Genomic DNA, 57,671 nt, shown 5'->3' with positions numbered 1-57,671 from the left:
CCGCCGGCTCTATGCCGATCTCTTCGACCATGCCGCGCGTGCCGGCCATGATCTGATCGCCTGCGAGGTCAATGAAGATCCGCCGAACCCGGCCTCTGACGCCTTCCACGCCGCCCTCGGCTTTTCGGTCGCCGGGCAGGCGCAAATCCACGGCGGCAAGAAGACGGTGCGCTATTTCACGCGGCCGCTGGCTTTTGGGTAGAGCCTGATCAGGAAGGTTGGAGCTCGGACTGCCTGACGCCCAGCGCGTTGAGTGCCGCCGGAATGTCGATGGTCGCCTTGAGCGGCAGATGATCCGACGCCACCTCCGACAGCGGCGTGTGGTGCGCTTCGAGCGCGGTGACCAGTCCGGGCGAGCCTATGACACGGTCGAGCGCCACCATCGGGTAATAAGACGGAAAACTCATCGGCGCGGCGGGCAGCGGACCGAACAGCGGCCTGAGATCGTGCAGCGATGAGCGCGGCCCGGCCGCCATTCGTTCAGGTCGCCGAGCAGCAGCGTCGGGATGCGGGTTCCGTCGTCGACGGCGTCGACGATAGCGCGCACCTGCCAGCGGCGCACGCGCCGCAAAAGTCCGAGATGGGCGGCCACCACTCGCAACGGCCCCGAAGGCAGTTCCAGATCCACCACCAGAGCGCCGCGAGGCTCGGCGCCGGGCAGCGCCAGCCGCCTGACGCGCCGCACCACTCCGGTCCGGATGAGCAGCGCATTGCCGCGCCATCCATGGCCGTTGGGGGCTAGTGAAGTCCGCACCAGCGTCAGCCCTGACGCCGCCTCCAGCGCGCGAAGGTCGAGCAGGCCCCGGCGCTCGCCAAAGCGCTGGTCGGCTTCCTGCAGCGCCACCACGTCCGCACCGATCTCCGCGATGACCGCCGCCACCCGCTCGGGATCGAAGCGGCGGTCGACGCCTAGGCATTTGTGGATGTTGTAGGAAGCGACGGTGACGTGATGATCGGCAACGTCACCCAGCCGGTACGGATCGGCGGCGCGCGCGGCAAGCTGCTGATGACGGATGCGGTTCTTGATCTGGGCCTTTATCGATCCCAAGCGGCGCGGCGCGCGCTTGAGGAGATCGAGCTGGACCGGATCGAAGAAGCGAAAGCGTCGAAGAGGCATTCAGTGTCTTTCAAGCCGAAGGGGATTTTTGATTCTAGAGCCTGATCCATTCCGATGGAATCGCAATAGGCCCCGATTTGCTGTTTTGCCGCATGATCTTATCCGAAAGTCTGAAACCTCTTGCTGCGCGATCTCTCGGCCTGGATCAGCGCCCTAAAGTTGCTCCTCGATGGGCAGCAGGCCCACCAGCATCGCAATCATCCGGCGGCGCAGGCTGGCCTCGGGTTCGGCCCCCAAAAGCTTCGCCGCGCCGACCGGCCCATCTTCCCATCCTATGGCGCCGTTTCCAAGCACGACGCGGTAACTTCGGCGTGGCGACATCTCCTGCGCAAACACCGCCTGCACCCCTCTCGCCAGTTCGGCATGGTCGAACATGATGCCCATTTCGGTGTTGAGGGAGGCCGAGCGCGGGTCGAAATTGAACGAGCCGACGAAGCCTGTCCGGCCGTCGACCAGAAAAGCCTTGGTATGGAGGCTGGCGCCGCTCGATCCGAACAAGGAGATGTCCTGCCGCGCCTCGCGCGGACGAAGCTCGAACAGCCGGATGTCGCCTTCTATCAGCCGTTTGCGATATCGCGCATACGCCCCGTGGACCGCCGACACGTCGGTCGCGGCCAGCGAATTGGTGAGAATTGAGACGCTCACGCCCTTGGCGGCGAGATGCAGCAGGATTTTTGCGCCGTCCTCGCCGGGGATGAAATAGGGCGACACGATCTCAAGCCGGCTCCGGGCGGAAGCGACCGCCGGCATGACGGCGTTGATCAGCCAGTTCTCCCGTTTTCCGTCATAGGCTTTCTCCGGCGGGTCGGAGACGACGCGGGCGCTGGTGGTCCAGTGCAGCTTCTGGATGCCCGCCAGCATGTCCTGGACGTCTTCTTCCTCCAGCACGCGGCCCAGATAGGGAATTGCGGCGGCGTGTGAAGGCGACGACTGCAGCGCCTTGCGCAGTTTCGGCAGATTGCCCCTGCGCGAGCCCGCAAGAATCCTGATGGGAATGACGACGCTGCTGTTCCAGTAGGCGTCGAATATCGCTTCGGTCTGCTGAACCGCAGGGCCAACCATCAGGACATCCATGTCGCGGAAATTCGAGGCTTCGGCGGCATCGAAATAGGCATCGCCAATGTTACGCCCGCCGACGATGGCGAGCCGTCCGTCGACGATCCACGCCTTGTTGTGCATGCGCCTGACCACGCTGTAGTAGCGCAGCAGCATTTCCAGGCCGCGGCGAAACGGGCCGTCCCGACTGCGGCAGGGGTTGAACAGCCGCACCTCGACATTCGGGTGCGCGTCGAACGCGCAGTAATTGGCGTCGCGGCCATTGACGTTGACGTCGTCGAGCAGCAGGCGCACGCGCACGCCGCGATCGGCGGCCATCAGGACCTCGTTGGCCAGCAGCCTGCCGGTCAGATCGTCCTTCCAGTAATAATATTGCAGGTCGAGGCTTCGGCCGGCATTGCGCGCCGCCGCGGCGCGAACGGCGAAGGCGTGCAGATTTCCACTGAGCAGTTGCAGGCCGGTTTCGCCCGGATGCTTTTGGAGCAGCGGCGCAATTGCCGCGTCGAGCACCGTCCCGCCTTCGGAAACGTCGAGGCTGACCGATGGCGCGCCCTGTTCGTGGCGGGCGAACCGGCCATAGGAATAGACCGCAAGATAAAGAAACAGCGCCAGTCCCGCCAGGACGGCCAGCGCTATCGACAGGGTGCCCATTCTATCGTCTTGACCATTTCAGGGACCGATGCGGCCACCAATACAAGGCGGAAGCATGGCGAATGTTCCATTGGCCGCCGAGCGGCGGACAATGATGGCAACGCCCGCCGTAATCGAGGTCGCCGAGGGCGCGGTTCGGGCTATTCGTATTTCATCACCTTCTCGGGCAGCAGGCCCCTGGGCGCGAAGCGCAGCACGAGAATGATGGTCAGTCCGATGACAAAAACGCGCATTTGCAACGCGCGGGTCGGCAGGTCCGAGGGCGGCGCAATGTCGAATATCTGCTGGAACCAGCTTGCGCCGTACCGGAACAGGATCAATGCGGCGGGTTCCGACATGGTCCAGATGACATAGACCAGCAGCGCGCCGAAAATCGTCCCGAGATTGTTTCCCGACCCGCCGAGCACCACCATGATAAGCACTAGGAAGGTGTGGTTGATAGGGTTGAAGCCGCTCGGATCGAAGATGCCGCCGAAGGTGACAAGCGCTGCGCCACCGACGCCGACGATGATGTTGCCGAGCACAAACATCTCCAGGCGGCGGCGGTTCACATCCTTGCCGACCGCCTCGGCGGCGGTTTCATTGTCGCGGATGGCGCGCATCATGCGGCCCCATGGCGAAGCCCAGCCGCGCTGCAGCAATATGTAGATCGCGACGATCAGCACGGCGGTCAGCGCGAGATAGGCGGAGCGGGCCGCCACGAAGCCAATCTCGTTGGGCGTCGGCACCGGCCAGGGCAGCGGCGACACGGTCAGCGTGCCCCTGGTCAGCCAGTCGGCGTTCTTCAGGAAGGATTTGACGATCTCTGCGATACCAAGCGTGGCGATGGCGAGATAATCTGACCGCAGGCCGAGAGTGATGCGGCCGATGAACCAGGCTAGAAGCCCGGCGACAAGACCGCCGAGCACCCAGCCGAGCCCGACCGGCAGGCCGAAGCCGCCGACGAAGCTGGAGCCTTTCTCGATGATCTCGGCCGCCGGGGCGAGTGCGTTCTGCACCGTTAGATAGGTTACTGCGGCGACGACGACCGTGAGGGCGGTGCGAAGCTTCTTCGGCACGCCGATACGGTCCGCCCGGCTGACGAGATAGGTGACCGCGACGCCGATGATGAGATAGGTACCGGTGCGCAGAAGCATCACCGGCGCTTCGGACTCCCAGAAAACGGGATTGACCGGAAACGAGACCAGCATGCCGGTGAAGGCTGCGATGGCGATAAAACCCATGACGCCCGCGTTGAAGAGGCCGGCATAGCCCCACTGGACGTTGAGCCCAAGAGCGACAATGGCGAGGCAGCTTGCCTCGACCAGCATACGCACGCCATAGGCGTTGCCCAGCCAGGCGAATATCAGCGCCACGATGACGGCAAGCCCGCCGAGAAGCGTGACCGTGCGCAGATCGATGGCCCGCATCATAGCACCCTCCCCTTGAAGATGCCGTGAGGACGCCAGATCAGCACGGCGACGAGGATGAAGAACGGCACCACCAGCTTGTATTCCGTCGGCACGAAAGCGAGGTTCGCCGGGATTTCCAGCCATTCTGGCAGATGCGGCTTCAGCGGGCGCAGCAGGATCGCCCAGTTGAAGACGGAAAGCGTTTCGGTGAAGCCGACCAGCAGGCCGCCACTGATCGCGCCATAGGGTTGCCCCACGCCGCCGACGATCATGGCGGCGACGATCGGCAGCAACAGGTTGAAACTCAGATCGGGCTTGAGGCTCACATCCATGGCAAGCAGCGTCCCGGCCGCTGCCGCGAGGCTGCCTGCGATGATCCATGTCGTGCGCACGACATGGCCGGTGCTGATGCCGGAAATGCGCGCCAGGTCGGCATTGTCGGACATTGCCCGCATCGCCTTGCCGGTGCGCGAGCGCGTCAGGAAAAGGTGCAGCGCGACGACGCTGACGATCGTGAAGACGATCAAAAGCAGCTGCGGTTCGGTCACGATGATGTGGCGGCCGCCGAACGGAATGCGGTAGATGTCCTTGGCAGTGACATACATCTGGCGCGGCGCCGTACCGAAGAAAAGCCGGATCACGCCCTGCAGCATCAGCATGACGCCGAAAGAGGCGATGACCAGCGTGATCGGCTTGTAGCCGACGGTCCTCAGCGGCGCGTAGAACCTTTTGTCGAGGAAGATGGTCACAGCGGCGGTGACGACCATTGCCAGCGGCATGACAACGAAGGCTGTGGGCAGGCCGACCAGCGCGCCGAGGCCGGGCATGAGCATGGTCAGCACGAAGGCCACGAAAGCGCCGAGCGTCATGATGTCGCCATGGGCGAAATTGGCGAAGCGCAATATGCCCGAAACCAGCGTCATGCCGACCGCGGCAAGCGCGTAGACCGAGCCGATGATCAGTCCGGCGATGACCACCTTGTTGATGAAGAACACGATCTCGTTGATTGGCATCGCCGCCAGCAGGCCGACATCTTCCATCAATGTGCTCCCCCGCCGAGGAAGCTTTCAGCCACTTCCGGATTGTCGAGCAGGGCCTGCCCAGTGCCGGTAAAGGAATTTCTTCCGCCGGCCAGGACAAAACCCTTGTGTGCGATGGCCAGCGCCTGGCGCGCATTCTGCTCAACCATCAATATGCCGACGCCGCCTTCATTGATGGCGATGACGCGCTCCAAAATCTCGCCCATGTAGCGCGGCGACAGGCCAGCCGTCGGTTCGTCTAGCAGCAGCAGCTTAGGCTCCATCATCAGCGCGCGGCCGATCGCCACCATTTGGCGCTGGCCGCCAGACAGTTCGCCCGCAGGCTGGCGGTGCTTGTCGCGCAGCGGCGGGAAATATTCGAAGATCTTCTCGATCAGCGGCCGGAAATCGTCGCGGCGGACATAGGCGCCCATTTCCAGGTTTTCGCGCACCGAAAGTGTCGGGAAGACGTTGAACTCCTGCGGCACGAATGAAAGGCCGCGCCGCACCAGCGTTTCGGGGTTGTTGTTGGTGATGTCCTCGCCGTCGAAGGTGACGCTGCCTTCCGACACCGTCAGCAGGCCGAACAGCGCCTTCAGCGTCGTCGATTTACCCGCACCGTTCGGCCCGATGATGACGCCGATCTCGTGCGCCTCGATGTCGATGCTGACGCCGTTGAGGATGTTTGCGCCACCATAGCCGGCATGGATATCGCGCATGCTCAATATGCTCATGATGCGCGCTCCGCCGGCGCACCGCCGAAATAGGCCTCGATGACTTCAGGGTTCCTGCGGATGTCGGCCATCGGCCCCTGCACCATCACCTTGCCGGCGGCCATGACGATGACCGGATCGCAGAGCCGCGCGATGAGGTCCATGTCGTGCTCGATAACGAAGAAGGTCAGGCCCTTCTCGCGGTTGAGGGACTCCACGACGGACGCCAGATCGTTCAGGAGCGTGCGGTTGACGCCGGCGGCGACTTCGTCGAGCAGCACCACGCGGGGCTCCGCCATCATCACGCGGCCGAGTTCAAGAAGCTTCTTCTGGCCGCCGGAAAGATTGCCGGCCTGCTCGTTCTTCACATGAGTGAGCCGGAGGATTTGCAGGATTTCCTCGGCCTTGCGCCGGGCGGCCAGTTCGTCGGCGTGGATCTTGCCGCGCCGGAAACAGGCGTCGAAGAAGGATTCCTCGCCCTTACCCGCGGTCACCACCATCAGGTTCTCGAGCGCGGTCAGGTGTGTGAATTCCTGTGCGATCTGGAAGGTTCGCGACAGGCCGTGCTCATACAGCTCGTGCGCGGCAAGCCCGGTAACGTCCTCGCCGTCGAGCAGGATGGTGCCTGAGGTCGGCGCGAAGGTTCCGGCGACCATGTTGAACATCGTCGTCTTGCCGGCCCCGTTCGGGCCGATCAGGCCGGTGATCGTGCCGCGCTCGACCTTGAGCGAACAATTGTCGACCGCCACGACGCTTCCGAACCGTTTTGTGACGTTTCTGACCTCGATGAGTGTATCCACCCCACCCGCCAATCTTCTTTGTCTTGGATGCGACAGCGGCTTGTCGCCGGCCCCCAAAGCCGGCGCCGTCCTGCGCATCGTGCGGCGGGAGGCCGAAGCCCGGCCTCCCGCCAATTCGTGAAAGGTTTAGTTGGCCGCCGCCACTTCCTTGAAGCCCTTGCCCTCGACGACCATTTCGATGACGTTGCCCGGCACGTCGCCGTTCTCGTCGAATTCATGGCTGCCGGCGGCGCCCTCGTAATTGATGTCCTTGCCTTCGGCAATCAGCTTCTTGGCCTTTTCCCATTCGCCCGGCAGGACAACTTCGCCCGGCTCGGAGGAGACCTCGCGCAGGGCGGCGTTAAGCCCCTCGCGAGAGTCCTTGCCGAGCTTCTCGATGGCGAGGGCAATCAGGAAGCCCGCATCATAGGCCTGCGCGCCGAAACTGGCGTTCGGGTCGAGACCGGCGGCCTTGGCCAGGGGCGAGTAGACTTCGGTGCCCAGGCCGGTGACATTGCCTATGCGGGTGGCGATCATGCCGTCGAGCTTGCCTTCGCCGATGTTGGCGATGAGCGAGTCGCCGACCATGCCGTCGCCGCCGGCGAACTTCGAGAAGTCGCCGCCTTCCAGCGCCTGCCGGACGATGGTCAGACCGGAGCCGTCGACATAGGCCAGCACCACCAGCATCTCGGCGCCGGACGAGGCCAGCGAGCCGATTTCGGCGCGGTAGTCGGCCTTGCCGTCCTCATGCGCCTCCTTGGCGGCGACAGCGCCGCCGAGTTCCTTGAACGACTCTTCCAGCGCATCGGCAAAGCCCTTGCCGTAGTCGTTGTTGACGTAGGTGATGGCGATGTTGTCGGTGCCCTTTTCCTTCAGGATCTTGGCCAACGTCTCGCCGCTATAGGCGTCGGACGATGTCGTGCGGAACACCAGATCCTTGTCGTCCAGCGCCGTAATGGCCGGCGAGGTCGCGGCCGGCGAGACGATGACGACGCCGCCCGGAATGGCCGCATTGTTGGCCGCCGCGATGGTCTCGCCCGAGCAGAGTGGACCGACGAGCGCCGTCACCTTCTCGGAATTGACCATGCGGTCGGCGGCGTTCGAGGCGGCGGTCGCGTCGGCGCAGGTGGAGTCGCCCGAGACGATATTGAGCTTCTGGCCGTCGAGTATGCCGCCCTGCTCGTTGACGTGCGAGACGGCGAGCTTGGCGCCCTCGAAGATCGGCGGGACGAGGCTTTCGATCGGGCCCGTGAAGCCGCCGAGGAAGCCGATCTTGACGTCGGCATTGGCGGCCGAAGCGGCCAGCACGGCCGTTCCGACCATGGCGGTTGCGAATATTGTCCTGGTAATGCGTTTCATCGTGTTTTCCTCCCGTGTTGCCGTTGAGACATATGGAAATAGGGTATTTTATAGCCAGCCCCAGCCCCTCGGATAAATCAACCCCTTTCGGCCAGCAAGCGATCGAGTGAAGTCCAGGCTCTAGCTCACGTCACCTTGCTGCGCATGCGGTACTCCGGCCGGTCCCACAGCTTGTCGCGCATCACGCGCTCGAGCGTCTGCGCCGCATTCACCACATCCGTCTCGCTTATATAGAGCGGCGTGAAGCCGAAGCGCATAATGTCGGGCGCGCGGAAGTCGCCGATGACGCCGTTGGCGATCAGCGCCTGCATGGCGGCGTAGCCTTCGCGGAAGCGGAACGAGACCTGGCTCCCCCGAACCGACGGATCGCGTGGCGACGCCAGTTCGAGTTCCGGGCAGCGCGCCTCGACCTCCCTGATGAAGCGCTCCGAAAGCACGATCGAGCGCCTGCGCAATGCGTTCATGTCGACGCCGTCCCAAACCTCCAGCGCGGTGTGCAACGCCGCCAGCGACAGGATCGCCGGCGTTCCGACCCGCATGCGGTCGATGCCGCGCGCCGGGCGATAGTCGAGATCGAAGGCGAACGGCGCCTCGTGGCCCATCCAGCCGCAAAGCGATGGCGAAACCCGGTCGGCATGGTCCGGCCGGACATAGAGAAAGGCCGGCGCGCCGGGGCCGCCGTTCAGATATTTGTAGCCGCAGCCAATGGCGAAATCGACATTGCAGCTAGCCAAATCGACCGGCAGCGCGCCGGCGGAATGGCAGAGATCCCAGATGGTTATCACGCCCCGTTCATGCGCCTTCGCGGTCAGCGCCGCCATGTCGTGCAGGCGGCCGGTCCGGTAGTCGACCTGCGTGATCATCAGCACGGCGACATCCGCGGTTATCGCCGCCTCGACCTCCTCCGGAGCGACGATCTTCAATTCGTGCCCGCGCCCGAGCGCCTTCACCGCGCCTTGGGCAACATAGAGATCGGTCGGGAAATTGCCCGAATCCGACAGGACGATTTTCCGGTCGCCAGCCATGCCGAGCGCCGCCGTCAGCACCTTGAACAGATTTACCGAGGTCGAATCCGCCGCGACCACGCTGCCTTCCGGCGCGCCGATCAGACGCCCGATGCGGTTGCCGGCGTCAAGTTGCAAATCAATCCAGCCGCGCTCGTTCCAGCCGCGAATCAGCCGCTCGCCCCAGCCCTGGTCGATCTCCGCCAGAACCCGTTCGCGCACGGCTCTCGGCAGCGGTCCGAGCGAATTGCCGTCGAGATAGACGACCCCTTCCGGCAGTTCGAACAGCGCGCGCGTCCGGTCGAAAATATCGTTGGTCATTTCGAAGCCTTGGCCTTGAGCACGAAGCGCTGGATCTTGCCGGTCGGGGTCTTCGGCAGGGCTTCGATGAATTTTATCGAGCGCGGATATTTGTAGGGCGCGATCGCTTGCTTCACGTGATCCTGCAGCGCCTTCACCGTCGCGGCGTCCGGCGCGATATCGGCGGCCAGCACGATATGCGCCTGGACGATCTGTCCGCGCTCCTCGTCCTCCACCCCGATGACAGCGCATTCGCTGACGAAGGCATGGGTGAGCAGCGCCGCCTCCACTTCGGGACCGGCGATGTTGTAGCCCGACGAGATGATCATGTCGTCGGAGCGGGCGGCGAAGTGGAAATAGCCGTCCTCGTCCTGCCAGAAGGAATCGCCCGTGAGGTTCCAGCCGTCGCGGACATATTTCGTCTGGCGTTTGTCGGCGAGGTAACGGCAGCCGGTCGGCCCGCGCACGGCCAGCCGGCCAATCTCGCCGCGCGGTTTTTCCTGCATCTCGTCATCGACGATTTTGGCCTCGTAGCCGGTGACCGGCTTGCCGGTGGATGCAGGCGCGGAGTCGCCCAGCCGGTTGGAGATGAAGATATGAAGCATTTCGGTAGAGCCGATACCGTCAAGCATCGGCTTGCCGGTCTTCTTCATCCACTCTTCATAGATCGGCGCCGGAAGCGTCTCGCCGGCAGACACGGCGACGCGCAGAGAACTCAGATCGGCGCCCTCGTCCATGGCGGCCAGCATAACGCGGTAGGCGGTCGGCGCGGTGAACGAGATCGTCGCTCTGTAGGTCTCAATGATTTCGATCATCTTCGGCGGCGTCGCCTGCTCGAGCAGCGTCGCTGCAGCGCCGAAGCGCAGCGGGAAGATCGCCAGGCCGCCGAGCCCGAAGGTGAAGGCGAGCGGCGGCGAACCGACGAACACATCGTCTGGCCTGACGGCGAGCACTTCCTTGGCGTAAGCGTCAGCGATGATCAGAAGGTCGCGATGGAAATGCATCGTCGCCTTGGGTTCGCCGGTGGTGCCGGAGGTGAAGCCGAGCAGCGCGACATCGTCGCGGCCAGTCTCAACTGCATCGAATTTCACCGGCTTGTTCAGCGCGATGCGGTCGAGTTCGGCGTCATGGTTGGCCGTGCCGTCGAAGCCGATAATGGTCTTCAGGAAGCGGCTCTCCTTGCCGCAGGCGATCAGTTCGTCCTTGATGCGCGTGTCGCAGAGCGCAAATTGGACCTCGGCCTTGTCGACGATCTTGCCGAGTTCCCCGGCCCGAAGCATCGGCATGGTGTTGACCACGACTGCGCCCGCCTTGGTGGCCCCGAGCCAGCAGGCGACCATCGCCGGATTGTTGGCGGAACGGATCAGCACGCGGTTTCCGGGCTTTACACCGTAATTCTCCACCAGCGCATGGGCGATGCGGTTCGACCAGTCGGTCAGTTCCTTGTAGGTCCGGCGGCGGCCATTGCCGATGAGCGCGGTGTTGTCGCCAAAGCCCTTGGCGACCATGGCGTCGGTCAGTTCGACGGCGGCGTTCAGCCGCTCGGGATAGTCGAAGCCGTCGAGCAGGAAGTCGGGCCACTGGCTCTGCGGCGGCAGATTGTCCCGCGTGAACGTGTCGATATGCGCCGATGGTCCCAGCATTTCAGTTCCCCGCAATGACCTGTCTGGCGATGATGACCTTTTGAACGTCCGACGCGCCCTCGTAGATCCGAAGTGCGCGGATTTCGCGATAGAGGCTCTCGACGATGCTGCCCTTGCGCACGCCGTCGCCGCCATGGATCTGCACCGCCTTGTCGATGACGCTCTGGGCACGGTCGGTGGAAAACAGCTTCGCCATCGCCGCCTCGCGGCTGATGCGGGCAGCGCCCGAATCCTTCAGCCATGCGGCGCGGTAGACCAGGAGTGCGGCGGCGTCGATGTCCAGCGCCATGTCGGCGATGTGGCCCTGGACCATCTGCAATTCAGACATCGGAGCGCCGAACAGTTCGCGCGATGTCGCGCGGGAGACGGATTCGTCGAGAGCGCGACGCGCAAAGCCGAGGGCGGCCGCCGCCACGGTGGGCCGGAACACGTCGAGCACCGACATGGCTATGCGAAAGCCCTGCCCCGGCGATCCGATCATGGCGGAGCGCGGAATCCGGCAGTTTTCGAAGGACAGCCGCGCCAGCGGATGCGGAGCGATCACTTCAAGCCGCTCGGCGATCGACAGGCCCCGCGCATCGGCAGGCACGATGAAGGCGGAGATACCTTTGGCGCCCGGCCCTTCGCCGGTACGAGCAAACACGGTGTAAAAATCAGCGATGCCGCCATTCGATATCCAGGTCTTTTCGCCGTTGAGGACGTAGGAGTCGCCATCGACGGTGGCGGCCAGGTCGAGATTGGCAACGTCGGAGCCGGATTTCGGCTCGCTCAGCGCGAAGGCCGACAGAGCCTTGCCGCGCCGCGTCCTCGCCAGCCATTCGCGCTTCTGCCCGGCCGTGCCGAACAGCGATAGCGCGCCGGTGCCCAGCCCCTGCATGGCGAAGGCGAAATCGGCCAGCCCGTCATGCCGCGCCAGCGTCTCGCGGATGATGCAGAGACTGCGCACGTCCAGCTTTGCGTCGGCCTCCTCGGGATCGACCGCGGAATGGCCGAGCCACCCGCCCTCCCCCAGTTTTGCCACCAACTCGCGGCAGGCTCGGTCGACATCGCCGTGATCGACATGCGCCAGATTGGCCGACGCCCAGCCTTCCAGCGCTTCCGCCAGCGCACGATGGCGATCCTCGAAGAACGGCCAGGCGAGAAAGCTGCGGTCAGGCACGAGGGCACTCCTTGATCGCGTGGCGCCATAACCTTGGGCGACCCCCCTCTGGCCTGCCGGCCATCTCCCCCTCAAGGGGGGAGATCATGCTGTTTCGCCGAAGCTGCCAATCTTCGACCCTTCCGATAGAGGTAGCGCACCGGCGGCACCGCATCCAATCTCCCCCCTTGAGGGGGAGATGGCCGGCAGGCCAGAGGGGGGTCGTCTCCAAATTGAGCACCTTAGTCACCCCTGAACACGGGCTTTTCTTTCGCTGCGAAAGCATCATAGGCGCGCTTGAAATCCAGCGTCTGCATACAGATCGCCTGCGCCTGCGCTTCGGCCTCGATGGCCTGCTCGATGGACATCGACCATTCCTGATTGAGCATGGTCTTGGTCATCATATGCCCGAAATTCGGGCCTTCGGCGAGGCGCTTGGCCAGCGCCAGCGCCTCATTATCAAGCGTCGCCTGCTCGACGATGCGGTTGAAGAACCCCCAGCGTTCGCCCTCGTCGGCAGACATGGTCCTGCCGGTATAGAGCAGTTCGGCGGCGCGGCCCTGGCCGATGATGCGCGGAAGGATGGCGCAGGCGCCCATGTCGCAACCGGCAAGGCCGACGCGGGTGAACAGGAAGGCCGTCTTGGCCTCCGGCGTGGCGATGCGCAAATCGGAAGCCATGGCGATTATCGCGCCGGCGCCAACGCAGACGCCGTCGACGGCCGCGATGATCGGCTTGCCGCAATTGATCATCGCCTTGATCAGGTCGCCGGTCATGCGGGTGAAGGCCAGCAGGCCTTTCATGTCCTTTTTCAACAGCGGACCGATTATGTCATGGACATCGCCGCCCGAGCAGAAATTGCCGCCGTTCGAACCGAACACCACCGCCTTGATATCGTCCGCATAGGCCAGCGCGCGAAAACAGTCACGAAGCTCGGCATAGCTGTCGAAGGTCAGCGGGTTCTTGCGCTCCGGCCGGTCGAGCGTGATGACGGCGATGCCGTCTTGCGCCCGCCAGCGAAAATGCTTCGCCTTGTACCCTGCCATGTCAGTCATTGGCGTCAACCTTTGCAGTCAGCTTCGGCGATCTGCCGACGGTTTCCAATATTCCGATCGCCTGTTCGCAATCCTCATCGGACAAGTCCTGCAGAATGCCGTTGACCCAGCCGGCATGCGCCTCGGCCATGCGGGCAAAGGTTTCCCTGCCCTTTATGGAGAGCCGCACAAGCGTCGCACGCTTGTCGCCGGCGACCGGGATCCGCAGCACCAGCCCGTCGGCGACGAGCCGCTCGACGATGCCGGTGACATTGCCGTTGGAAACCCGCAGCGCCGCCGAAAGCTCGCTCATCTTGAGCCCATCCTCAAACCGATAGAGCGCGGCGAGAACATCGAAGCGCGGCAGCGTCGTGTCGAATTCGACGCGCAGATTCTCGCGCACAGTCGCCTCGACCAGCTTGGTTGCTTTCAGCATGCGCAGCCAGACCCTGAGCCGCTGCTTCGCCATGCATGGAGCAGAAGTCGGTTTCTGCTGGATCGTCATACCTCGCCCCCCGAAATCGAAATGGCCTGGCCGGTGATTGCGGCTGCGTTCGGCCCGCAGAGAAACAGCACGGTCTCGGCGACTTCCTCCGGCCGCACAAAGCGCTTCTGCGGGTTTGCGCCGGCTAATGCGGCGATCGCCTCGTCCCGGCCCTTGCCGGTCTTCTGCATGATGGTTTCGATCGAGCGCTCGAGCATCGGAGTATGGGTGAAGCCGGGACAGACCGCGTTCACGGTTATGCCGGTTTCGGCGAGTTCCAGCGCCAGCGATTTCGTCAGCCCGACGACGCCATGCTTGGCGGCGCTGTAGGCGGAGACATAGGGGTAGCCCTTCAGGCCCGCCGTCGACGCGACGGCGATCAGGCGGCCCTGCTTGCGCTTCATCAGTCCGGGCAGCGCGTTCTGGAAGGTCACGAACACGCCGGTCAGATTGACGTCTAGCATCTTCTTCCACAAATCCATGCCCGTGCGGTGGAACGGCGCGCTTTCGGCGGTTCCGGCATTGGCGACGACGATGTCTAGATCGCCATGCTCCGCGCCGATGCGCTCGAACAAATGGCGCACCGACGCCTCGTCGGTCATGTCGGCGACGATGCCGCTGATGCGGTCCGACTTGGCCGCCACTTCCTCGAGCGGCTCCATCCGCCGGCCCGACACGACGACCGAGGCGCCGGCCTCGGCAAGCGCAAGCGCGATAGCGGCGCCCAACCCGGATCCGCCGCCGGTCACCAGTGCGCGCTGTCCGGAAAGGTCGCTCATACCACGCGGTCCTGTGCGGCCATTTCGGCGGCGCGCTCGGCAAGACGCAACAACTGGTCGCGCCCGGGCAGATAGGGATCGGGCCAAGGCTCACCCGTATCGCCGAATTTGGCGGCGGCGCGCAGCGTCCAGTACGGATCGGTCAGATGCGGCCGCGCCAGGCAGACGAGGTCGGCCCGACCGGCAAGCAGGATTGAGTTGACGTGATCCGGCTCGTAGATGTTGCCGACCGCCATGGTCGCCATGCCGGTTTCGTTGCGGATGCGGTCGGAGAACGGCGTCTGGAACATGCGGCCGTAGACGGGACGGGCAAGCTCCGAAGTCTGGCCAGCCGACACGTCGCAGATGTCGACGCCGGCGTCCTGCAGCATCTTGGCGATCTCGACCGCCTCGTGCGGCGTGACACCCTCGTCGCCGACCCAGTCATTGGCGGAAATGCGCACCGAGATCGGCTTGCCCGCCGGCCAGACCTCGCGCACGGCGTGGTAAACCTCCAAGGGATAACGCATGCGGTTCCGCAGCGAGCCGCCATATTCGTCGGTGCGGTTGTTGGTCAACGGCGTGATGAAGGAGGACAGCAGATAGCCGTGCGCGGCATGTATCTCCAGCATGTCGAAGCCGGCGCGGTCAGCCATTTCGGCCGAGGCGACGAACTGGTCGCGCACCATGTCCATGTCGGCTCGGGTCATTGCCTTGGGAGTCTGGTTCTTGGTCGACCATGGCAGCTCCGACACCGACATGACCGGCCAGTTGCCTCGGTCGAGCGGCTTGTCCATGCCTTCCCAGCCGAGTTTGGTGGACCCCTTGCGGCCGGAATGGCCGATCTGGGCGCAGATCTTGGCTTGGGTTTCGGTGTGGACGAAGTCGACGATGCGCTTCCACGCCAGCTCATGCTCGGGCTTGTAAAAGCCCGTGCAGCCCGGCGTTATCCGCCCTTCCGGGCTGACGCAGGTCATCTCGATATAGAGGAGGCCGGCACCGCCCTTGGCGCGTTCGCCGTAATGCACCAGGTGCCAGTCAGTCGGCGTTCCGTCGACGGCCTTGTACTGCGCCATCGGCGAAACCACGATGCGGTTCCTGAGTTGCATGTCGCGCAGCCTGAGCGGCGCGAACATCGGAGCCCGCCTGGTGCCCGCCGGGGCGCCCGCACGCTCCTGGAACCATTGCTCCGCGCTCTCCAGCCAGGCCTTGTCGCGCAGCCGCAAATTTTCGTGGCTGATGCGCTGCGAGCGTGTAAGCAGGGAATAATTGAACTGCACCGGATCGAGGTCGAAATAGCGCTCGACATCCTCGAACCATTCCAGCGAATTGCGCGCCGCCGATTGCAGGCGCAGCACCTCGGTGCGGCGCTCCTCCTCGTAGCGGGCGAAGGCGGCTTCAAGCGTCGGCTCGGTGTTGACCAGTTCGGCAAGCGCAATCGCGCTTTCCAGCGCCAGCTTGGTGCCGGAGCCGATCGAAAAATGCGCGGTCGCGGCGGCATCGCCGAGCAGCGCGACGTTCCGGTAGGACCAGCGCTTGCAGAGCACGCGCGGGAAATTCAGCCAGGCCGAGCCACGGATGTGGTTGGCGTTGGTCATCAACTCGTGGCCGTCGAGATATTTCGCGAAAATGCGCTCGCAGATGCGGTTGGTTTCCTGCTGGCTCATTTCGCCGAAGCCGAATTTTGCCCAGGTATCGGCGCTGCACTCGACGATAAACGTCGCCGTGTCCTTGTCGAACTGATAGGCGTGCGCCCAGACCCAGCCGTGCTCGGTCTCTTCAAAGATGAAGGTGAAGGCGTCGTCGAATTTCTGGTGCGTGCCGAGCCACACGAATTTGCAGCTCCGCACGTCGATCTCGGGCTCGAACCTGTCGGCGAATTCCGCCCGCGCGCGCGAATTCAGCCCGTCGGCAGCGACGACGAGATCGTATTCCTCGGCATATTTGCAGATTTTTTCGACATTGGTTTCGAAGCGCAACTCGACGCCGAGTTCGCGCGCCCTCGCCTGCAGTAGAAGCAGGAGCTGCTTGCGGCCGATGCCGCAGAAGCCGTGGCCGGTGGAAACGGTCTTGGTGCCCTTGAAATGGACGGCGATGTCATCCCAATAGGCGAAATGCGAGCGGATCGCGGCGGCGCTGACCGCGTCGTTGGCGGCGAGGTTGGTGAGGGTTTCGTCGGAAAGCACCACGCCCCAGCCGAACGTGTCGTCGGACCGGTTGCGCTCGACAACGACGACTTCCGCCGCCGGATCGCGCAGCTTCATGCTGATGGCGAAATAGAGGCCGGCAGGCCCTCCACCGAGGCAGGCGATCTTCATCAGCCGTCATTCTCCTTCCGATGCGGGAAGATGACACCGGACGCCAATAATTTCAAGCATGAAATTTCAAGCTTGAAATTAATCCGGGATGCTTCGATGATGCTTGCGCCGGACGCGCATCCGTGGCCAATTCCGCCCGGCAACGAAGAGCAGGCACAATGACGCTACACCGGATTTCGGACTGGGACGACGCCTACACCAATTCCGCCTACATACCGGGCGGCAGCCTCTATGCCGACCGTTGGAAGAAGCTCGCGGCAGACTTTCGCGACGAGATGGGCAAGGCCGGACGCCTGCAGGCCGATATCCCCTATCGCGCCCATCACCGAAACCGCTTCGATCTTTTCCTGCCCGCCGATGCGCCCAAGGGCCTGATGGTGTTCGTGCATGGCGGCTACTGGATGTCGTTCGACAAATCCTACTGGTCGCACCTGGCCAAGGGCTCGCTCGACCAGGGCTACGCCGTCGCCCTGCCGGGCTACGTTCTGTGCCCGGAAGCGCGTATTTCCGAGATCGTCAGGCAGGTCGCCGACGGCATAGCCGCGGCCGCCGGCAGAATTTCCGGGCCGATCCACCTCGCCGGCCATTCGGCGGGCGGACATCTCGTCACCCGCATGGTCAGCACCCCGACGCCACTGCCCGGCGAAGTGGTTTCGCGCATAGCCAAGACGGTCTCGATTTCCGGCCTGCACGACCTCAGACCGCTGATGAATACGAAAATGAACGACACGCTGCGGCTGGATCTTGCCGAGGCGCGAGCGGAAAGCCCGGCGCTTCTCGAACCTATCGAAGGCATCGACCTGACCTGCTGGGTCGGCTCCGCCGAGCGGCCGGAATTCCTGCGCCAGAACGGCCTGCTCGGCAATCTGTGGAGCAGCTTCGATGTCCGTCTCTCCAGCATCGAGGAGCTCGGCCGGCACCATTTCGATGTCATAGAAGGGTTGGCGGACGCCAATCATCCGCTGGTGAGAACGCTGCTGGCGGTGTAAGAATTTTTGCCGAAGCCCGGAGGTCCGATGAAAGCCGTATTCGTCCAGTTGCAGTGCGCCCCCGGCCAGACCTACGCGGTCGCCGACCACCTTTTCGAGCGCGAGGTGGCGTCGGAACTCTATTCGACCAGCGGCGAGTACGACCTCCTGATGAAGATCTATATCGACGACGGGGTCGACATCGGCAAGTTCATCAACGAGAACATCGCCAATGTACCCGGCATCGTCCGCTCACTGACAACACTCACCTTCAAAGCCTTCTGATAGCTTGAGTGCGTCCTTCGAGGCTCGCTTCGCTCGCACCTCAGGATGAGGTGGTTTGTGCGTTTCACCAGGAGGTGAAGCCTTCGCAGAAGAATTGAGCGAACCGAGACGCGCCAAGGCCCCTCATCCTGAGGTGCGAGCAAAGCGAGCCTCGAAGGACGCACAGACTCAAAAACATCACGCCAGCTTCCGCTCGGCGCGGCGGGCCGCGATGTAGCGCATCGCCATCACGCGCCGGCGCAGGATCTCGGTGCGCATCGCCGATAGGTGCAGCGTGAAGAACAGCGCTGTGAACCCGAGCGCCATGACCAGAAGCGGCCAGAGCAGGCTCGGATGTATGGTCGGGCCGTCGAGCCGCAGCACCGACGCCGGCTGGTGCAGCGTGTTCCACCAATCGACCGAGAATTTGATGATCGGGATGTTGATGAACCCGACCAGCGTGATGATCGCCGCGGCGCGGGCGGAGCGGGCCGGGTCGTCGAGCGCCCGTGTCAGCGCGATTATGCCGAGATACATCAGGAAAAGCACGAACACCGAGGTCAGCCGGGCGTCCCAGACCCACCAGGCTCCCCACATGGGCTTGCCCCATATCGAGCCGGTAATCAGCGCCAGCGCGGTGAAAACCGCGCCGATCGGAGCCGCCGCCTTCAGCGAGACATCGGCGAGGGGGTGGCGCCAGACCAGCGTTCCGATCGCAGACAGCGCCATCAGCGAATAGCACATCATGGCGAGCCAGGCGAAAGGCACGTGGATATACATGATGCGCACCGTGATGCCTTGCTGGTAATCTTCAGGCGCGGCAAAGGCCAGGTACAGTCCTATGGCGAGCGCCAGCGCCGAGAGGCCGGCGAGCCACGGCGTCAGCCACGCGCTCAGCGCCAGGAAACGGGTGGGATTGGCAAGGTCGATCCAGCGGCCGGGCCGCGCGGTTGTTTCGCTCATGGCCCGTTACATAAACCCGCCTTCCGCCCGCGGCAATTGCGGCTATCGCCGCAGGCAGGGCCGGACAGCTCTTAGGCCGCTTCGCCCCGCAGCGATACGTGGCTGAGCCGGCGGACATCTTCGTCGGTCAGGAGACCGCCTGCGCGCAGCAGGCCGGCGAAGCGGCCATTGGTCGCCGACAGTTCGGCGAAGCCGCCCATTTCGACCACGCTGCCATTGTCCATGAAGACGACGAGGTCTGCGTCGCGCACGGTCGTCAGCCGGTGGGCGATGATGAAGGTGGTGCGGCCCTGGCGGAGCGTGTCGATCGCTTCCTTGACCCGCGATTCCGTTTCGACGTCGAGCGCGCTCGTCGCCTCGTCGAGCACCAGGATCGGCGCGTCCTTGAGGATGGCGCGCGCAATCGCGATGCGCTGGCGCTCGCCGCCCGAAAGCTGGCCGCCACGCTCGCCAACCTTGGTGCCGTAGCCTTCGCTCTTGGCCAGGATGAATTCCTGGGCGGCGGCGGCCTGCGCGGCCGCCTGCACTTCGGCATTGTGCGCGCTCTCGCGGCCGATGCGGATGTTCTCTTCGATTGACCGGTTGAACAGCCCGGCATCCTGGAACACCGTCGCGATCGACTGGCGCAGCGACTTCTTGGTGACGGTGCGGGTGTCGATGCCATCCACCAGGATACGGCCCGCATCCGGATTGTGCACCCGCTGGAGGAGATTAATCAGCGTGGTCTTGCCGGCGCCGGTCGGGCCGACGATCGCAACTGTCTGGCCGGCGAGGACCTCGAACGATACATCGCGCACGCCCTGCCCCGAATTCGGGAACTCGAAGGTGACATTCTCAAAACGGACATGGCCGGTGACATTGGTGAGTTCGCGCAGGCCGGGGGGTTCCATCCGGTCGGCGGCCGCATCCTCGAGGCGATAGAAATCTTCCAGCTTGGCGCGGGCTTCGAAAATCTGGTTCGCGAAGGCGGAGACCTGGTCGAGCCGGCTGATCAGCAGGGACGCGAAGCCGGTGAACGCGACGATGTCGCCGATGCGCAGTTCGCCGCGCGAAACCAGCCAGGCGCCGATCAGGAGCACGACCATCATCGAAATGGTGGAAGCAAGGCGATGCATCGCGGCCGCCAGCGCCCACCAGTCGAGTACGGGATACTGGACCTGTATCAACTCGCGCACATAATTCTGCAGGGCCTCGGTTTCCTGGGCGATGCGGTTGTAGCTCTGCAGCACTGCGACGTTGCTGACCGAGTCCGTGACGTGCGAGAAAACGTCGTGATAGTGCTTTTCGACCCGTGCCTGGCCTTCCTTGGTCTTGTGCATGACCAGACGGCCGATCGCGACATAGAGAATGCCGAGCACCAGCAGCACCGCTGACATCCGGATATCGAGCGAGATTGCGGTCGGCACGAGAAGTATAAGCGCGACCGCGGTCGTCAGGTGGTTGCGCATGAACTCCAGCCACAGGCTGAAAAGGGTTTCCACCGCGCGCAAAAGCGTGTGCAGCGCGTTGGAGGTGCCGCGCTGGTGATGCCAGGACAGCGGCATGGCAATTACCCGCTCGAAGGATTCGCAAAGAACGCCGGCGCGGCGCGCATGCGCAAGCCGATCGGCGCCGCGCGCTACAAGCACATAGGCAACGATGTTGAACGCGCCGAGGCTTGCCCAGATGGCCAGCGTGGAGACCACTTCGCGCTTGTCGGAGATGGCATCGATGATGCGGCCGAACATGATCGGCTCGGCGATGGTGACAATGGCGAGGATGACATTTGCAGCGCAAATAAAGATTACGCGCTGCCTGTCAGCCGCCAGATACCGGAGCGCTCTCCAATAAACTTCCAGCAATGACACTCAATTACCTCGTCATAAAAATTGTGCAGTGCATCAATTTGCGACTCGTAACGTTTGCCGCGCGGCAAGACAATGCGCACATAGCCCGCCGGTTCCCCGTTTTCGAACAAAAGATCACAACGACCGGTAATCTGGCGTGATGGCTAAGGTTTTGAGTTTTAAAGAAAAAAGGCGGTCGTGCGGCAAAAATATGGCGGCAGGTTGTTCAACTTTCTTTGCCGCTAGGCCGGTATGCGGACCACCACATCGATTTCGCCGCCCTCGACGAGCGCAAAACTAGTACCTTTCACGTTCGAACCATCGATTTCGACGGCCGCGGCCTTCCTGCCTTTTTCCCTCGTCACCCGAATTCTATAGGTCGCGCCGGCGAGCCTGAGCGTCGCGGAATAGCCATCCCAGTGCCCCGGCAGGACCGGATTGATGACAAGATTTTTTCCGTCCTTGCGGATGCCGAGAATGCCTTCGACGGCCGCCCGGTAGAGCCAGCCCGCGGAGCCCGTGTACCAGGTCCAGCCGCCGCGGCCAGCCTTGTCGCCCTCGGAATAGATGTCTGCGGCCACCACATAGGGCTCGACGCGGTACTGCTCGGCTGCGGCCTCGTCGGCCGCGTGGTTGACGGGATTGAGCATCCGGAAAACGCGGTAAGTCTCATCGGCGCGGCCCATTTCGGCGAGCGCAATCACGAACCACGTCGCGGCATGGGTATATTGCCCGCCATTTTCGCGTACGCCCGGCGGATAGCTCTTGATATAGCCGGGATCCTTTTCGGTTTCGGAGAAGGGCGGCGTGAACAGGCGCACGATCTGCAATTCGTCATCGACGAGCCTACGGATGGCCGCATCCATGGCCGTGCGCGAGCGCGCCGGGTCGCCTTCGCCCGACAGCACGCTCCACGATTGTGCGATGGAATCGATCTGGCACTCGTCGGAATTGCGCGATCCGAGCGGCGTTCCGTCATCGAAGCTGCCGCGGCGATACCATTCGCCGTCCCAGCCGGCGGTTTCGAGAGCGCGCTTCAGCGCGGCTGCGTGCTTGTCCCAATGCTGCGCGCGTTTGTTGTCCTTGCGGGCGCGGGCGATCGGCGCGAATTCGCCGAGCGTCCTGAGCAGGAACCAGCCCAGCCAGACGCTTTCGCCCTTGCCGCCCTCGCCGACGCGGTTCATGCCATCGTTCCAGTCGCCGCCCAGGATCAACGGCATGCCGGTCGATCCGGTTCGCTTCACCGCAAGGTCGAGCGCCCGGGCGCAATGTTCGTATACCGTCGCCGTTTCCTGCGCGATATCGGGCGTGAAGAAGGCGTCATGCTCGCCCTCTATCAGCGCAGGCCCGTTGATGAAATGCGCCTGCTCGTCGAGGATCGAGGCATCGCCGGTGACGCCGACATAGCGAGCGACGGCCGAACCCAACCATGCGACGTCGTCGGAGATCATGGTGCGTACGCCGGCGCCGGTGCGCGGCAGCCACCAATGCTGGACATCGCCCTCCGGAAACTGTCGCCTGGCGGCGTTCAGGATCTGGTCGCGCGCCAGAGACGGATCGTGCAGCAAAAGCGCTAGCGTGTCCTGGAGCTGGTCGCGGAAACCGAAAGCGCCGCTCGCCTGATAGAAGGCCGAACGCGCGCGGATGCGGCAGGCGAGGCTCTGGTAGGGGAGCCAGTGATTAACCATGGCGTCCAGCGCCTTGTCCGGCGTCTCGACCTGCAGCGTATCGAGGAACCCGCGCCATTCGCGCTCGTTCTCGGCCAGCCGCTCTTCGAAGTTTTTGGTGCGGTGTCGCTGGACAAAGGCGCTCGCCTCCTCGGGCGAGGCGGCATCGCCCAGCAGCCACAGCAGCGAGACTTCGCCGCCTGCCGGAACCTCGACGTCGCGGGCGATCGCCGCGCAGGGGTCGAAACCCGCTTCGACGCGGCTGCTCAGGCTCGCACCCTCAACAGCCATTTGCGGGGCCTCGACGGAGCCGCCGCCGATGAATTCATGCCGGTCGGCGGTTACCGATTGGGCGTCGCCATCGCTAGCGAAAAATGCGACGCGGTCGCCGAACTCCAGGCTGTAGGCGTTCTGCGCCAGAAGCGCGCCGGTCGCTATGTCGACCGACGGCACGATGGTCGGAGCCGATTTCGCGCGATTGCTGCCGAGCACCCATTCGACATAGCCATAGATCCGAAGCCGCGCTGGAGCATTCCCCAAATTGCGGATGCGCAGGCGCGAAACCTTCATCGGATCGACGGGATCGACCAGCTGAGTGACCTCCATCGCAAGCGGCCCACGCTCGGCGCTGAAGGTGCTGACGCCCTGCCCGTGACGCGCTTCGTACGTCACGGCTGGATCGCGCAGCACCGCGGCGAAAGGCGAGAACGCCTCGCCGGTCGCATGATCGAAGATGTAGATCGCCTCGCCCGGCCGGTTGCAGACCGGGTCGTTCGACCATGGCGTGAGCTGGAAATCGCGGCTGTTACGGCTCCAGGTGAATGAGGCCCCTTCGGCCGAGGTGTGGAAGCCGAACGAGACATTGGAGATGACGTTGATCCAGGGCTGCGGCGTCGTGCGGCGGCCGGTTAGCCTGACCACGTAGTCGCGGCCGTCCTTGTCGAAACCGCCGAACCCGTTCCACGAGAGGAGCCCGTCTCCGGACGGGAGCGGCGCGTCTTCCACTTCGGCTGCGGCAACCCGCAGCGGTGTCGGCGAGACGGCAGCTACGCCTTCCTGGGCCTCGCGCAGCGCATCCCGCGCCTGGAGCGCGGAGACTTCCGCACGCTCGATCTGATCCGGTATCGTTCCGTTCCTGGTGTGCAGCGCGATTCGCGCGACAGCGAGCAGCGTTCTGTAGGAGACCTCGTCCATCAGATCGCGGCGCACCGCGAAAATGTGCTGGCGCGGGCCGTGCTCCTTGCCCCGCAACCGGCTGTTTTCGCAAAGCGATTCAATGGCCTGCTGCAGTTCCTGCACGTAGGACGAAGCCTGTTCGTTGACCACGACGAGGTCCGCAAGCAGACCGCGCGCACGAAGATATTCCTGGAAGCGCAGCGCCTGCGACACGATTTCGAGGTCGGCCACGTCGCTGATCCTGACGGCGAAGATCGGAAAATCGCCCGAAATCGCCATCGGCCACAGCGCCGACTGGTGTCCCATGCCCGATGTGATCACCTCGCCCGGCATGCGCATGAACGGATCGGGGTAGATCAAGTAGCGGGCAAGCTTCTGGCCCTTGGCGGCATCGGCCAGGCTCATGCCGATATGACGGGTCTGGACCTGCGACCGCGTCCAGGACAGCATCGCCTGGCGCGCAAAGCTCTCGGCGTTGTCCAGCCGGGCCAGCGTCGATTCGACCTCGTCGCGGTCGGCCCCGACGACCGTCCAGAACATCACCTCCACCTTCTTGTTGGCAGGCACCCGGACACGGCGGCGCAGCGCCATGACCGGATCGAGCACGAAACCGGAACTGCCGCCGAGCATCGCGCCGGGATCGAACGCCACCGCGTTCGCGATAGTCCTGCCTCGGCCGATGAAGGCGCGCCGGTCGGTCTCGGCTTCGGTGTCCCGGCTGGCGCCGAACGTATCGGTGACGAAATGCGCGGCTGCAATGTCCGGCTCGTTCGCGTCTCGCTTGCGACGCTGCGCGAAGATCGTGCTGTTGCCCGGCCAGATCTCGGTCTCCACGAACATTTTCGAGAAAGCCGGATGGGCGCTGTCGGAAGCCTCCGGCGCCAGCGCCAGTTCGGCGAACGAGGTCACCTCGATGAAGCGGTCGGCGTCGCCGTCGTTCCAGATTGTGATGCGGCGGCCTTCGCCATTGCCCTCGGAAACGACGATGACCTCGACTTCCGAGCGCAGCGTGCCGACAGTCTTGACGAAGCTCGCCTTGTCGTCGCGGAAAAACGTCTGCGCGTGCTCGCCGGGAGCGCGTTTGGGCTCGGCCGTCGCCGACCACCAATCGCCGGACTCGGTGTCGCGCAGGAACAGGTAGGTCCCGAGGCGATCCTCCGTCGGGTCGGGCTGCCAGCGGGTGACCGCGAGATCGTTCCAGCGGCTGTAACCCGACCCAGTCGCCGTCACCATCACCGAGTAGCGCCCGTTGGACATCAGATTGGTCGAGCGCAGCGCAGCGGCAGGTTCGAGGATGAACCTGGTATCAGCGCTGGGCTCTGCCTCCACGATCTTGCCGCGCTCGCCTGCTTCGGTCCTGACGGTGGCGACCGGAATATCGCGCGGGGCCTTTTCCTGGAGCAGCAACTCCGCCGCCTCGATCACCGGGTCGCTGTGGAAGCGGTCGCGCATGCGCCCTTCGAAGATCGCATTGGCGACAGCCACGATCGACATGCCCTGGTGATGGGCCATGTAATTGAACACCACCGCGTGGGTCTTGCCTTCGGGCACCCGCTGCGGGGTGAAATCGACCGCGTCGTAGAAGCCGTAGCGGCCGAGCGCGCCGATCGACCGTAGGCGCTCCAGATTCTCCACTGCCTGGTGCGGCATGAACTGCGCCGCCAGCACCGTGGCATAGGGCGCGATCACGGTGTTCTGCGCCAGTCCGCGCTTCAGGCCGAGCCCGGGAACGCCGAAATTGGTGTATTGATAGGTCATTTCGCGGTCGCGGCCATTGTAGGCCGCTTCCGAAATGCCCCACGGAATATTCTTCGAACGCCCGTACTGGATCTGCCGGGATATCACCAGCTTGCTCGTCTGATTGAGGATGCCGCCCTGCGGCTCCTTCATGACCAGCGGCGGCATCAGATATTCGAACATCGATCCCGACCACGACATCAGCGCTCCGCGGAAGCCGATCTCGACGATCGGGCGGCCGAGCCGGAACCAGTGTTCGGTCGGGATGTCGCCCTTGGCAATGGCGAACAGGCTGGTCAGCCGCGCCTCTGAGGCGAGTAGGTCGTAGCAGCTCTCGTCGAGCTGGTGCTCCTCGACGCGGTAGCCGATCGACAGAAGTTTGCGCTCGTGCCGCATCAGGAACGAGAAATCCATCTCGAACGCGAACTTACGCGTGCGCTCGCGCAGAGCGAGCAGCCTGCCCCGCAACACTTCGACCGCATTCTCGTCGCTGTGCGCGTCGTGAACATGCGCCTCGCAGGTTGCCTGCAGCTTCAGCGCCCAATCGGGCAGCGCTTCGCTGCGCGACGAGCCGACTTCCGCATGGATGGCGCTGGCGAGCTTGCGGATTTCGCCGGCGAGCACAGCCAGGTTGATCGTGCGGATCGACGCCATCTCGGGCTGCTGCTTGATCGTATCGACCGCGCGGCGCATGCCTTCGATGCGGTCGCGCAGGCGCTGGCGCAGCGGCCGCAGCTGGCGACGGTCGTCTGGAAGCTCTTCGAGGCTCTGCTCGAGGATGGAGACGCAGTCGAGCAGCCCTTCGAACTCGCCCTGCAGATGCACGGACGGCGCTTCGGCCCATTCGGCGCAGGCGGCGGCGACCGCCAACAGATGGCCGGCTAGATTTCCGCTGTCGACGCTCGACACGTAGAGCGGGTAGAGCGGCCTCAGCGTCGCCGTGTCGTACCAATTGTAGAGATGGCCGCGAAAGCGCTCCATACGCTCGATCGTGATCATCGTCGCCTCGATGCGGCCGAGCGCGTCGGCAAGGCTGATCCAGCCGAAATCGCGCGCCGACACGACGGACAGAAGATAGACGCCGATATTGGTCGGCGAGGTGCGCTGGGCCACCACCGGAAGCGGCGTTTCCTGGAAATTGTCGGGCGGCAGCATGTTGTGGTGCGGAGTGACGTAGGTCTCGAAATAAGCCCAGGTGCGGCGCGCCACGACACGCAGGCGCTCCTCGTCGCTCGGCGTGATGCGCAGCCGGTCCTCGGTCTCGGCCGAGCGGCTGATCAGCCATGCGAAAGCCGGAGACCCGGCCCAGAAGATGGCAAAGAAGAATGCAACGAAGGCGCCGGTCGAATCGGCCGCCACTGGGATCGCCAGGCCGGCGAAGGCGATGACGACGGCGCCCCACATCAACCGGTAGTAGGCCACCAGCCCGTTTCCGCTGCTCTTCTGCGCCTGCGAGGCGGTTCGCCATTCCAGCATGTTGCGGCGGCTGACGAACAGGCGATAGAGCGTGCGCACGATCGCGTCGCCCATCATCCAGGCGGAGTGCGCCATCAGCACGATCTTCAGCGCCACCAACGCGGTTCCGAAGGCGACGTCCCGGAACAATGCGTTGAAATGGCCACGCGCGGTGGCTTCGCGGCTCTTCGGCAGGATCGCGTCGATGATCTCGAAAGTCGGCGCCATGAACAAGGTCAGGATCAGCAGCGCCTGCCACTGCGCGGCCTGCGTGAACTGCAGCAGGGTCCAGCCGGCGATCGCCGCCATCACCCAGAAGATCGGGGTCAGCGAGCGGCGCAGATTGTCGACCATTTTCCAGCGCGACAGCGCCGGCACGCCGGAGGTTGGGTCGAGGATATAGCCGAGCAGCTGCCAGTCGCCGCGTGCCCAGCGGTGCTGGCGCGATGCGTCGACCGAATAACGGGTCGGGTAATCCTCGACCACCTCGACGTCTGTCACCAAAGCCGAGCGCGACAGCGCGCCTTCCAGGAGATCGTGGCTGAGGATGGTGTTTTCCGGGATGCGGCCCTTCAGCGCCGCTTCCATGGCGTCGATATGGTAGAGGCCTTTGCCGGTGAAGGAGCCGTCGCCGAACACATCCTGATAGAGATCCGAGACAGCGAACACATACGGGTCGAGGCCGCGATTGGCGGAGAAGACGCGCTGGAAGAAGGAAGCCTCGTCACCGGTGGTGAGCGAAGGCGTCACGCGCGGCTGCAGGATCGCATAGCCGCGGGTGATACGGCGCGTCGTCGGATCGAATTCGGGGCGGTTGAGCGGGTGGCAAAGCTTGCCGACGAGCCGCGTCACCGCATCGCGGGTCATCTTGGTGTCGGCGTCGAGCGTCATGACATGGACGACGCCGTCCGGCAACGGCGCATCCGGCGGCAGGAAGGTCGTATCGCTGTCGCCGCGCAGAAGCAGGTTCAGTTCGTGCAGCTTGCCGCGCTTGCGCTCCCAGCCCATCCAGCACTTCTGCGTCTCGTTGTAGAGGCGACGGCGGTGGAGCAGATAGAAGCGCGGCCCGGCGGCGGAAGCCGGATAGCGGGCGTTGAGCTGCGCGATCTGGGCCCTGGCATGCTCGAGAATCTCGATATCGACCGGCGTCTGCTCCGTATCGCTGTCGGGCCAGTCGGAGAGCAGCGCGAAATGCAGTTCGCCCGACATATTCGCCAGATGGTGGATTTCGAGCGTGCGGATGTTTTCCTCGACATCGTCGCGCGAGCCGATCAGCGACGGCACCACCACCAGCGTGCGGGCCTCGACGGGAACGCCATCCTTGTATTCGTAGCCGACAAGCCGTGTCGGCTTCAGGAACTGGAGCACGATCGTGTGGAAGAAGGCGAGCGCGCCTTCGCTGGCCGGCACCGCAAACAGCACCAGCATCACCGCGATTGAGGCCGTCGACAGGCCGAGATTGGACAGCGCGTTGCCGGTGAGCGCCAGAAGCAGGACAGTCAGCGCAAAGACCGGTACGACGATGCCGGCCCAGCCCGTCTTCTTGAAGGCCCGCTTGGTGGTGAGTGCCGGGCCGGGGCGGTAGCCGATGGCCTTTTCCAGCTCCTGACGCCGTTCGCCGACCAGAAAGAACCCGACATCCGTTTCGGCGACTGTCGCTTCTTCGGCCGTAGCGGCGCCCGCCGCGGCGCATCCTGCCAGTTCTGTCGCGCGCTCGGCAACGTGATATTCGCTGAGATTGGCGCGGCGAGCCAGATCCTCGATCGCGGCGCGGTACTGGTCCCGCGACGGGAAATCGAGCAGCGCATAGCTGGTCCGGTCGCGCAGCAGTGCATCGACCGGGCTCACCGCCTCAAACCAGACTGTCCAGTCGATATCGTTGATCAGGCGAAGGCCGCGGATGATGTTGCCGGTCGTAACATTGCCGCTGGACAGAGTGTGGTGCTCGCCCATGATGGTTTCTTCGGCGTCGGTGCCGGATTTTTCGAGCTCGCCTTCGAGCCAGATCAGCGCCCTGCCGGCATTCTGCGACCCGTCGCGCAGCCTGTAGAGCAGTTGGGTGGCGAAGGTCGTGTCGCGGGCATGGACGGTATAGTCGTCGAGGATCGCCGTGCGCTGTTCGCCCTCATCGGCCGCAAGCACGCGGTCGGCGACCTCGTTGGCGATCTGGCGCATTTCCCGCGCACGCTTCACCCGCACAGCGATGCGGCGCAGATTTTCGATCAGCACGAAGCGCAGCAGCGACGGCAGCGCCCACAATTCGCCAATGCGGAACGGCTCGACGTTCTGGTAGCCTTCGACCACCGCCTTGAACATCTGGGACGAAACGGTGCTGTCGGAATGCGCGACATAGATCCAGGCCAGCGCCAAGGCACGCGGCACGGTCCTGCCGTCGGCGACCTTGATTGTCGGCAATTCACGGTAGAAGCGCGCCGGCAGGTCGCGCCTGATCTGGAAAATTGTTTCCTCGACGAGATAATTGTTGTCGAGCAGCCATTGCGCGGCGGGCGTTATCGGCTCGCCTCGCGCCTGGGCCGCATTGGTGGAGCGATAGGTTTCGAGGATCTTTTCCGCGTTTTCGCGATTGCGCTTGCGGAAATCGAACGGCTCCAGCCCATAGAAATTCTGGATTTCGCCTCTTGCCAGGCTTTCGCCCAACGCCCGCAACCTGTCTTCCTGAAGAAAGCTCGATCGTATCGGTTGTTCGGCCGCTGCCGGGAAGCGGGCATCTGCCTTCTGCTTCCGGGCTTTGTCGGTCTGAATATCCATTACGGCCTATGTCCGTTCAACACACAACGAATCGCGAGGAAACCGCCGCCACCACCGCGCCAAAAGCTTTGAGTGACCATTGGTTGCAGGCGGCGAAATGCGCTTGCGGCACGCGATATACCAAAAAGCACCACCTGTCTCGCGACAATTCCAGGCGGCGACGAGCAGCTATTCAGGACCGAGAAAATCCGGCTTTTTCGTGGTTCGCGGCGGCATTCCCTGGTTTTGCCGCAACCTATTCCGTAGCTGCGGCGGCCATGATCTCGACCAGGAAGAGTTCTGCCGGGCGACTTGCGCGAAGAGGAAGGGTAGCGGGAACGGCGCGCATGTGCAGCGTATCGTGCGGCCCCAGAATCAGGTTCCCGGCGGCTTCCATACGAACGCTGCCGGAACGGCAAAACAGCAGCAGTTCCCTGGCTGTCGACGCCACGTCGAACGTCCCGTTGACAGTCAGCCGGCGCATCGAATGGACGACCTTGCAGCGCCGCGTCATCATGTTCAGATCGGTGATCGGGCCGGCGATCAGCGCCGCCCGCGTCGGTACATCGGCCGGAAACGAGAGCGGGTCCGAATGACGGGTCAGCCCGAACGGAATGCGGCCTTCGACATCGAGGAAAATCCCCTCACCTTCCAGTATCGCCAGCGTGCGGTCGACGCCGGTGAACAGCGAAAACGGACCGTCGCCTTCTACGCGCGCCATCGACAACCGCCAGTCGAAATCGCCGAGGCCGGCCCCTTCGGGCGCGATGGCGATCTCGACGGTCTCGCCGCCGCCGTTCTTCCACGGCATGCGGCGGCAGTCGGCGGCGCGGATGATGCGCATCAGCCGAGAATGCCGGGCAGGTTGAGGCCGTTTTCCCTGGCGCAGTCGATTGCGACGTCGTAGCCGGCGTCGGCGTGGCGCATAACGCCGGAGGCCGGATCATTCCACAAAACACGCTCGAGGCGCTTTGCCGCCTCCGGCGTGCCGTCGGCGACGATGACCATGCCTGCGTGCTGCGAGAATCCCATGCCGACGCCTCCGCCATGGTGCAGCGACACCCAGGTCGCGCCGGATGCGCAGTTGAGCAGTGCGTTGAGCAGCGGCCAGTCGGAGACCGCGTCGGAACCGTCCTTCATCGCCTCGGTCTCGCGGTTGGGCGAGGCGACCGAGCCCGAATCGAGGTGATCGCGGCCGATGACGACCGGCGCCTTCAGCTCGCCATTCACGACCATCTCGTTGAAGGCGAGGCCGAGCCGATGGCGGTCGCCGAGGCCAACCCAGCAGATGCGCGCCGGCAGGCCCTGGAAGTGGATGCGCTTCTGCGCCATGTCGAGCCAGTTGTGCAGGTGCTTGTTGCCGGGCGTCAGTTCCTTGACCTTGGCGTCGGTGCGGAAAATGTCCTCGGGGTCGCCGGACAGCGCCGCCCAGCGGAACGGTCCGACGCCACGGCAGAAGAGCGGCCGGATATAGGCCGGCACGAAGCCGGGGAAGTCGAACGCGTTTTCGACGCCCTCTTCCAGCGCCATCTGTCTGATATTGTTGCCGTAATCGACGGTCGGAACGCCCATTTTGTGGAAATCGAGCATCGCCCGCACATGGCCGGCCATCGAAGCTTTCGCTGCCTTCTCCACCGCCTTCGGGTCGCGCTCGCGCTTTTCCTCCCATTCGGCGACCGTCCAGCCCTTCGGCAGATAGCCGTTAACCGGATCGTGGGCCGAAGTCTGGTCCGTCACCGCATCGGGCCTGACGCCGCGCCGGACCAGTTCGGGGAAAATGTCGGCTGCATTGCCAAGCAGCGCGACGGAAATCGTCTTCCTGTCCTTGCCGGCCTTGTCAATGATGGCCAGCGCGTCATCCAAGTCCTTGGCCTGCACGTCGACATAGCCGGTCTTCAGCCGCATCTCGATGCGGCTCGGCTGACATTCGACCGCCAGGCACGATGCTCCGGCCATGGTCGCGGCCAGCGGCTGCGCGCCGCCCATGCCGCCGAGACCCGCGGTCAGGATCCAGCGGCCGGAAAGGTCGCCATTGTAGTGCTGCCGGCCGAGTTCGACGAACGTTTCGTAGGTGCCCTGAACGATCCCCTGGCTGCCGATATAGATCCAGGAGCCGGCCGTCATCTGGCCGTACATCATCAGGCCCTTTTTATCGAGCGCGTTGAAATGGTCCCAATTGGCCCAGTGTGGCACCAGATTGGAATTTGCCAGAAGCACGCGTGGTGCGTCGGCGTGCGTCTTGAACACGCCGACCGGCTTGCCGGACTGCACCAGCAGCGTCTCGTCATTTTCCAGGTTTCTCAGCGCGCCGACGATGCGGTCGAAGCTCTCCCAGTCGCGCGCCGCCCGGCCGATCCCGCCATAGACGACCAGTTCGCCCGGCCGCTCGGCGACGTTCGGGTCGAGATTGTTCATCAGCATCCTGAGCGGCGCTTCGGTCAGCCAGCTCTTGGCCGAAAGCTCCGTGCCGGTCGCTGCGCGGATCGTCCGCGCATTGTCGATGCGGGTGTGTTGTGTCATCGGAAAGCCTCCAGAATTGCCGGCGCAGCTTAACTGCGCGCCCAGGCGATTGCGGTTTCAAGGATATTAGTCAAAGTCGCGCGCATCGGCGCGGCGAAGTCCGGATCGTAAGGCGTCGGCCAATTGTCCGGCGAACCCTTGCCCTCGGGCTCGTGCATATAGCCGCGATTGGAAAGCTCCATCTGCAAGGCGTGAACGCCCCGCTCGGGCCCGCCGTGATGGCGCGTGATCCAGCCGCCCTTGAAGCGGCCATTGACAACCCAGCTCTGCCCGGTCTCGGCCATGATCGTGGCGACCTTGTCCTGCAACGCCGGGTCAGCGCTTCGGCCGTCATTGGTGCCGAGATTGAAAACCGGCAGCGTCCCCTCGAACAGCAGCGGCAACACCGAGCGGATCGAATGACAATCATAGAGGACAATCTTTGGATGAACCGCCCTCAGCCGCGCGATCTCGGCTTCAAGCGCTGCATGATAGGGCTCGAAGAACTCCTTGCGCCTGCTGTCGATCTCCGCCTGCTTCGGCTCTTCGCCCTCCTGGTAGAGCGGATCGCCGTCAAAGGTCGTAGTCGGGCAGAGTTCCGTCGTCGCCTGCCCCGGATAGAGCGAGGCGCCGGACGGGTCGCGGTTGACGTCAATCACCGTGCGGGAGATCGCGGTGTGCACAACGGTCGCCCCGAGGCTCCCGGCAAAATCGTAGAGCCTGTCGATCCACCAATCGCAGTCGCGCTGCCCGAGCCAGCGCGAAACGAGGCGCGGCTCGATGTCGGCGAGGTCGGTTCCGGTGTGCGGCAGGCTGACTAGCAGCGGCGCATTGCCTCGCTGGATTGTCAGCCACGGCGTCGCGCTCACGACGCCACCTCCGAAACGCCCGGCAGATCGACGCTGTTTGCCGCTGCGATCACCGCGCCGCTGCGCACCAGTTCGATCGCCGCCTCCATGTCGGGATGGAAATGCCGGTCGTGGTCGAGATGCGGCACCTCGGCCCTGACCGTCTTGCGCACAGCCTCCAGTGGCTCGCTGGAAGGCAGCGGCGCATGGAAATCGCAGCCTTGCGCGGCAGCCAGAAGTTCGATGCCGATCACAGCCGTGGCGTTCTCGACCATGCCGATCAGCCGGCGCGCGCCATGCGCGGCCATCGAGACATGATCCTCCTGGTTGGCCGAGGTCGGGATCGAATCGACGCTCGCCGGATAGGCCCTCTGCTTGTTTTCCGAAACGAGCGCGGCAGCCGTCACCTGCGGGATCATGAAGCCGGAATTCAGTCCCGGCTTCGGCGTCAGGAAGGCCGGCATGCCCGAGAGCGCCGGATCGACGAGCATGGCGATGCGGCGCTCGGCCAGTGAACCGATCTCGCAGACGGCAAGTGCGATCATGTCTGCGGCGAACGCTACCGGCTCGGCGTGGAAATTGCCGCCCGAAAGCGCGGTGTCATCCTCGGCGAAGATCAGCGGATTGTCGGTGACGCCGTTTGCCTCTGTCTCCAGCGTGTCGGCCGCCTTGCGCAGCACGTCGAGCGCGGCGCCCATCACCTGCGGCTGGCAGCGCAGGCAATACGGATCCTGCACGCGCTCGTCGCCGACCCGGTGCGATTCGCGGATGGCGCTGCCGGCCATCAGATTGCGCAGCGCGCTTGCCGTCTCGATCTGGCCGCGGTGCTTCCGGAGCAGATGGATGCGCGGATCGAAGGGGGCGTCCGAGCCCTTGGCCGCATCTGTCGACAGCGCGCCGGTGACAAGCGCGGAGCGATAGAGAATCTCAGCCTCGAACAATGCCGCCAGTGCGTAGGCGGTCGAAAACTGCGTGCCGTTGAGCAGCGCCAAGCCTTCCTTGGCGCCGAGCACGACCGGCCCCAGTCCGGCGGCAGCCAGCCCTTCCGCGGCGGGCACCCGGCCGTCCGGCGTAAACACCTCGCCGACGCCGATCATCGTCGCGGTCATGTGGGCCAGCGGGGCGAGATCGCCCGAAGCGCCGACCGAGCCCTGCGCCGGCACCACCGGCACCACGTCCCTGGCCAGCATCGTTTCCAGCAGTTCCACCGTTGCCGGCCGCACGCCCGATGCGCCCTGCGCCAGACTGGCAAGCTTTAGCGCCATCATCAGGCGCACGACCGAAACCGGCATCGGCTCGCCGACGCCCGCCGAGTGGCTGAGCACGATGTTGCGCTGGAGCGTTTCGAGATCGGCCGCCTCGATGCGCACACTGGCGAGCTTTCCGAAACCGGTGTTGATGCCGTAGACCGGCTCGCCCTTCGCGACGATCCTCGCGACCGCATCGGCGCTCGCTCTGATCAGCGGCCGGCAGGCGTCGTCAAGCTTCGGCGTCGAACCGCGATAGATGGCGCGCCAGTCGGCGAGCGTGGCCTCACCCGGTTTCAGTACGAGTGTGGTCATCGGCCCCTCCAAATTCGCGCATGAAGCGGGTTGAACCCCATGCGATAGACAAGTTCGGCCGGGCTTTCGATATCCCAGATTGCCAGGTCGGCCCATTTGCCGGGCTCCAGCGACCCCGTTTCGCTAGACATGCCTAGCGCAGCCGCCGCGTGGCGGGTCACGCCCAGCAAACATTCCTCGACCGTCATGCCGAACAGCGTCGCGGCCATGTTCATGGTCAGAAGCAGCGAGGTCAGCGGCGAGGTTCCGGGATTGCAGTCGGTGGCGACGGCCATTTTTACGCCTTGGCGGCGAAACAGGTCGATCGGCGGCTTTTTCGCCTCGCGGATGAAATAGAACGCGCCGGGCAGCATCACCGCGACTATGCCGGCTTTGGCCATGGCGGACGCGCCGGCCTCGTCGGTGTATTCGAGATGGTCTGCCGACAGAGCGCCAAAGCTCGCCGCAAGGGCTGCGCCATGAAGGTTGGAAAGCTGGTCGGCATGGAGTCTTACCGGCAGGCCGAGCGCCTTGGCGGCTTCGAACACGCGGGCCATTTCCTCCGGCGAAAAGGCGATCCCCTCGCAGAACCCGTCGACGGCGTCGGCCAGCCCTTCGGCCGCAATCGCCGGCAGCATCTTTTTCGCCACGAGATCGATGTAGGCCGACTTGTCGCCGTTGGCTTCCGGCGGCAGGGCATGCGCACCGAGGAAGGTCGTACGGACCGTGACCGCCCGTTCGTCGCCCATCCGGCGCGCTGCACGCAGCGATTTCTTCTCGTTTTCCAGATCGAGGCCGTAGCCGGATTTGATCTCGACCGTGGTAACGCCTTCGGCGATCAGCGCATCGAGGCGCGGCATCGTTTCGCGCACCAGATCGTCCTCGCTCGCCGCGCGCAGCGCCTTGACCGAGGAGACGATACCGCCGCCGGCGCGCGCGACCTCTTCATAGGTCGCGCCGGCCAGCCGCATTTCGAACTCGTTGGCGCGGTTGCCTGCGTGGACGAGATGGGTGTGGCAATCGATCAGGCCGGGCGTGATCCAGCGGACGCCGCAGTCGATGATCTCGGCATCACGCATCAATGCTGTGGGAAGTTGCGCTGCCGGTCCGGCAAAGACGATCCGCCCTTCTCTGGCAACGACCGCGCCGTCATCGACGACGCCCAGGCCGGACAGCGATTGCGACATGGTCGCAAGCCGTGCGTTGCGCCAGATGCACGTCCGCTTCGACGATTCCTCCCCTGCGCCAGCCATCACTTTCCCGTTTCCATTGCGCTTCAATATGTATATACATATCAGGAAATGATGCAAGTGGGCTTCGGCTCAGTATCAAAGATTCGAGAGAGGTGGCATGACGACGATCTTTGCCGAACAGGCCCTGCTCCCGGCCGGCTGGCAGGACAATACCCGCATCGTCACCGACGGCGGGCGGATCGTTTCGGTCGAGCAGGCAACCTCGCCCGCCCCCGGCGACGAGCATCATGCGATCCTGCTGCCGGGCATGCCGAACCTACACAGCCATGCCTTCCAGCGCGGAATGGCCGGGCTAGCCGAAACGCGTGGGCCTTCCCCCGACAGCTTCTGGTCATGGCGCGAGGTGATGTACCGCTTCGCGCTGAGCATCACGCCCGAGCAGGCCGAGGCGGTCGCGGCCCAGCTTTATGTCGAGATGCTGGAAGCCGGATTTTCGCGCGTCGGCGAGTTTCATTATCTGCACCATGATCTCGATGGCCGGCCCTACGCCAACATCGCTGAGATGGCGGAGCGCATCGCCGCCGCAGCGCGGGCAACCGGCATTGGCCTGACGCTGCTGCCGGTCTTTTATGCCCATTCGGGTTTCGGCGGCGCAGGGCCCACCGACGGCCAGCGGCGATTCGTCAATGATCTCGACGGGTTCGCTGCTCTTCTTGAAGGTTGCCGCACCGCGACGAAGGACATGCCCGGCGCAGTTGTCGGCGTTGCGCCGCACAGCCTGCGCGCCGTCACGCCGCAAGAACTCGCGGCCGTCGCCGCCATGATGCCGGATGGGCCGATCCACATCCACATCGCCGAGCAGATGCGCGAGGTCGAGGACTGCATCGCCTGGTCAGGCGCGCGGCCCGTCGAATGGCTGCTCGCCAATACGGAAGTCGACCGGCGCTGGTGCCTCATCCACGCCACCCACATGCTCGACATCGAGACCGTCGCAATCGCGAGAATCGGGGCGATTGCCGGCCTCTGCCCGATCACTGAGGCCAATCTCGGCGACGGCACCTTCTCCGCGGCCCTGTTCGTCGAGCATGGCGGGCGTTTTGGGGTCGGCTCGGATTCCAACGTGCTGATCGGTGTTGTGGATGAATTGCGCCAGCTCGAATATTCGCAACGGATTTTTCATCACCAGCGCAATGTGTTAGCCGCACCGGGCCAATCCAACGGCCGAAATTTGTTCACAATGGCGGTCGCGGGCGGCAATCAGGCTCTTGGACGTGCGGAATCCGGGATAGCTCCCGGCGCACCGGCCGATTTCGTCTCGCTCGACGCGACGCACCCCACCCTCGCCGGCAAATCCGGCGACGCGATCCTCGATGCCTGGATTTTCGCCAATGGGGCGGCGGTCGATTGCGTCTGGGTTCACGGTGAAAGAGTGGTCACGCAGGGGCGGCATTTTGCACGCGATGCCATCGCCGAGAAATTCAAGGCGGCGATGATCGAACTGCTCGCCGGCTGACGGTCAAAGATGGAAAAGCAAATGGATGTGACCGACGCAATCAGGGCCGACGCCGAACCGGCATCGCTTCACCAGCGCATCCTCGCCGACATCAGCGACCGCATCATGTCGGGCGAATGGGCGCCCGGCCACCGCATCCCGTTCGAGCATGAGCTTTCGGCGGAATATGGCTGCTCGCGCATGACGGTGAACAAGGCGCTATCGCAACTTGCCAAGGCCGGGCTGATCGAGCGCCGCCGCCGTTCCGGCAGCTTCGTGCGCCGGCCGCAGTCGCAGGCGGCGATTCTCGAAATCCACGACATCAAGACGGAAGTGGCCGCGCTCGGGCTGCCCTATCGCTACGAGCTGACGTCGCGCCACAAGCGCAAGAGCACTCCGGACGATCGCGAGCGGCTCGGCCTGAAGAATTCAGACGCCGTGCTGGAGCTGACCTGCCGCCATTTTGCCGGCGTGCAGCCGTTCTGCCTCGAGAACCGGCTGATCAATCTCGCCGCCGTACCGGAAGCGGCGGACGAACGCTTCGAGGAAAGCGCGCCCGGGCCGTGGCTGATAGGCCGCATCCCGTGGAGCGCGGCCGAACACCGGATCACCGCTGCCAGCGCGGAGGCGCAAACCGCCGCCGCGCTGAACATTGCCAAGGGATCGCCTTGCCTGGTGGTGGAGCGGCGCACCTGGAGCGCCGACCATCCAGTGACCCATGTGCGGTTCACCTATGCCGCCGGCAGCCATGCTCTGGTGGCGCGGTTCACGCCTTCGCAGAGCTGATGGCGCGATCGCGGGCCTAAAGCGCCGCCGTGATGATGATCTCGACCTTGTATTCCGGAGCGGCGAGCTTGGCTTCGCCGGTGGCGCGGGCGGGCGTGTGGCCCTGCGGCGCCCAGCCGTCCCACACCCCGTTCATTTCGGCGAAGGTGCTCATGTCGGCCAGCCAGATGATCGCCTGAAGGATCTTGGTCTTGTCCGAACCGGCCTTGGCCAGCAATTCGTCGATCGTGGCGAGGATTTCCTTGGTCTGGGTAGCGACGTTGCCGCCCGGCGTGCCGACCTGCCCGGCCAGATAGATCGTGTTGTTGTGGATGACGATGTCGCTCATGCGCGGGCCGACATCGATACGGCGAATGGTCATGTATCTATTCCCTTCCTGAAAATTTCTTCGGGCAGCCCTAGCGGAAACGGTCCGGCGACAGGGCTGGCGCCAGCGCCTCCATTTCGGCGGGCAGGCCTGCGCGCCTTATCATCTGTCCGGCCAGCCATGACAAGGCGGGAGCGGTCTGAATCCCGTAGCCGCCCTGCCCCGCAAGCCAGAAAAAGCCGTCCGCCGTCCTGTCGAAGCCGGCGACCGGCGTCCGGTCCGGCGCAAAGGTGCGTAATCCGGCCCAGCTCCGCTCAACATGGGTCACCGGAAAAACCATCGCCTGCTCGAATCGGTGCAGGCCTTCGGCCAGCACCATGTCGTCGACGAAGGCGTCATGCGGCTCGACCGGGTCCTCGTCGGCCGGCGAGACCAGCAGGCGCGCTCCGTCCGGCTTCATGTACCAGGTGTCCGCGGCGTCGCCGACCAGCGGCCAGTGGCGCGTGTCGTAAGCCGCCGGCGCGGGCAGCACGGCTATGGAGCGGCGCGTCGGCGTCACGCCGATCGGCGCGACGCCGCATTTCTTCGCGACGTCGTCGGCCCATGCGCCGGCCGCGTTGACGATGGTCTTCGCGATGATCCGCGCATTCGACGTCTCGATGGACCAGACGCCGCCGGCATATTCAGCGCGCTCCAGCGCGCAGTCGGTCAGAACCTTGGCGCCCGCCATCTTGGCGGCTTTCAGCCAGCCCTGATGAAGTGCGGCGACATCGATATCGCGCGCATCCTCTTCATAGGAGGCGGCGAGAATGCGCTCGGCCCGCAGCGCCGGCACCAGCGCCAGCGCCTCGGCGACGCTGATTTCGCGCAGCCCCTCGCTCCCGGCCAGAAGCTCGGCGTGGTGGCTCATTCCTTCGGCATCGGCGATGTTCAGCATGCCGCGCGGCGAAAGCAGCGGGTTCGGGAATAGGTCTTTGTCCGCATCTTCGAACAGCGGCGCGCTCGCGCGGCTGAGCGCCCGGATCGTCTGGTTGCCATAGTTCTGGATGAAGATCGCGGCCGAGCGTCCGGTGGTATGATGTCCGGGCCGGCTTTCCTGCTCGATCAGGACGACCTTGAAATTCTGCGCCAGCGCCGCCGCCACGCCGGCTCCGGCAATGCCCGCGCCGACAATTGCAATGTCGGCCCTGATCTCGTCCTGCATGCGCTCCGCCTCCCTTGCTCGCGACCTTTTCCACATTACACCGGAAATTGGAATGGAGCAGGAGCGCAGCGTCGCCTGCCCCAGCACTCTCCGCGCGGATTTTCGGCCGCGGAATTTCACATGGCAGCGTTGACTAATGTAATAACATCACATATCCAGCCCTTGCCGCCAGCAACACGGATGCAGCCGCAAGACCATGACCGACGCCAGCCTGACCTTTCGCGACCTGACGCTTGGCTACAACAGCCACCCCGCCGTTCATCATCTGAACGGCGCGGTCAAGACGGGTTCGCTGACCGCCGTGGTCGGGGCGAACGGCTCCGGCAAATCGACGCTGATGAAGGGCATCGTCGGCGTGCTGAAACCCATGGCCGGGATCTGCCTCAACGCCAAGGGCGCGCGCATCGCCTACCTGCCACAGCAATCCGAACTCGACCGCTCCTTTCCGGCGCGGGTGGTCGATCTGGTCTCGCTGGGGCTCTGGCCGCGGCGCGGCCTGCTCGGCCGCTTCACCAGAGACGATCGCGAGCAGGTATCGAAGGCGCTGATGGCCGTCGGCCTGGGCGGCTTCGAGAAGCGGCCGATTGACACGCTGTCGGGCGGCCAGTTGCAGCGCGCTCTTTTTGCCCGTGTCCTGCTCCAGGATGCCGAGATCATCCTGCTCGACGAGCCTTTCAACGCGGTGGACGCCAAGACGGTCGGCGACCTGATTGACCTGATCAAGCGCTGGCACGGCGAGAAGCGCACCGTCATGGTGGTCATCCACGACCTCGACCTGGTGCGCCGGCATTTTCCCGAAACGCTGCTTTTGGCGCGGCAACCGGTCGCCTGGGGCGAAACGATCGAGGCGCTCAAGCCGGAAAACCTTTTGCGCGCGCGCCGCTTCGACGAAGCCTGGCATGACGATGCGCCGTGGTGCGAGCCCGCCGGAGACGACCATGACCATTCGCATGGTCACGATCACGGGCACGATCATTCGCATCGCGATTCCGGTCCGCGGGCGGCCTGAGCAGCATCATGTACGATTTCCTGATCGCCCCCTTTGTAGAATTCGGCTTCATGCAGCGCGCGCTGATGGGTTCGCTGATGCTGTCGATAGGCGCGTGCCCGGTCGGCGTGTTCCTGATGCTGCGGCGCATGAGCCTGACCGGCGACGCCATGGCCCACGCCATCCTGCCGGGTGCAGCGGCCGGCTTCCTGCTCTACGGCCTGCAGATCGTGCCGATGACCATCGGCGGCCTGATAGCGGGCGCCATCGTGGCGCTGGGGGCCGGAGCGGTGTCGCGCTTCACCGTGCAGAAGGAAGACGCCTCGATGGCCGCCTTCTACCTCATTTCGCTGGCGGCCGGCGTGCTCATCGTGTCGCTGCGCGGATCGAGCGTCGACCTGATGCATGTGCTTTTCGGCACCGTGCTTGCGCTGAATAACGACGCGCTGACGCTGATCGCGATGATCACCGGCACCACGCTGCTGACGCTCGCGATCTTCTGGCGGGCGCTGGTCGCCGAATGCCTCGACCCGCTGTTCCTGCGTTCGGTGAGCCGCTTCGGCACGCCCGTGCACTTCATCTTTCTCGGCCTCGTCGTGCTCAACCTCGTCGGCGGCTTCCAGGCGCTCGGCACGCTGCTCTCGGTCGGACTGATGATGCTGCCCGCCGCCGCCGCGCGCTTCTGGACGACCCGCGTCGAGCCGATGTGCGCGCTGGCGATACTGATCGGCTTCGCATCCTGCGTCGCCGGCCTGCTCCTGTCCTATCACGCCGCGCTTCCTTCCGGACCCGCCATCATCCTGTCGGCCGGCGTCGTCTATCTCTGCTCCATCGTTTTCGGCACGCGCGGGGTCTTCAACACCCGCACCCGCCACCACCGTCATCGTACCGCCTGAAGGAGATCCCAACCATGCTCAGCAAATTTCGACTTGCCCTGCTGGCGACCGTTATAACATTAAGCCCCGCCGCCCTCGCCACCGCCTCCGCCGAACCGCTGAAAGTCATCGCCAGCTTCTCGATCATCGGCGATTTCGCCAAAAATGTCGGGGGCGAGCGCGTCGAGGTGACGACGCTGGTCGGCCCGGACGGCGACGCCCATGTCTACGAGCCCAAGCCGGCTGACGCCGTCGCCATGGCCGGCGCCGATGTGGTGCTGGTTAACGGCTTGCATTTCGAAGGCTTTCTCGAACGCCTCGTCGAGACCAGCGGCGCAAAGGCGCAGATCGTCGAGCTGACCAAAGGCATCGAGCCGCTGAAGATGCAGGAAGAGCACGAGGCGGAAGGCGAAGCGCACGAGGCGGAAGGCGAGGCGCATGATGCAGCCGCCGAGGAGGAAGAGGAGGAAGAAGGCCACCACCATGGCGATACCGATCCGCACGCTTTCCAGTCCATCGCCAATGCGAAAATCTACGTGAAGAACATCGCCGACGCATTCTGCGCCGCCGATGCCGAGGGCTGCGACGCCTACAAGGCCAATGCCGAGGCCTATACGCAAAAGCTCGCGGCGGCGGAGGACGAGGTGAAGGCCGCTGTCGCTTCCATTCCCGAAGACAAGCGCGTCATCATCACCTCGCATGACGCCTTCGGCTATTTCGAGCACGAATACGGCCTGACCTTCCTGGCCCCGGAAGGCGTCTCGACCGAAGCGGAGGCTTCGGCCGCCGATGTCGCCGCGCTGATCAGGCAGGTGCGCGAGGACAAGGCCTCGGCGATCTTCGTCGAAAGCATCACCAATGCGCGGCTGGCCGAACAGATTGCAACAGAAACCGGCCTGAAGATCGGCGGCACGCTCTATTCCGACGCGCTCTCGGCCGCCGACGGCCCGGCGCCCACCTATATCGACCTGATGCGCAACAACATCGCCACCATCAAGGGCGCGATCCTCGGCAGCTAACCAGAGCATCACGACCGATCTAGGCGGGCTCACCCCGCCTTTTTCGGCTCTCAGTTTGTTATGTTATTACATAAAGGAAAGAACATCATGACTCGTCGTCTGACAGCATTCTCCTGCGCGGCGCTCGCGTTCGGCTTCACGGTCCTGCCGGCGCTTGCGGAGGAAAAATCCGCATGGCGGCTGTTCGTGTCGGACCACGCAGCGCCGGTCGTCCGCGCCATCGACGCCGAAACCGGCAAGGTGCTGGCCAATTTCGCGACCAATGGGCCGGCGACGCTGCATCGCAGCGAAAGCGGCAGGACCGTATTTGCGGTCCAGGGCAAGTCGGACATGATTTCGGTGATCTCGAGCGGCCTCTCCATGGGCGACCATGGCGATCACGGCGACCTGAAGATCGAAGCGCCGAGCCTGCTGGAGGCGGCGTTTCCCGGCGCGAAGCCTTCGCACTTCGTCGATCATCATGGCGACATAGCCCTGTTCTTCGATGGCGAGGGGGTGGCGCGCACGATAGCCGAGAAGGAAGTGCTCGCCGGCTCGAAAACCGCACGCGAGGTCAAAACCGCCGCGCCGCATCACGGCGTCGCCGTCGCCTTCGGCAGCCATGTCCTGGTGAGCGAGCCGAACAGCGAAAAGCCGGATGAACTGCCGGTCGGCATCAGGGTGGTCGACGCTACCGGCGCACCGGTCGGAGACGTGCATTCGTGCCCGGACCTTCACGGCGAAGCGTCGTCCGGCAACATACTGGCGATCGCCTGCGCCGAAGGGCTGCTGCTGGTCAAGGCCGGCGACGACACGCCCTCGATCGAGCTGCTGCCCTATGGCGAAGGCCTGCCCGAAGGCAAGTCGACCACGCTGGTCGGCGGCAGGGGCCTGCAATATTTCCTCGGCAATTACGGGCCCAGCGCCGTGGTAGTAATCGACCCGACGGCGAAAGACGCCTTCCGCCTGATCGAGCTGCCGGCGCGCCGAGTGCATTTCGCGGTCGATCCGGCGCGGCCGAAATTCGCCTATGTCTTCACCGAAGACGGCAGGCTGCACCGCATCGATGTTCTGGCCGGCCAGATCGTCGGCACGCTGGCGCTGACCGAGCCCTACAGCATGGACGGCCACTGGAGTGACCCGCGGCCGCGCATAGCCGTCGCGGGCGATTCGATCATCGTCAGCGATCCGCTGAAAGGCCTGCTGCATGTGGTCGATGCCGGGAGCTTTACCGAAACAGGCAATATCCCGGTTGAGGGCAAGCCCTTCAACGTGGTGGCGATCGGCGGATCCGGCGAAACGCACTGACCGGCGATATAACGGCTTGGCGGAGCCGGGCCGGTTGACCCGGCCCGGCTTCTTCACGATACACGCTCTGCGGAGGCTGGACCGGATCGTCCCGGCCGCCCGGCTCCAGCGCCAGCAAACAGGAGCGTGTCGATGACCGAGACCGTGACCATCACCCGCGATGGCGAAATCGCCATCGTCACCATCGACAACCCGCCGGTGAACGCGATGAGCTTTCGCGTCCGCGAGCCGCTTCGGAAGGTGCTGGAAACGCTTGCCGGGGATTCTTCGGTCGCGGCCATTGTACTCACTTGCGCCGGCCGCACCTTTGTTGCCGGGGCCGACATCGCCGAATTCGGCAGGCCGGCGCAGCGTCCGGACCTGCGCGATGTCATCGCGATGCTTGAGGCGATCCGGAAGCCCACGGTCGCGGCCATCCACGGCACCGCGCTCGGCGGCGGGCTCGAACTGGCGCTCGGTTGCCACTTCCGCATCGCCGACAAGGGCGCGAAGCTCGGGCTGCCGGAAGTGAAGCTCGGCCTGCTGCCGGGCGCCGGCGGCACCGTCCGCCTGCCCCGTCTGGTCGGCCCGGCGAAGGCGTTGAAAATGATCGTCTCCGGCGCGCCGGTTCCGGCCGATGTGGCGCTGGCGAGCGCACTGGTCGACGCGACCTCCGAATCCAACCTCTTCGCCAATGCGGTCGCCTTCGCCCGCGACAAGGCCGCGAGCGGCGTCGCTTCCGTGCCGGTGCGCGATCGTGGGGCACAGATAGTCGGCGCTGATCTCGCGGCATTCGACGCCGAGGCGGCCGAACTCGCCAAGAAGGCGCGCGGGCTCGAAGCGCCGCTGGCCTGCGCGCAATCGGTGCGCAACGCGATCACCCTGCCCTTCGACGAGGCGCTGGCCGCCGAGCGTGAGCTGTTCACAAAGCTGGTTTCGGGCGACCAGTCGCGCGCCCAGCGCCATCTGTTCTTCGCCGAACGCGAGGCCACGAAAGTGCCCCGCGTCGGCAAGGAAGTCTCGCCGCTCGAAATCCGCCGCGCCGGCATCATCGGCGCCGGCACGATGGGCGGCGGCATCGCAATGGCCTTCGTCAATGGCGGCATCCCGGTGACCCTGCTTGAAATGAACCGCGAAGCGCTCGACCGCGGCCTGGCGATGATCGAGAAGAACTATGCGATTTCGGTGTCGCGCGGCTCGCTGAGCGAAGACGCCAAGGCCGGGCGCATGGCGCTGTTTGCGCCGACCACCGACTATGCCGACCTCGCCGAGTGCGATCTCATTGTCGAGGCCGTGTTCGAGGATATGGCGGTGAAGAGAGAGGTATTCAGCAAGCTCGACGCCATCGCCAAGCCGACGGCGATCCTTGCCACCAACACGTCCTATCTCGACGTCAACGAGATCGCGGCGTCGACCAGCCGGCCGCAGGATGTGCTCGGGCTGCATTTCTTCTCCCCGGCCAACGTCATGAAGCTGCTGGAAATCGTGCGCGGCAGCCGGACCGCGCCGGATGTGCTGGCCACAGTGCTTGGCGTCGCGAAACGGATCGGCAAGGTTCCGGTCGTCGTCGGCGTCTGCCACGGCTTCGTCGGTAACCGCATGCTCTCGGCCCGTTCGGACGATGCGGAAAACCTTCTGCTCGAAGGCGCGTCGCCGGGTGAGGTCGACAAGGTGTTCACCGGTTTCGGCTGGCCGATGGGGCCGTTCCAGATGTACGATATGGCCGGCCTCGACATCGGCTGGCGCAACCGCAAGGCGCGCGGCCAGACTGCGGTGATTGCCGACCGGCTCTGCGAACAGGGCCGTTTCGGCCAGAAGACCGGCAAGGGTTTTTATCGCTACGAAAACGGCTCCCGCACCCCGGTTCCCGATCCGGAGGTGGCGCAACTGATCGAGGACAGTGCGCGCGAAAGAGGCATCGAGCGCCGTACGATTTTGGCCGGGGAGATCATCGAGCGCACGCTTTATCCAATGGTCAATGAGGGCGCAAAGATCCTCGAGGAAGGCATTGCCGCGCGCGCGTCCGACATCGATATCATCTGGACCAATGGCTACGGGTTCCCGGTCGGCAAGGGCGGGCCGATGTTCTGGGCCGACCTCGAAGGGCTGCCGAAGATCATCGAACGGCTGGAATACCGGCATGGCCTGAGCGGCAAGGACGTGTTCCGGCCGTCCGCGCTGTTGAAGCGGCTTGCCGCGGAGGGCCGCCCGCTCAGCACCTTCGTCGGCAACGGCTGAGACGACAGCGCGGTTGCGGCGGGGGGTTCGAGGTGGCATGACAGTCGCGAGAGAGCGGCGCGGGCGCTATGCTTGCCGCAACGATTTGGATCATGAGGCATCACCATGGAATACAGACAGATTTCCGACGACTACGCCGTGTCCGGACAGATCGCGGTGGAAGACGTCGCCACGATCAAGGCCAAGGGCTTCAAGAGCATCATCAGCAACCGTCCGGACAACGAGCAGCCGGGCCAGCCCTCGACGGCCGAGATCAGGCAGGCGGCCGAAGCGGCCGGCCTGTCGTTCCGCCACGTCCCGATCGTCAGCGGCATGCCGATGACCGGCGACGATGTCACCGCGATGGCGAATGCGCTGGACGAACTCGAAGGTCCGGTCTTCGCCTATTGCCGTTCCGGCACGCGCTCGACCAACCTGTTCATGGCGGTGCAGCAGTCGAAAGGCTGAGACGTTGTCATAAAGGCAGCGCCGAGGTCTCCTTCAGCGTCTCCAGCACGATCGCGGTTTTCACGTGCTGCACGGAATCGTGCGGCAGGAGCACGCCGTTGACGAAATCCGACAGCGACTTGAGATCAGGCGTGACGACCTTCAGGATGTAATCCATCTCGCCGGTCAGGGCGTGCGCCTCCTGGACTTCGGGCAGGCGCGACAGGAGTTCGGCGAAGTTTCGGGCATTGTCGCGATTGTGGGTCGCCAGCGTCACCGAGATCACGTTGACCAGCGAAAATCCCAGCCGGTCGCGGTCGAGCACCGCGCGGTAGCCGCGGATAAAACCCTCCTCCTCCAGCCGCTGCCTCCGCCGCGAGCATTGCGACGGTGACAGATTCACGCGCTCGGAAAGGTCGTTGTTGGTCAGCCTGCCGTCCGCCTGCAGCAGAGACAGTATCTTGCGGTCAAATTGATCAATGCGCTCGTCATCGGTCATTTTTAGGTCCGTCATGCACGTTTCACGCATCATTGCAGCATCCGAAGCGTTTGAATGCAAGCACTGTGCGGGCGGTTTGGGGTATTCTGAAGAAAGTTGAATGTGCGTCCTTCGAGGCTCGCTTCGCTCGCACCTCAGGATGAGGACGGCGTATGCCACCTTTCCGGAACGATCTCGCGAGCCTTTGAGTTTTTTCGTGAGATTTCGCAACGCTCCTCATCTTGAGGTGCGAGCGAAGCGAGCCTCGAAGGACACACCAAAGGAGGAAGCCATGGGTCCCTTTCCGCACGATGCCCCGCCCGCCAAGATCAGCAAGGCTAATCCCGCCGGCACCGACGGGTTCGAGTTCGTCGAATTCGCCCATCAGGAGCCGGAAAAGCTCTCCGAACTTTTTTCGCGCATGGGATACGCGCCCGTTGCAAAACACCGGACGAAGAACATCACCATCTGGCGCCAGGGCGACATCAACTATGTGCTGAACGCCGAACCCGGCTCATACGGCATGAAGTTCGTGGAAAAGCATGGCCCTTGCGCGCCCGCCATGGCGTGGCGCGTGGTCGACGCGAAGCATGCCTTCGACCACGCGGTCTCCAAGGGCGCCGAACCCTATCTGGGCGACGACAAGACGCTCGACGTTCCGGCGATTGTCGGCATTGGCGGTTCGCTGCTTTATTTCGTCGACAAGTATGGCGACAAGGGCTCGGCCTATGACGCCGAGTTCGACTGGCTCGGCGAGCGCGACCCGAAGCCTGAAGGCGTCGGCTTCTATTACCTCGACCACCTCACCCACAATGTCTATCGCGGCAAGATGGACAAGTGGTGGGCGTTCTACCGCGAGCTATTCGGCTTCAAGCAGATCCACTTTTTCGACATCGCCGGAAAGCTGACCGGCCTGGTCAGCCGCGCCATCACTTCGCCCTGCGGCAAAATCCGCATCCCGCTCAATGAATCGACCGACGACAAGAGCCAGATCGAGGAATATTTGCGCAAGTACAAGGGCGAAGGCATCCAGCACATCGCGGTCGGCACCGACGGCATCTACGATGCTACGGACAAACTCGCGGCCAACGGGCTGAAATTCATGCCGGGCCCGCCCGACACCTATTACGAGAAGTCGCATGAGCGCGTGCACGGCCATGACGAGCCGATCGAGCGGATGAAGAAGCACGGCATACTGATCGACGGCGAAGGCGTGGTCGATGGCGGCACGACCAAGATCCTGCTGCAGATCTTTTCGAAGACCGTGATCGGACCGATTTTCTTCGAATTCATCCAGCGCAAGGGCGACGAAGGTTTTGGCGAGGGCAATTTCCGCGCCCTGTTCGAGTCGATCGAGGAAGACCAGATCCGCCGCGGCGTGCTGAAACCGGACGCTGCTGCCTAGACGGCAACCGGCTCGGTCTGGATGGTTCAAATGTTGGCTGACAGCGCCTCACACAGGCGCAGCTTCCGCGACATGCTCGGCAGGAGATAGGGAGTTGTAGGCTGCCCGGCGCAATCCAACGCCGGCCGCAACGTCATGCCTTCTTCAGGAATTCGGTGCGGAGCACCAATCCTTTGACTTTTTCGGCGTTGCACTCGATCTCGCCCTCCTTGTCGGTAAGGCGAATATTCTTGATCAGCGTGCCGCGCTTCAGCACGACCGAGGTGCCTTTTACCTTGAGGTCCTTGATCAGCGTCACGGAATCGCCATCGGCGAGCTTTGTGCCGTTGCTGTCCTTCACATCCGTCATGTCAGTCCCCTTCGTCGAATCGATCGGCGCACTGATAAGGGAGGTTCGGTTGCGTGTCGCGGCAATTCGGCGGCTGCCCACCGTAAGAACCGCTGCCGGATGCGGATTCGGTGCCGGTTCGGGGGTCGCCAGGAACAACTTCACCCTTGCCCCGTTGAGCGGTCAAAAGGAGGGTGAGCGCATGACCCGGATTGTCTATGAGATCGTGGAACATGATGGCGGCTGGGCCTACAAGCTCGGCGATGTGTATTCGGAGACCTTCGCCAGCCGCTCGCAAGCCTATGAGGCGGCCAAGGCCGCTGCCGCCGAACAGCAGCTCGCCGGCAGGACGGAAGGCATAATCTACCAGGACGAGGAAGGCGAGTGGCACGAGGAAGTCGTGGACGGCCGGGACCGGCCCGAGACCGACGTTTCCGCCGGAGGCTGACATGGAAAGCGAGCCTGACAAGCGTTTCCAAGAACCCGTCATGATCTCGCTCGATCAGGGCGGGCCGATAGCCGTCGGCAGCACCCGCCAGGCAACCGATCTGCTTCTGACCCAGTGGCCGGCCCTTCGCGGTCCAAGGCACCGCGACGCCGTCGACGCCTGCCTCAAGGTGCAGGACGGGCACCGTTCCACCGTAGATGCGCGCAACGCCTTCATCGAAGCGGCGGAAGAAGCCGGCATCCTGGCCGGCGAATCCGCTCACTAGTGGTCAAAACCTGACGCTTGGTACCCGAAACGGAATACCGCTGCCGCCCCTTTGCGGACGAAAAGGCGGCCCGTCGGTTAACCCCGGTGCAACCAACCAGCGCTAGGACAGGCAGATGCATTGGTGGTGGTTGGGGCTAAGCCTCATTGGTGGCGTTGTCTTGTTCTTGGCCGATTTGTACCGTGCTCAGGCCAAGAAGGGTGAGCCTTGGCTGGGAAAGAACTGGCGGGTCACTCTCGCTTTCTACGTACCCATGGGAGCGGTCAGCGGATGGTTCATGTTCTACTATGGACCACCCGTGCTGTATCGCGGTGTCGTGGCGTTCATCCACCTTTATAACGATCCCAGTGCGCCGCTATTGAAGCTGGTGCCAGGATGGGTCGCGCTCATGGCCGCCTTTGCAGTCATGTATGGTGCTAGTAAGGCTTGGCGTGGTGGCCGAATGGCCCGGAACGCGGGCCTATACCGCAAGAGCTTTTGGAAACTACTACTCGCCTTGTGTCTCTGGGTGGGGTCTGCAACGCTTATTGTCGTAGGCTTCTACGTCACAATCCGCCTGCGATGATCGGGGCCGCTAACCACCCCCTGAACAGGCTTACTGCCCCGGAACCAAGCGTCAGATTTCGACCACTTGCACTGGTCCAGCCTGAGTCTTTTTCACCGCCGCCGCTGTGTATTAGGGTCTTCTCGCCGTGATCCTTCGGCACGCTCAGGACGTGGAGAGGGGGTCGCCAGCATTGCCGCCTGTCCCTTCTCCCCCGTCCCTGAGCCTGTCGAAGGATCACGGCGAGAAGGCACCACCAAGCGCATGACAGGCGCTGCGATCAGAGCCGAAAAAGCTCACATCTAGACCGCCGTTCGGTTCGGCCTGCTGCCTGTCCGGGCCGGACATCAGCGGACCTGGTCGAGCAGCCGCTTGCATTCGAGCAGGTCGAACAGCGCTTCCTGCAGCAGCGCGCGGTTGTCGCGCGAAAGCTTGCCGCTGTCGGGCTGCACCGGTCCGTCCTCCTCGGCCTTGCCAAGGCCGAAAAAGCGGCGGTTCGGCTTGGCCCTGGGTTCGCCGACCAGCATTTCGTCGTCCGCTCCGCGCGGCTGCGCGGCCGGCGTCGGCGGCGCGGCCTCAGCCTGCTTGCGCTGCGCAATCGCCTCCACGGCCGCACGGTCGCCGCTTCCGACCGCGACGATGAACTGGTTGCCGTTCTCGCGCAGCAGTTTCTGCACGCCCTTGATGGTGTAGCCCTGGTCGTAAAGCATGTGGCGGATGCCCTTGATCAGGTCGACATCCTGCGGCCGGTAGTAGCGCCGGCCGCCGCCGCGCTTCATCGGCTTGATCTGGGTGAAGCGCGTTTCCCAGAAGCGCAGCACGTGCTGCGGCAGATCGAGGTCCTCGGCGACCTCGCTGATGGTCCGGAATGCGTCGGGGCTCTTGTCCATGCGCGAATTCCTCCATGGCCGATCCCGAAGGCCTGAGGCGGCCGGGTGGGATCAAGCTCGCCGAACCGGAGTGTTGCGCCCGCAAGTGAGCCACGGCACCGATTCGCACCTCATTTCAGCGGTTTGCCGGCTGGAATTCAAGCCCGGCGCGAGCCTGGCGCGCGATTTATCGATCGAAGCCGAGCTACTCGCCAGCCGATGCGGCCTGCTTGGCGCCCTTGCCCTTGCTGTTCTGGTGAGCGCGCAGGATGCGGTTCTTCAGCACGTTGGAGGCCTTGAAGGTCATGACGCGGCGCGGCAGGATCGGCACTTCTTCGCCGGTTTTGGGATTGCGGCCGATACGCTCGTTTTTGCCGCGCACGTGGAACGTGGCGAAGGAAGAGAGCTTGACGGTTTCACCGCGGACGATGGCTTCGCAGATTTCGTCGAGTACGGATTCCACGAGTTCGGCAGACTCCGTGCGGGAGAGGCCGACCTTGCGATAGACGGCTTCGGCGAGATCGGCGCGCGTCAGTGTCTTTCCCCCCATGCGACCGTCCAACCATCCTCGAAAAACAAAAAAGCCTACAAACGCCAAGACGTTAGAAAATTGGTCCGACAAGGTCAAGGACCGAACCGGTGCGTTCGCCGCAATCATGTTGAATTGATTTGATGATCCGCGCTGCGGCAAGGCTGTTCCGGCTAATGAGGGCAGCCGATCACCAGCGTAGCAGTACGGCGCCCCAGGTGAAGCCGCCGCCCATGGCTTCCAGCAGCACCAGGTCGCCCTTCTTCACGCGCCCGTCGGCCACGGCCACGGCAAGCGCCAGCGGCACCGACGCCGCCGAGGTGTTGCCATGCAGATTGACGGTCACCACCACCTTTTCGTCCGCGATGCCGAGCTTCCTGGCAGACGCATCGATGATGCGCTTGTTTGCCTGATGCGGCACGAACCAGTCGAGATCCTCGGCCGTGATGCCGGCCTGCGAAAAGGTCGCCTCGATCACGTCGGTGATCATGCCGACGGCATGCTTGAACACCTCGCGGCCTTCCATGCGCAGCAGGCCGACCGTGCCGGTGGTGGACGGGCCGCCGTCGACGTAGAGCTTGTCCTTATGGACGCCGTCGGAGCGCAGGCTGGCGGCGAGCACGCCGCGATCGGCGATCGTGCCCTCGCCCTCCTGCGCCTCGAGGATCAGGGCCCCTGCCCCGTCGCCGAACAAAACGCAGGTCGAGCGGTCGGTCCAGTCGAGAATGCGCGAAAACGTTTCCGAGCCGATCACCAGCACGCGCCTGGCGAGGCCGCCGCGAATGTAGAGATCGGCGGTTGCGACCGCATAGACGAAGCCCGAACACACCGCCTGCATGTCGAAGGCGAAGCCGTGATGCATGCCGAGGCGGTTCTGGATCTCCACCGCGGTCGCGGGAAATGTGTTGTTCGGCGTCGAAGTGGCGAGCACGATCAGGTCGATGTCGGCCGGCGTCAGCCCTGCATTGTCGAGCGCGGCGCGCGCAGCCGCCTCGCCCAGCGACGCCGTCGTCTCGTCGTCGGAGGCGATGTGGCGCTGGCGGATGCCGGTGCGCTGGGCGATCCACTCGTCGGACGTTTCCAGCACGCCTTCGAAATCGGTATTCTTCATGATGCGACGCGGCAACGCGGATCCGATGCCACGCACGACTGATCTGATCATCTGGAACTAAATCCTATTCAATAGCATCGCCGGCAGCGGCTGCCGGCCTGAGCGAAGATTTCGGGTGACGCGCATGGAACAGGTCGAGGTCGGCCTCGATCCGGTCGAGCAACCGATTGCGGGTCATATCGTAGGCGAGTTCGATCGCCGCCGCAAAACCTTCATCGTCGGTGCCGCCATGGCTCTTCACGACGATGCCGTTGAGCCCCAGGAACACGCCGCCATTGGCCTTGCGCACATCCATCTTCTCTTTGAGCGTGTTGAACGCGCCCTTGGCGAAGACAGCGCCGATCCTGGCCATCAGCGTCCGGCTCATCGCGGCGCGCAAATAGGTCGAGATCTGCCGCACCGTGCCTTCGGCGGTCTTCAGCGCGATATTGCCGGCAAAACCCTCGGTGACCACCACGTCGACCGTGCCCTTGCCGATGTCGTCGCCTTCGACGAAGCCGTGATAGCCCATCGACATCATGCTGGCCTCGCGCAGCAGGCGGCCCGCTTCCTTGACCTCTTCCTGGCCCTTGACCTCCTCGACGCCGATGTTGAGCAGGCCGACGGTCGGCTTGTCCATTCCATAGAGCGCCCGCGCCATGGCCGTTCCGAGGATGGCGAAATCGATAAGCTGGTGGGCGTCCGCGCCGATCGTGGCGCCAACGTCCAGCACGACGCTTTCGCCGCGCAGCGTCGGCCAGATCGCCGCGATCGCCGGCCGCTCGATGGTGGCCATGGTGCGCAGGCAGAATTTCGACATCGCCATCAGCGCGCCGGTATTGCCGGCCGACACGCAGGCGTCGGCGTCACCCGTCTTGACCGCCTCGATCGACTTCCACATGGACGATTTCCAGCGGCCGTGGCGCAACGCCTTGCTCGGCTTGTCGTCCATGCTTACCGCGACATCGCAGTGGATGAATTCGGTGATGGCGGCGAGCTTGGGGAACCTGTCCAGTTCCGGCCGGACCGCTTCCGAGCGGCCATAGACCAGGAACCGCACGTCGGGGCGGCGCGTCGCCACCATCATCAACGCGGGGATGACTACCGCCGGCCCGTGATCGCCGCCCATGGCATCGATGGAAATCCTGATCACTCGGCAATCATCTCACATTACTCGGCTGCCTTGGTCAGGCAGGGGGAAAATAGCGGTTTTGCGGAGCCGCACAACCGCGATTTCGGAACTTGCCCGGGTGTTTTCAGGATTTATCGATCAGCGAGCGCAGCTTTCGCTGCAATTCGCTCTCGACGGCCGCTTCGCCCGCATCGGATGCCGGGGCCTCCAGCGCCACGCCGCTCTTGCGCGGATAGGGATCGATGGCCAGGCCGAAGAATTCCTCCGCCAGCGCACCGACATCTATGGTGTCGCCGGAAAAGACTTCCGGGCTGTCGGGGCCTTCGGCATCGAGCATGATCTCGCCGCCGCCCTCGAAGCCGAGCCGGCCGAGTTTCGAATCCTCCGGCAGGAACAGCCCCGAGACCTCCTCCTCGATATGGGCGTCGAGCGGTTCGAGCGTCACCACGCAGGCCTGCACGATGTCGGCCAAGACCACGCCTGAAACCTTTACCCCATTGCGCTTCCAGGAACCGACATGCAGTTCCGCGCGGAAATCCTTCACCGAAAGCAGGCTGTGCTCTTCCGCGAGCGCCGCAAGCTGCTTCCCGTTGGCCTCGATCACCACCGGCATGCCCTTTTGCGGCAGCCGCGCGACGTTGACATTGAACGAAACCGGGCTCACCGGCTGTTCATGGTGATGTTTCATCGCAGGCTCCTTTCAACCCGGCTGGGGCGCGGGAAAGCCGATCGCGCCGCCATGGATCGCCGCGGACGGCTGCCGCGCCAGCGCGGCGACGGTCTCGAACATGTAGCCGGCCAGCGCATCGGCTTCCGGCCAGTCACCGGCTTCGGGCCGGACATTGCGCGCCAGGGCGGCGGCGAGTGCGGGCCGGTCGCCGGCGTCGAGCGCGTCGGCATAGGATTTGGTGCGGCCGTAAAACATCCGCGCCAGCTTCTTCATCCGCTTCGGCACGCCGGCATCGCCTATGCCGAGTTCGCGCAGCGAATGATCGAGATCCGTGAAGAAATCGTCGGTCAGCTCCTGGGCGATCTCGCGCGAGACCCCGGTCTCGCCGTGCAGGCGATGCTGGAACAGGAACATGTGCAGCGACAGCATCTCGAAACGGCCGAGCGGCGTGTCGGGTACGTTCCAGTCCGAATAAAACACAGGCTGCCGCGCGGCCGCCACGATTTCACCGTAGAGCGCGTCCGTGATCGCGCGATTGGCGTTGCGGTCGCCGCCAAACAGGCGTTTGAACATTGGCGGTCTCCTTGAGGAACCGTTTCGCCGGCGGGCTGTGTTGCATCGGCGCGCAAGCTGGTTTACCGGTTTTGCGGCTCCGCGCAAGGCGGGCCGCGATACCGAATTTGGGATGGGAGTTGTTGTTGGCCTGCCAGGATTTCAAGACCGCATTTTCGCCGCGCCTGGCCGGGGCGGCATGCCTGCTCGGAACGGCATTGACGCTTTCCGCCTGCAACACCTCAAAAACCTTCGGCGACCTGACCCCGAGCGAGACGCTGACGCAGGGCTATGTCATCGACCAGCAGCAGATCGACCTGGTGCCGGTCGGTTCGAGCCGCGAACAGGTGATCCTGGCGCTGGGCAGCCCGTCGACCACGGCGACCTTCGACAACGAGGTCTTCTACTACATTTCGCAGACCCGCCGCCGCGCCGTCGCCTTCGCCAAGCCCAAGCTCATCGACCAGCGCATCCTGGCGGTCTATTTCGGCGAGGACGGGCGCGTCACCAACATCGCCAATTACGGCCTGCAGGACGGCAAGGTGTTCGACTTCATCTCCCGCACCACGCCGACCGCGGGCAAGGACCAGAACTTCATCGGCCAGCTGCTGGCAGGCGCTGCCGGCATGCCGACCAGCCTTCCCGGCGCGCCCCAGCAATAAGCCGCACGGGACGGATACCTCAAAAAAAGCCCCGCGGGATCGCTCCCGCGGGGCTTTTTCCTTGCAATGAACGCCTGGATCAGCCGTGCGCGAGCACGGCCAGAAGCAGGAGCGCCACGATGTTGGTGATCTTGATGGCCGGGTTGACGGCCGGGCCGGCGGTGTCCTTGTAGGGATCGCCGACCGTGTCGCCGGTCACCGAGGCCTTGTGGGCTTCCGAACCCTTCAGGTGCTTGACGCCGTCCTTGTCGGTAAAACCGTCCTCGAAGGACTTCTTGGCGTTGTCCCAGGCGCCGCCGCCAGAGGTCATCGAGATGGCGACGAACAAGCCGTTGACGATGACGCCGAGCAGCGATGCGCCGAGCGCGGCGAAGGCCGAGGCCTTGGAGCCCGAGATCAGCAGCACGCCGAAATAGACGACCAGCGGCGCCAGCACCGGCAGCAGCGACGGGATGATCATTTCCTTGATCGCCGCCTTGGTCAGAATGTCGACGGCGCGGGCATAGTTGGGCTTCGAGGTTCCCTTCATGATGCCCGGATCCTCGCGGAACTGTTTGCGCACCTCTTCCACGATCGAGCCCGCGGCGCGGCCGACGGCGGTCATCGCGATGCCGCCGAACAGATACGGGATCAGGCCGCCGAAGATCAGGCCGGCGACGACATAGGGGTTGGAGAGGTCGAAGGAGACCGTGCCCATGTCCTTGAAATACGGAAACAGCGTCGAACCGGCCTCATTCGCCTTGGCGGCAAAGTACTGCAGGTCGTAGCTGTAGGCCGCGAACAGCACTAGCGCGCCGAGGCCGGCCGAGCCAATCGCATAACCCTTGGTGACCGCCTTGGTGGTGTTGCCGACCGCGTCGAGCGCGTCGGTCGACTGGCGCACTTCCTTGGGCAGGCCCGCCATCTCGGCAATGCCGCCGGCATTGTCGGTGACCGGGCCGAAGGCGTCGAGCGCCACGATCATGCCGGCAAGGCCGAGCATGGTCGTCACTGCGATCGCCGTGCCGAACAGGCCGGCAAGCTGGAAGGTGGTGATGATGCCGCCGACGATGACGATGGCCGGCAGCGCCGTCGATTCGAGCGAGACCGCGAGGCCCTGGATGACGTTGGTGCCGTGGCCGGTGACGGACGCCTGGGCGATCGAGTTGACCGGGCGCTTGCCGGTGCCGGTGTAGTATTCGGTGATCACCACGATCAGACCGGTCACCGCAAGGCCGATAATGCCGCAGATGAACAGGTTCTGCCCGGTGATGGCGACGCCGCCGCCGGTTCCGATCTCGCCCCAGCCGATGGTCAGCGAGGTGGCCGCGCCGAGGCCGAGGATCGACAGCAGGCCGGTCACGATGAGGCCCTTGTACAGAGCGCCCATGATCGAGCCGTTGGAGCCGAGCTTGACGAAGAAGGTGCCGATGATCGAGGTGACGATGCAGGCGCCGCAGATGGCGAGCGGATAGAGCATGACGCTGCCGAGCATGTCCGTGCCGCCGAAGAAGATCGCGGCGAGCACCATGGTGGCGACGACCGTCACTGCATAGGTTTCGAACAAATCGGCCGCCATGCCGGCGCAGTCGCCGACATTATCGCCGACATTGTCTGCGATGGTGGCCGGGTTGCGCGGGTCGTCTTCGGGAATACCGGCTTCGACCTTGCCGACGAGATCGCCGCCGACATCCGCACCCTTGGTGAAGATGCCGCCGCCGAGACGGGCGAAGATCGAGATCAGCGATGCGCCGAAGCCGAGCGAAACCAGCGAGTCGATGACCGTGCGATCATCGGGCGCAAGACCCATCGGACCGGTCAGGACCAAGTAGTAGACGGACACGCCCAGGAGAGCGAGACCGGCCACCAGCATGCCGGTGATGGCGCCCGATTTGAAGGCGATGTCGAGGCCGGCCGCGAGGCTGTTGGAAGCGGCCTGCGCGGTGCGCACATTGGCGCGGACAGAGACATGCATGCCTATGAAGCCGGCAGAGCCCGACAGAACGGCGCCGATCAGGAAGCCGATCGCAGCACTCGCCGAGAGCAGCCACCAGGCGAGCAGCAGCACGACCACGCCGACGATGGCGATTGTGGTGTATTGCCGCGCCAGATAGGCCTGCGCACCCTCGCGGATGGCGGCCGAGATTTCCTGCATGCGTGCATTTCCCTGGTCGGATGCGAGAACCGACCGTGTCGCCCAGATGGCGTACAGGATGGAAAGCAGGCCGCAGGCGATGACGACGTAAAGCATGGTCATTGCCGAATTCTTCCCTGATTTTCTGGCCCGGAAATTCCCCTCCCCGGGACCGATGCGATGGAGCCTGAATCCGGACAGCATGGCTGACAGAATTCGGGCTTTCGCTGCGGTGTATGCGAAACGGGCTCGGGCGCGTCAAGATACCGCTATGCTTTTGCCCTGTTTTCGCCACGGATGCGGCGGGGCTAGACGGTTGTTGAAGATCTCGGGGTG

Annotated in this window: 49 protein-coding genes and 1 pseudogene (1 of these 50 running past the window's edge); 17 read left to right on the top strand and 33 right to left on the bottom strand. The window is 64.2% G+C overall.

Features of this window, described 5'->3' with window-relative positions; genetic code table 11:
• Window positions 1–202 carry the 3' portion of a GNAT family N-acetyltransferase gene (locus G6N73_RS19320; RefSeq protein ID WP_165030518.1) on the top strand. Its footprint begins 293 nt before the window's first position, so the window shows 202 of its 495 coding nt (coding positions 294–495); the start codon falls outside the window, past its left edge; its stop codon occupies window positions 200–202.
• Window positions 203–209: 7 nt separating this feature from the next.
• Here G6N73_RS19320 and G6N73_RS19315 read toward each other — a convergent pair.
• The 14 genes and pseudogenes from G6N73_RS19315 to G6N73_RS19250 form a co-directional block, all read right to left on the bottom strand.
• Window positions 210–1,117, bottom strand: a pseudogene (locus tag G6N73_RS19315) (endonuclease/exonuclease/phosphatase family protein).
• A gap of 153 nt (window positions 1,118–1,270) precedes the next feature.
• On the bottom strand, window positions 1,271–2,824 hold the full coding sequence (locus G6N73_RS19310; protein WP_165030515.1) for a phospholipase D family protein: 1,554 nt from the start codon (window positions 2,822–2,824) through the stop codon (window positions 1,271–1,273).
• 140 nt (window positions 2,825–2,964) lie between these two features.
• Complete coding sequence (locus G6N73_RS19305) at window positions 2,965–4,236, bottom strand: branched-chain amino acid ABC transporter permease (RefSeq protein WP_165030513.1); 1,272 nt, start codon at window positions 4,234–4,236, stop codon at window positions 2,965–2,967.
• Window positions 4,233–5,255: a branched-chain amino acid ABC transporter permease gene (locus G6N73_RS19300; protein WP_206078956.1), complete on the bottom strand. Its 1,023-nt coding sequence runs from the start codon at window positions 5,253–5,255 to the stop codon at window positions 4,233–4,235. Before G6N73_RS19300 ends, G6N73_RS19305 begins: the two co-directional genes overlap by 4 nt.
• Window positions 5,255–5,968: an ABC transporter ATP-binding protein gene (locus tag G6N73_RS19295; protein WP_165030512.1), complete on the bottom strand. Its 714-nt coding sequence runs from the start codon at window positions 5,966–5,968 to the stop codon at window positions 5,255–5,257. Before G6N73_RS19295 ends, G6N73_RS19300 begins: the two co-directional genes overlap by 1 nt.
• Window positions 5,965–6,747: an ATP-binding cassette domain-containing protein gene (locus G6N73_RS19290; protein WP_165030510.1), complete on the bottom strand. Its 783-nt coding sequence runs from the start codon at window positions 6,745–6,747 to the stop codon at window positions 5,965–5,967. Before G6N73_RS19290 ends, G6N73_RS19295 begins: the two co-directional genes overlap by 4 nt.
• A gap of 126 nt (window positions 6,748–6,873) precedes the next feature.
• Window positions 6,874–8,085 (bottom strand): ABC transporter substrate-binding protein, encoded by a 1,212-nt coding sequence (locus tag G6N73_RS19285; protein WP_165030508.1) that lies wholly within the window; start codon window positions 8,083–8,085, stop codon window positions 6,874–6,876.
• A gap of 125 nt (window positions 8,086–8,210) precedes the next feature.
• Window positions 8,211–9,410: a kynureninase gene (gene kynU / locus G6N73_RS19280; RefSeq protein WP_165030506.1), complete on the bottom strand. Its 1,200-nt coding sequence runs from the start codon at window positions 9,408–9,410 to the stop codon at window positions 8,211–8,213.
• Window positions 9,407–11,032, bottom strand: coding sequence for an AMP-binding protein (locus G6N73_RS19275; RefSeq protein WP_165030504.1), 1,626 nt, complete (start codon window positions 11,030–11,032; stop codon window positions 9,407–9,409). The genes kynU and G6N73_RS19275 overlap by 4 nt, the downstream gene beginning before the upstream one ends.
• A gap of 1 nt (window position 11,033) precedes the next feature.
• Window positions 11,034–12,191: an acyl-CoA dehydrogenase family protein gene (locus G6N73_RS19270; RefSeq protein WP_165030502.1), complete on the bottom strand. Its 1,158-nt coding sequence runs from the start codon at window positions 12,189–12,191 to the stop codon at window positions 11,034–11,036.
• A 221-nt stretch (window positions 12,192–12,412) separates the two neighbouring features.
• On the bottom strand, window positions 12,413–13,225 hold the full coding sequence (locus G6N73_RS19265; RefSeq protein WP_165030500.1) for an enoyl-CoA hydratase family protein: 813 nt from the start codon (window positions 13,223–13,225) through the stop codon (window positions 12,413–12,415).
• Window positions 13,218–13,709 carry a MarR family winged helix-turn-helix transcriptional regulator gene (locus G6N73_RS19260; protein WP_165030498.1) on the bottom strand — a complete coding sequence of 164 codons (492 nt, stop codon included), beginning with the start codon at window positions 13,707–13,709 and terminating at the stop codon, window positions 13,218–13,220. The genes G6N73_RS19265 and G6N73_RS19260 overlap by 8 nt, the downstream gene beginning before the upstream one ends.
• Window positions 13,706–14,467 carry an SDR family NAD(P)-dependent oxidoreductase gene (locus tag G6N73_RS19255; RefSeq protein ID WP_165030496.1) on the bottom strand — a complete coding sequence of 254 codons (762 nt, stop codon included), beginning with the start codon at window positions 14,465–14,467 and terminating at the stop codon, window positions 13,706–13,708. The genes G6N73_RS19260 and G6N73_RS19255 overlap by 4 nt, the downstream gene beginning before the upstream one ends.
• Window positions 14,464–16,764 (bottom strand): bifunctional salicylyl-CoA 5-hydroxylase/oxidoreductase, encoded by a 2,301-nt coding sequence (locus tag G6N73_RS19250; protein ID WP_165030494.1) that lies wholly within the window; start codon window positions 16,762–16,764, stop codon window positions 14,464–14,466. Before G6N73_RS19250 ends, G6N73_RS19255 begins: the two co-directional genes overlap by 4 nt.
• A gap of 30 nt (window positions 16,765–16,794) precedes the next feature.
• Here G6N73_RS19250 and G6N73_RS37990 point away from each other — a divergent pair, with 30 nt between their 5' ends.
• The 3 genes from G6N73_RS37990 to G6N73_RS19240 are packed head-to-tail and all read left to right on the top strand — an operon-like array spanning window position 16,795 to window position 18,017.
• A complete protein-coding gene (locus tag G6N73_RS37990; RefSeq protein ID WP_281352912.1) occupies window positions 16,795–16,926 on the top strand; it encodes a hypothetical protein in 132 nt (43 codons plus the stop codon).
• Window positions 16,923–17,753, top strand: coding sequence for an alpha/beta hydrolase (locus G6N73_RS19245; RefSeq protein ID WP_165030492.1), 831 nt, complete (start codon window positions 16,923–16,925; stop codon window positions 17,751–17,753). The genes G6N73_RS37990 and G6N73_RS19245 overlap by 4 nt, the downstream gene beginning before the upstream one ends.
• Window positions 17,754–17,780: 27 nt before the next feature.
• Window positions 17,781–18,017: an Lrp/AsnC ligand binding domain-containing protein gene (locus tag G6N73_RS19240; RefSeq protein WP_008836675.1), complete on the top strand. Its 237-nt coding sequence runs from the start codon at window positions 17,781–17,783 to the stop codon at window positions 18,015–18,017.
• A 177-nt stretch (window positions 18,018–18,194) separates the two neighbouring features.
• Here the strand turns inward: G6N73_RS19240 and G6N73_RS19235 are convergent, their stop codons facing one another.
• The 8 genes from G6N73_RS19235 to hutI all read right to left on the bottom strand — a co-directional run bounded on the left by G6N73_RS19235 (window position 18,195) and on the right by hutI (window position 35,709).
• Window positions 18,195–18,959, bottom strand: coding sequence for a heme ABC transporter permease (locus G6N73_RS19235; RefSeq protein ID WP_165030490.1), 765 nt, complete (start codon window positions 18,957–18,959; stop codon window positions 18,195–18,197).
• A 71-nt stretch (window positions 18,960–19,030) separates the two neighbouring features.
• On the bottom strand, window positions 19,031–20,806 hold the full coding sequence (locus G6N73_RS19230; RefSeq protein WP_165030487.1) for a glucan ABC transporter ATP-binding protein/ permease: 1,776 nt from the start codon (window positions 20,804–20,806) through the stop codon (window positions 19,031–19,033).
• 221 nt (window positions 20,807–21,027) lie between these two features.
• Complete coding sequence (locus G6N73_RS19225; RefSeq protein WP_165030485.1) at window positions 21,028–29,589, bottom strand: GH36-type glycosyl hydrolase domain-containing protein; 8,562 nt, start codon at window positions 29,587–29,589, stop codon at window positions 21,028–21,030.
• Window positions 29,590–29,824: 235 nt separating this feature from the next.
• Window positions 29,825–30,412 (bottom strand): HutD/Ves family protein, encoded by a 588-nt coding sequence (locus G6N73_RS19220; RefSeq protein ID WP_165030483.1) that lies wholly within the window; start codon window positions 30,410–30,412, stop codon window positions 29,825–29,827.
• Entirely contained in the window at window positions 30,412–32,088 is a 1,677-nt protein-coding gene (gene hutU, locus G6N73_RS19215) for a urocanate hydratase (protein WP_165030481.1), read from the bottom strand. Before hutU ends, G6N73_RS19220 begins: the two co-directional genes overlap by 1 nt.
• 29 nt (window positions 32,089–32,117) lie before the next feature.
• Window positions 32,118–32,936: an N-formylglutamate deformylase gene (gene hutG / locus G6N73_RS19210; protein ID WP_165030479.1), complete on the bottom strand. Its 819-nt coding sequence runs from the start codon at window positions 32,934–32,936 to the stop codon at window positions 32,118–32,120.
• Window positions 32,933–34,477, bottom strand: coding sequence for a histidine ammonia-lyase (gene hutH / locus G6N73_RS19205; RefSeq protein WP_165030477.1), 1,545 nt, complete (start codon window positions 34,475–34,477; stop codon window positions 32,933–32,935). Before hutH ends, hutG begins: the two co-directional genes overlap by 4 nt.
• The gene (gene hutI / locus G6N73_RS19200) at window positions 34,474–35,709 is read right to left on the bottom strand and encodes an imidazolonepropionase (RefSeq protein WP_165030475.1); all 1,236 of its coding nucleotides are present in this window, start codon (window positions 35,707–35,709) and stop codon (window positions 34,474–34,476) included. Before hutI ends, hutH begins: the two co-directional genes overlap by 4 nt.
• Before the next feature lie 97 nt (window positions 35,710–35,806).
• On the opposite strand from hutI, the gene G6N73_RS19195 reads away from it, so the two are divergent.
• Window positions 35,807–37,162 (top strand): formimidoylglutamate deiminase, encoded by a 1,356-nt coding sequence (locus tag G6N73_RS19195; protein ID WP_165030473.1) that lies wholly within the window; start codon window positions 35,807–35,809, stop codon window positions 37,160–37,162.
• Between the two features lie 21 nt (window positions 37,163–37,183).
• The gene (hutC, locus tag G6N73_RS19190) at window positions 37,184–37,927 is read left to right on the top strand and encodes a histidine utilization transcriptional repressor HutC (RefSeq protein ID WP_165030471.1); all 744 of its coding nucleotides are present in this window, start codon (window positions 37,184–37,186) and stop codon (window positions 37,925–37,927) included.
• Between the two features lie 16 nt (window positions 37,928–37,943).
• On the opposite strand, the gene G6N73_RS19185 is transcribed toward hutC, so the two are convergent.
• On the bottom strand, window positions 37,944–38,288 hold the full coding sequence (locus tag G6N73_RS19185) for a RidA family protein (protein WP_165030469.1): 345 nt from the start codon (window positions 38,286–38,288) through the stop codon (window positions 37,944–37,946).
• A 37-nt stretch (window positions 38,289–38,325) separates the two neighbouring features.
• Window positions 38,326–39,438, bottom strand: a complete 1,113-nt coding sequence (locus G6N73_RS19180; RefSeq protein ID WP_165030467.1) for an NAD(P)/FAD-dependent oxidoreductase — start codon at window positions 39,436–39,438, stop codon at window positions 38,326–38,328.
• 196 nt (window positions 39,439–39,634) lie between these two features.
• Between G6N73_RS19180 and aztA the strand changes: the two genes are divergently transcribed.
• The 6 genes from aztA to G6N73_RS19150 all read left to right on the top strand — a co-directional run bounded on the left by aztA (window position 39,635) and on the right by G6N73_RS19150 (window position 46,271).
• On the top strand, window positions 39,635–40,447 hold the full coding sequence (gene aztA / locus G6N73_RS19175) for a zinc ABC transporter ATP-binding protein AztA (protein WP_165030465.1): 813 nt from the start codon (window positions 39,635–39,637) through the stop codon (window positions 40,445–40,447).
• Window positions 40,448–40,455: 8 nt separating this feature from the next.
• Entirely contained in the window at window positions 40,456–41,322 is an 867-nt protein-coding gene (aztB, locus tag G6N73_RS19170; RefSeq protein WP_165030463.1) for a zinc ABC transporter permease AztB, read from the top strand.
• A 14-nt stretch (window positions 41,323–41,336) separates the two neighbouring features.
• Window positions 41,337–42,320 (top strand): zinc ABC transporter substrate-binding protein AztC, encoded by a 984-nt coding sequence (gene aztC / locus G6N73_RS19165; RefSeq protein WP_165030461.1) that lies wholly within the window; start codon window positions 41,337–41,339, stop codon window positions 42,318–42,320.
• A gap of 87 nt (window positions 42,321–42,407) precedes the next feature.
• A complete protein-coding gene (aztD, locus tag G6N73_RS19160) occupies window positions 42,408–43,607 on the top strand; it encodes a zinc metallochaperone AztD (protein ID WP_165030459.1) in 1,200 nt (399 codons plus the stop codon).
• Between the two features lie 132 nt (window positions 43,608–43,739).
• Entirely contained in the window at window positions 43,740–45,824 is a 2,085-nt protein-coding gene (locus G6N73_RS19155; protein ID WP_165030457.1) for a 3-hydroxyacyl-CoA dehydrogenase NAD-binding domain-containing protein, read from the top strand.
• A 105-nt stretch (window positions 45,825–45,929) separates the two neighbouring features.
• Window positions 45,930–46,271 (top strand): protein tyrosine phosphatase family protein, encoded by a 342-nt coding sequence (locus tag G6N73_RS19150; RefSeq protein WP_165030455.1) that lies wholly within the window; start codon window positions 45,930–45,932, stop codon window positions 46,269–46,271.
• Window positions 46,272–46,278: 7 nt separating this feature from the next.
• Here the strand turns inward: G6N73_RS19150 and G6N73_RS19145 are convergent, their stop codons facing one another.
• Complete coding sequence (locus tag G6N73_RS19145) at window positions 46,279–46,764, bottom strand: Lrp/AsnC family transcriptional regulator (RefSeq protein ID WP_206078954.1); 486 nt, start codon at window positions 46,762–46,764, stop codon at window positions 46,279–46,281.
• Window positions 46,765–47,020: 256 nt separating this feature from the next.
• On the opposite strand from G6N73_RS19145, the gene hppD reads away from it, so the two are divergent.
• Window positions 47,021–48,133: a 4-hydroxyphenylpyruvate dioxygenase gene (hppD, locus tag G6N73_RS19140; RefSeq protein WP_165030453.1), complete on the top strand. Its 1,113-nt coding sequence runs from the start codon at window positions 47,021–47,023 to the stop codon at window positions 48,131–48,133.
• A 133-nt stretch (window positions 48,134–48,266) separates the two neighbouring features.
• Here hppD and G6N73_RS19135 read toward each other — a convergent pair whose 3' ends face one another.
• Window positions 48,267–48,482, bottom strand: coding sequence for an alkylphosphonate utilization protein (locus G6N73_RS19135; RefSeq protein WP_008836697.1), 216 nt, complete (start codon window positions 48,480–48,482; stop codon window positions 48,267–48,269).
• A 181-nt stretch (window positions 48,483–48,663) separates the two neighbouring features.
• On the opposite strand from G6N73_RS19135, the gene G6N73_RS19130 reads away from it, so the two are divergent.
• From G6N73_RS19130 to G6N73_RS19120, 3 genes are all read left to right on the top strand, one after another.
• Window positions 48,664–48,909: a DUF2188 domain-containing protein gene (locus G6N73_RS19130; protein ID WP_165030451.1), complete on the top strand. Its 246-nt coding sequence runs from the start codon at window positions 48,664–48,666 to the stop codon at window positions 48,907–48,909.
• Window position 48,910: 1 nt separating this feature from the next.
• Window positions 48,911–49,174 (top strand): DUF982 domain-containing protein, encoded by a 264-nt coding sequence (locus tag G6N73_RS19125; RefSeq protein ID WP_165030449.1) that lies wholly within the window; start codon window positions 48,911–48,913, stop codon window positions 49,172–49,174.
• Window positions 49,175–49,289: 115 nt separating this feature from the next.
• Window positions 49,290–49,739 (top strand): hypothetical protein, encoded by a 450-nt coding sequence (locus tag G6N73_RS19120; protein ID WP_165030447.1) that lies wholly within the window; start codon window positions 49,290–49,292, stop codon window positions 49,737–49,739.
• A 326-nt stretch (window positions 49,740–50,065) separates the two neighbouring features.
• Here G6N73_RS19120 and G6N73_RS19115 read toward each other — a convergent pair whose 3' ends face one another.
• The 6 genes from G6N73_RS19115 to G6N73_RS19090 all read right to left on the bottom strand — a co-directional run bounded on the left by G6N73_RS19115 (window position 50,066) and on the right by G6N73_RS19090 (window position 54,581).
• Window positions 50,066–50,608 carry a MerR family transcriptional regulator gene (locus tag G6N73_RS19115; RefSeq protein ID WP_165030445.1) on the bottom strand — a complete coding sequence of 181 codons (543 nt, stop codon included), beginning with the start codon at window positions 50,606–50,608 and terminating at the stop codon, window positions 50,066–50,068.
• Window positions 50,609–50,792: 184 nt separating this feature from the next.
• Window positions 50,793–51,137 carry an integration host factor subunit alpha gene (locus G6N73_RS19110; RefSeq protein ID WP_165030546.1) on the bottom strand — a complete coding sequence of 115 codons (345 nt, stop codon included), beginning with the start codon at window positions 51,135–51,137 and terminating at the stop codon, window positions 50,793–50,795.
• A gap of 169 nt (window positions 51,138–51,306) precedes the next feature.
• Window positions 51,307–52,278, bottom strand: coding sequence for a beta-ketoacyl-ACP synthase III (locus tag G6N73_RS19105; protein ID WP_165030443.1), 972 nt, complete (start codon window positions 52,276–52,278; stop codon window positions 51,307–51,309).
• 13 nt (window positions 52,279–52,291) lie between these two features.
• Entirely contained in the window at window positions 52,292–53,359 is a 1,068-nt protein-coding gene (plsX, locus tag G6N73_RS19100) for a phosphate acyltransferase PlsX (RefSeq protein WP_165030441.1), read from the bottom strand.
• Between the two features lie 103 nt (window positions 53,360–53,462).
• A complete protein-coding gene (locus G6N73_RS19095) occupies window positions 53,463–54,026 on the bottom strand; it encodes a YceD family protein (protein ID WP_165030439.1) in 564 nt (187 codons plus the stop codon).
• Between the two features lie 12 nt (window positions 54,027–54,038).
• Window positions 54,039–54,581 (bottom strand): ubiquinol-cytochrome C chaperone family protein, encoded by a 543-nt coding sequence (locus tag G6N73_RS19090; RefSeq protein WP_165030437.1) that lies wholly within the window; start codon window positions 54,579–54,581, stop codon window positions 54,039–54,041.
• A 125-nt stretch (window positions 54,582–54,706) separates the two neighbouring features.
• Between G6N73_RS19090 and G6N73_RS19085 the strand changes: the two genes are divergently transcribed.
• Window positions 54,707–55,222 carry an outer membrane protein assembly factor BamE gene (locus G6N73_RS19085; protein ID WP_165030435.1) on the top strand — a complete coding sequence of 172 codons (516 nt, stop codon included), beginning with the start codon at window positions 54,707–54,709 and terminating at the stop codon, window positions 55,220–55,222.
• Window positions 55,223–55,301: 79 nt separating this feature from the next.
• Here G6N73_RS19085 and G6N73_RS19080 read toward each other — a convergent pair whose 3' ends face one another.
• Window positions 55,302–57,458, bottom strand: coding sequence for a sodium-translocating pyrophosphatase (locus G6N73_RS19080; RefSeq protein WP_165030433.1), 2,157 nt, complete (start codon window positions 57,456–57,458; stop codon window positions 55,302–55,304).
• Window positions 57,459–57,671 lie beyond the last annotated feature (213 nt).

It is taken from the genome of Allomesorhizobium camelthorni (assembly GCF_011045125.1).
Taxonomy (GTDB): Bacteria; Pseudomonadota; Alphaproteobacteria; order Rhizobiales; family Rhizobiaceae; genus Allomesorhizobium; species Allomesorhizobium camelthorni.
Note: the sequence above shows the minus strand (reverse complement) of the source record. Positions and strands in the feature narration are given on the sequence as shown.

Coding starts and splice junctions, on each gene's coding strand:
- G6N73_RS19310 (WP_165030515.1), bottom strand. CDS start 2,824: ATGGGCACCCTGTCGATAGCGCTGGCCGTCCTGGCGGGACTGGCGCTG.
- G6N73_RS19305 (WP_165030513.1), bottom strand. CDS start 4,236: ATGATGCGGGCCATCGATCTGCGCACGGTCACGCTTCTCGGCGGGCTT.
- G6N73_RS19300 (WP_206078956.1), bottom strand. CDS start 5,255: ATGGAAGATGTCGGCCTGCTGGCGGCGATGCCAATCAACGAGATCGTG.
- G6N73_RS19295 (WP_165030512.1), bottom strand. CDS start 5,968: ATGAGCATATTGAGCATGCGCGATATCCATGCCGGCTATGGTGGCGCA.
- G6N73_RS19285 (WP_165030508.1), bottom strand. CDS start 8,085: ATGAAACGCATTACCAGGACAATATTCGCAACCGCCATGGTCGGAACG.
- kynU (WP_165030506.1), bottom strand. CDS start 9,410: ATGACCAACGATATTTTCGACCGGACGCGCGCGCTGTTCGAACTGCCG.
- G6N73_RS19275 (WP_165030504.1), bottom strand. CDS start 11,032: ATGCTGGGACCATCGGCGCATATCGACACGTTCACGCGGGACAATCTG.
- G6N73_RS19265 (WP_165030500.1), bottom strand. CDS start 13,225: ATGACTGACATGGCAGGGTACAAGGCGAAGCATTTTCGCTGGCGGGCG.
- G6N73_RS19260 (WP_165030498.1), bottom strand. CDS start 13,709: ATGACGATCCAGCAGAAACCGACTTCTGCTCCATGCATGGCGAAGCAG.
- G6N73_RS19255 (WP_165030496.1), bottom strand. CDS start 14,467: ATGAGCGACCTTTCCGGACAGCGCGCACTGGTGACCGGCGGCGGATCC.
- G6N73_RS19250 (WP_165030494.1), bottom strand. CDS start 16,764: ATGAAGATCGCCTGCCTCGGTGGAGGGCCTGCCGGCCTCTATTTCGCC.
- G6N73_RS37990 (WP_281352912.1), top strand. CDS start 16,795: ATGACACCGGACGCCAATAATTTCAAGCATGAAATTTCAAGCTTGAAA.
- G6N73_RS19245 (WP_165030492.1), top strand. CDS start 16,923: ATGACGCTACACCGGATTTCGGACTGGGACGACGCCTACACCAATTCC.
- G6N73_RS19240 (WP_008836675.1), top strand. CDS start 17,781: ATGAAAGCCGTATTCGTCCAGTTGCAGTGCGCCCCCGGCCAGACCTAC.
- G6N73_RS19235 (WP_165030490.1), bottom strand. CDS start 18,959: ATGAGCGAAACAACCGCGCGGCCCGGCCGCTGGATCGACCTTGCCAAT.
- G6N73_RS19225 (WP_165030485.1), bottom strand. CDS start 29,589: ATGGATATTCAGACCGACAAAGCCCGGAAGCAGAAGGCAGATGCCCGC.
- G6N73_RS19220 (WP_165030483.1), bottom strand. CDS start 30,412: ATGCGCATCATCCGCGCCGCCGACTGCCGCCGCATGCCGTGGAAGAAC.
- hutU (WP_165030481.1), bottom strand. CDS start 32,088: ATGACACAACACACCCGCATCGACAATGCGCGGACGATCCGCGCAGCG.
- hutH (WP_165030477.1), bottom strand. CDS start 34,477: ATGACCACACTCGTACTGAAACCGGGTGAGGCCACGCTCGCCGACTGG.
- hutI (WP_165030475.1), bottom strand. CDS start 35,709: ATGGCTGGCGCAGGGGAGGAATCGTCGAAGCGGACGTGCATCTGGCGC.
- G6N73_RS19195 (WP_165030473.1), top strand. CDS start 35,807: ATGACGACGATCTTTGCCGAACAGGCCCTGCTCCCGGCCGGCTGGCAG.
- hutC (WP_165030471.1), top strand. CDS start 37,184: ATGGATGTGACCGACGCAATCAGGGCCGACGCCGAACCGGCATCGCTT.
- G6N73_RS19185 (WP_165030469.1), bottom strand. CDS start 38,288: ATGACCATTCGCCGTATCGATGTCGGCCCGCGCATGAGCGACATCGTC.
- G6N73_RS19180 (WP_165030467.1), bottom strand. CDS start 39,438: ATGCAGGACGAGATCAGGGCCGACATTGCAATTGTCGGCGCGGGCATT.
- aztA (WP_165030465.1), top strand. CDS start 39,635: ATGACCGACGCCAGCCTGACCTTTCGCGACCTGACGCTTGGCTACAAC.
- aztB (WP_165030463.1), top strand. CDS start 40,456: ATGTACGATTTCCTGATCGCCCCCTTTGTAGAATTCGGCTTCATGCAG.
- aztC (WP_165030461.1), top strand. CDS start 41,337: ATGCTCAGCAAATTTCGACTTGCCCTGCTGGCGACCGTTATAACATTA.
- aztD (WP_165030459.1), top strand. CDS start 42,408: ATGACTCGTCGTCTGACAGCATTCTCCTGCGCGGCGCTCGCGTTCGGC.
- G6N73_RS19155 (WP_165030457.1), top strand. CDS start 43,740: ATGACCGAGACCGTGACCATCACCCGCGATGGCGAAATCGCCATCGTC.
- G6N73_RS19150 (WP_165030455.1), top strand. CDS start 45,930: ATGGAATACAGACAGATTTCCGACGACTACGCCGTGTCCGGACAGATC.
- G6N73_RS19145 (WP_206078954.1), bottom strand. CDS start 46,764: ATGACGGACCTAAAAATGACCGATGACGAGCGCATTGATCAATTTGAC.
- hppD (WP_165030453.1), top strand. CDS start 47,021: ATGGGTCCCTTTCCGCACGATGCCCCGCCCGCCAAGATCAGCAAGGCT.
- G6N73_RS19135 (WP_008836697.1), bottom strand. CDS start 48,482: ATGACGGATGTGAAGGACAGCAACGGCACAAAGCTCGCCGATGGCGAT.
- G6N73_RS19130 (WP_165030451.1), top strand. CDS start 48,664: ATGACCCGGATTGTCTATGAGATCGTGGAACATGATGGCGGCTGGGCC.
- G6N73_RS19125 (WP_165030449.1), top strand. CDS start 48,911: ATGGAAAGCGAGCCTGACAAGCGTTTCCAAGAACCCGTCATGATCTCG.
- G6N73_RS19120 (WP_165030447.1), top strand. CDS start 49,290: ATGCATTGGTGGTGGTTGGGGCTAAGCCTCATTGGTGGCGTTGTCTTG.
- G6N73_RS19115 (WP_165030445.1), bottom strand. CDS start 50,608: ATGGACAAGAGCCCCGACGCATTCCGGACCATCAGCGAGGTCGCCGAG.
- G6N73_RS19110 (WP_165030546.1), bottom strand. CDS start 51,137: ATGGGGGGAAAGACACTGACGCGCGCCGATCTCGCCGAAGCCGTCTAT.
- G6N73_RS19105 (WP_165030443.1), bottom strand. CDS start 52,278: ATGATCAGATCAGTCGTGCGTGGCATCGGATCCGCGTTGCCGCGTCGC.
- G6N73_RS19095 (WP_165030439.1), bottom strand. CDS start 54,026: ATGAAACATCACCATGAACAGCCGGTGAGCCCGGTTTCGTTCAATGTC.
- G6N73_RS19090 (WP_165030437.1), bottom strand. CDS start 54,581: ATGTTCAAACGCCTGTTTGGCGGCGACCGCAACGCCAATCGCGCGATC.
- G6N73_RS19080 (WP_165030433.1), bottom strand. CDS start 57,458: ATGACCATGCTTTACGTCGTCATCGCCTGCGGCCTGCTTTCCATCCTG.